The organism is Mycetocola sp. Y171, from assembly GCF_056713165.1.
In genome coordinates this window covers 1,238,814-1,296,484 of record NZ_JBWYGX010000002.1, presented here as the reverse complement: position 1 = coordinate 1,296,484, position 57,671 = coordinate 1,238,814, and the positions used below count along the sequence as shown (strand labels likewise).

Annotated in this window: 46 protein-coding genes (1 of these 46 only partly in view); 27 read left to right on the top strand and 19 right to left on the bottom strand. The window is 63.2% G+C overall.

Going from position 1 to position 57,671, the window contains the following annotated elements; all coding sequences use genetic code 11:
• Positions 1-136: 136 nt before the first annotated feature.
• Complete coding sequence (locus AC1M2K_RS15870) at positions 137-328, bottom strand: hypothetical protein (RefSeq protein ID WP_480241700.1); 192 nt, start codon at positions 326-328, stop codon at positions 137-139.
• Between the two features lie 663 nt (positions 329-991).
• Between AC1M2K_RS15870 and AC1M2K_RS15865 the strand changes: the two genes are divergently transcribed.
• The gene (locus tag AC1M2K_RS15865; RefSeq protein WP_480241699.1) at positions 992-1,501 is read left to right on the top strand and encodes a hypothetical protein; all 510 of its coding nucleotides are present in this window, start codon (positions 992-994) and stop codon (positions 1,499-1,501) included.
• Positions 1,502-1,676: 175 nt separating this feature from the next.
• Here AC1M2K_RS15865 and AC1M2K_RS15860 read toward each other — a convergent pair whose 3' ends face one another.
• Positions 1,677-1,856 (bottom strand): hypothetical protein, encoded by a 180-nt coding sequence (locus AC1M2K_RS15860; RefSeq protein ID WP_480241698.1) that lies wholly within the window; start codon positions 1,854-1,856, stop codon positions 1,677-1,679.
• Positions 1,857-1,958: 102 nt separating this feature from the next.
• Here AC1M2K_RS15860 and AC1M2K_RS15855 point away from each other — a divergent pair, with 102 nt between their 5' ends.
• The 5 genes from AC1M2K_RS15855 to AC1M2K_RS15835 all read left to right on the top strand — a co-directional run bounded on the left by AC1M2K_RS15855 (position 1,959) and on the right by AC1M2K_RS15835 (position 13,208).
• Positions 1,959-2,756, top strand: coding sequence for a hypothetical protein (locus AC1M2K_RS15855; RefSeq protein ID WP_480241697.1), 798 nt, complete (start codon positions 1,959-1,961; stop codon positions 2,754-2,756).
• A gap of 331 nt (positions 2,757-3,087) precedes the next feature.
• Positions 3,088-6,570: a MobF family relaxase gene (gene mobF / locus AC1M2K_RS15850; protein ID WP_480241752.1), complete on the top strand. Its 3,483-nt coding sequence runs from the start codon at positions 3,088-3,090 to the stop codon at positions 6,568-6,570.
• 610 nt (positions 6,571-7,180) lie between these two features.
• A complete protein-coding gene (locus AC1M2K_RS15845; protein ID WP_480241696.1) occupies positions 7,181-8,539 on the top strand; it encodes a hypothetical protein in 1,359 nt (452 codons plus the stop codon).
• Entirely contained in the window at positions 8,536-11,304 is a 2,769-nt protein-coding gene (locus tag AC1M2K_RS15840; protein ID WP_480241695.1) for a sensor histidine kinase, read from the top strand. The genes AC1M2K_RS15845 and AC1M2K_RS15840 overlap by 4 nt, the downstream gene beginning before the upstream one ends.
• A 17-nt stretch (positions 11,305-11,321) precedes the next feature.
• Complete coding sequence (locus AC1M2K_RS15835) at positions 11,322-13,208, top strand: hypothetical protein (RefSeq protein WP_480241694.1); 1,887 nt, start codon at positions 11,322-11,324, stop codon at positions 13,206-13,208.
• 29 nt (positions 13,209-13,237) lie between these two features.
• On the opposite strand, the gene AC1M2K_RS15830 is transcribed toward AC1M2K_RS15835, so the two are convergent.
• Positions 13,238-13,780 (bottom strand): DUF1643 domain-containing protein, encoded by a 543-nt coding sequence (locus AC1M2K_RS15830; protein WP_480241693.1) that lies wholly within the window; start codon positions 13,778-13,780, stop codon positions 13,238-13,240.
• 327 nt (positions 13,781-14,107) lie between these two features.
• Between AC1M2K_RS15830 and AC1M2K_RS15825 the strand changes: the two genes are divergently transcribed.
• Positions 14,108-14,254 (top strand): hypothetical protein, encoded by a 147-nt coding sequence (locus AC1M2K_RS15825; RefSeq protein WP_480241692.1) that lies wholly within the window; start codon positions 14,108-14,110, stop codon positions 14,252-14,254.
• A gap of 234 nt (positions 14,255-14,488) precedes the next feature.
• Here AC1M2K_RS15825 and AC1M2K_RS15820 read toward each other — a convergent pair whose 3' ends face one another.
• Entirely contained in the window at positions 14,489-15,316 is an 828-nt protein-coding gene (locus tag AC1M2K_RS15820; protein ID WP_480241691.1) for a GIY-YIG nuclease family protein, read from the bottom strand.
• A gap of 153 nt (positions 15,317-15,469) precedes the next feature.
• Positions 15,470-15,961, bottom strand: a complete 492-nt coding sequence (locus AC1M2K_RS15815; RefSeq protein WP_480241690.1) for an ATP synthase subunit B family protein — start codon at positions 15,959-15,961, stop codon at positions 15,470-15,472.
• 208 nt (positions 15,962-16,169) lie between these two features.
• Between AC1M2K_RS15815 and AC1M2K_RS15810 the strand changes: the two genes are divergently transcribed.
• Complete coding sequence (locus AC1M2K_RS15810) at positions 16,170-17,768, top strand: exonuclease domain-containing protein (RefSeq protein WP_480241689.1); 1,599 nt, start codon at positions 16,170-16,172, stop codon at positions 17,766-17,768.
• 475 nt (positions 17,769-18,243) lie between these two features.
• On the opposite strand, the gene AC1M2K_RS15805 is transcribed toward AC1M2K_RS15810, so the two are convergent.
• The 4 genes from AC1M2K_RS15805 to AC1M2K_RS15790 all read right to left on the bottom strand — a co-directional run bounded on the left by AC1M2K_RS15805 (position 18,244) and on the right by AC1M2K_RS15790 (position 21,754).
• Complete coding sequence (locus AC1M2K_RS15805; protein WP_480241688.1) at positions 18,244-19,134, bottom strand: hypothetical protein; 891 nt, start codon at positions 19,132-19,134, stop codon at positions 18,244-18,246.
• Positions 19,128-19,460 carry a hypothetical protein gene (locus AC1M2K_RS15800; protein WP_480241687.1) on the bottom strand — a complete coding sequence of 111 codons (333 nt, stop codon included), beginning with the start codon at positions 19,458-19,460 and terminating at the stop codon, positions 19,128-19,130. Before AC1M2K_RS15800 ends, AC1M2K_RS15805 begins: the two co-directional genes overlap by 7 nt.
• 256 nt (positions 19,461-19,716) lie before the next feature.
• Positions 19,717-20,340: a ScbR family autoregulator-binding transcription factor gene (locus AC1M2K_RS15795; protein WP_480241686.1), complete on the bottom strand. Its 624-nt coding sequence runs from the start codon at positions 20,338-20,340 to the stop codon at positions 19,717-19,719.
• Positions 20,341-20,611: 271 nt separating this feature from the next.
• Entirely contained in the window at positions 20,612-21,754 is a 1,143-nt protein-coding gene (locus AC1M2K_RS15790; protein ID WP_480241685.1) for an ROK family transcriptional regulator, read from the bottom strand.
• Positions 21,755-21,883: 129 nt separating this feature from the next.
• Between AC1M2K_RS15790 and AC1M2K_RS15785 the strand changes: the two genes are divergently transcribed.
• From AC1M2K_RS15785 to AC1M2K_RS15725, 13 genes are all read left to right on the top strand, one after another.
• Positions 21,884-23,278, top strand: a complete 1,395-nt coding sequence (locus AC1M2K_RS15785; RefSeq protein WP_480241684.1) for an ABC transporter substrate-binding protein — start codon at positions 21,884-21,886, stop codon at positions 23,276-23,278.
• Positions 23,275-24,306: a carbohydrate ABC transporter permease gene (locus tag AC1M2K_RS15780; protein ID WP_480241683.1), complete on the top strand. Its 1,032-nt coding sequence runs from the start codon at positions 23,275-23,277 to the stop codon at positions 24,304-24,306. Before AC1M2K_RS15785 ends, AC1M2K_RS15780 begins: the two co-directional genes overlap by 4 nt.
• On the top strand, positions 24,303-25,223 hold the full coding sequence (locus AC1M2K_RS15775; RefSeq protein ID WP_480241682.1) for a carbohydrate ABC transporter permease: 921 nt from the start codon (positions 24,303-24,305) through the stop codon (positions 25,221-25,223). Before AC1M2K_RS15780 ends, AC1M2K_RS15775 begins: the two co-directional genes overlap by 4 nt.
• A gap of 51 nt (positions 25,224-25,274) precedes the next feature.
• Positions 25,275-26,333, top strand: coding sequence for a zinc-dependent alcohol dehydrogenase (locus AC1M2K_RS15770; RefSeq protein ID WP_480241681.1), 1,059 nt, complete (start codon positions 25,275-25,277; stop codon positions 26,331-26,333).
• A complete protein-coding gene (locus tag AC1M2K_RS15765) occupies positions 26,330-27,424 on the top strand; it encodes a Gfo/Idh/MocA family protein (protein ID WP_480241680.1) in 1,095 nt (364 codons plus the stop codon). Before AC1M2K_RS15770 ends, AC1M2K_RS15765 begins: the two co-directional genes overlap by 4 nt.
• Positions 27,421-28,722, top strand: a complete 1,302-nt coding sequence (locus AC1M2K_RS15760) for a glycoside hydrolase family 36 protein (protein ID WP_480241679.1) — start codon at positions 27,421-27,423, stop codon at positions 28,720-28,722. The genes AC1M2K_RS15765 and AC1M2K_RS15760 overlap by 4 nt, the downstream gene beginning before the upstream one ends.
• Positions 28,719-30,416: an alpha-amylase family glycosyl hydrolase gene (locus tag AC1M2K_RS15755; protein WP_480241678.1), complete on the top strand. Its 1,698-nt coding sequence runs from the start codon at positions 28,719-28,721 to the stop codon at positions 30,414-30,416. Before AC1M2K_RS15760 ends, AC1M2K_RS15755 begins: the two co-directional genes overlap by 4 nt.
• A 458-nt stretch (positions 30,417-30,874) precedes the next feature.
• Positions 30,875-31,315 (top strand): sigma-70 family RNA polymerase sigma factor family protein, encoded by a 441-nt coding sequence (locus tag AC1M2K_RS15750; RefSeq protein ID WP_480241677.1) that lies wholly within the window; start codon positions 30,875-30,877, stop codon positions 31,313-31,315.
• A gap of 294 nt (positions 31,316-31,609) precedes the next feature.
• Positions 31,610-33,919 (top strand): hypothetical protein, encoded by a 2,310-nt coding sequence (locus AC1M2K_RS15745; protein ID WP_480241676.1) that lies wholly within the window; start codon positions 31,610-31,612, stop codon positions 33,917-33,919.
• On the top strand, positions 33,912-35,228 hold the full coding sequence (locus tag AC1M2K_RS15740) for a hypothetical protein (protein WP_480241675.1): 1,317 nt from the start codon (positions 33,912-33,914) through the stop codon (positions 35,226-35,228). The genes AC1M2K_RS15745 and AC1M2K_RS15740 overlap by 8 nt, the downstream gene beginning before the upstream one ends.
• 23 nt (positions 35,229-35,251) lie before the next feature.
• Positions 35,252-35,752, top strand: a complete 501-nt coding sequence (locus AC1M2K_RS15735; protein ID WP_480241674.1) for a hypothetical protein — start codon at positions 35,252-35,254, stop codon at positions 35,750-35,752.
• 21 nt (positions 35,753-35,773) lie between these two features.
• On the top strand, positions 35,774-37,045 hold the full coding sequence (locus tag AC1M2K_RS15730) for a hypothetical protein (RefSeq protein ID WP_480241673.1): 1,272 nt from the start codon (positions 35,774-35,776) through the stop codon (positions 37,043-37,045).
• On the top strand, positions 37,042-40,545 hold the full coding sequence (locus AC1M2K_RS15725; RefSeq protein WP_480241672.1) for a peptidoglycan recognition protein family protein: 3,504 nt from the start codon (positions 37,042-37,044) through the stop codon (positions 40,543-40,545). Before AC1M2K_RS15730 ends, AC1M2K_RS15725 begins: the two co-directional genes overlap by 4 nt.
• Before the next feature lie 662 nt (positions 40,546-41,207).
• On the opposite strand, the gene AC1M2K_RS15720 is transcribed toward AC1M2K_RS15725, so the two are convergent.
• Complete coding sequence (locus AC1M2K_RS15720) at positions 41,208-42,305, bottom strand: SDR family oxidoreductase (RefSeq protein WP_480241671.1); 1,098 nt, start codon at positions 42,303-42,305, stop codon at positions 41,208-41,210.
• Positions 42,306-42,402: 97 nt separating this feature from the next.
• Positions 42,403-43,347 (bottom strand): SDR family oxidoreductase, encoded by a 945-nt coding sequence (locus AC1M2K_RS15715; RefSeq protein ID WP_480241670.1) that lies wholly within the window; start codon positions 43,345-43,347, stop codon positions 42,403-42,405.
• Positions 43,348-43,556: 209 nt separating this feature from the next.
• Between AC1M2K_RS15715 and AC1M2K_RS15710 the strand changes: the two genes are divergently transcribed.
• A complete protein-coding gene (locus AC1M2K_RS15710; RefSeq protein WP_480241669.1) occupies positions 43,557-44,399 on the top strand; it encodes a helix-turn-helix transcriptional regulator in 843 nt (280 codons plus the stop codon).
• Here the strand turns inward: AC1M2K_RS15710 and AC1M2K_RS15705 are convergent.
• The gene (locus tag AC1M2K_RS15705; RefSeq protein ID WP_480241751.1) at positions 44,374-45,141 is read right to left on the bottom strand and encodes an NADPH-dependent F420 reductase; all 768 of its coding nucleotides are present in this window, start codon (positions 45,139-45,141) and stop codon (positions 44,374-44,376) included. The genes AC1M2K_RS15710 and AC1M2K_RS15705 overlap by 26 nt on opposite strands.
• Positions 45,142-45,216: 75 nt before the next feature.
• Here AC1M2K_RS15705 and AC1M2K_RS15700 point away from each other — a divergent pair, with 75 nt between their 5' ends.
• Positions 45,217-47,274, top strand: coding sequence for a PhoX family protein (locus tag AC1M2K_RS15700; protein WP_480241668.1), 2,058 nt, complete (start codon positions 45,217-45,219; stop codon positions 47,272-47,274).
• Between the two features lie 52 nt (positions 47,275-47,326).
• Here the strand turns inward: AC1M2K_RS15700 and AC1M2K_RS15695 are convergent, their stop codons facing one another.
• Both AC1M2K_RS15695 and AC1M2K_RS15690 read right to left on the bottom strand, forming a co-directional pair.
• Positions 47,327-47,833, bottom strand: coding sequence for an RNA polymerase sigma factor (locus tag AC1M2K_RS15695; protein ID WP_480241667.1), 507 nt, complete (start codon positions 47,831-47,833; stop codon positions 47,327-47,329).
• Entirely contained in the window at positions 47,830-48,477 is a 648-nt protein-coding gene (locus tag AC1M2K_RS15690) for a hypothetical protein (protein ID WP_480241666.1), read from the bottom strand. The genes AC1M2K_RS15695 and AC1M2K_RS15690 overlap by 4 nt, the downstream gene beginning before the upstream one ends.
• Positions 48,478-48,745: 268 nt before the next feature.
• Here AC1M2K_RS15690 and AC1M2K_RS15685 point away from each other — a divergent pair, with 268 nt between their 5' ends.
• The 3 genes from AC1M2K_RS15685 (at position 48,746) to AC1M2K_RS15675 (ending at position 52,420) form a co-directional block, all read left to right on the top strand.
• Positions 48,746-50,419, top strand: coding sequence for an alkaline phosphatase D family protein (locus AC1M2K_RS15685; RefSeq protein ID WP_480241665.1), 1,674 nt, complete (start codon positions 48,746-48,748; stop codon positions 50,417-50,419).
• A 118-nt stretch (positions 50,420-50,537) separates the two neighbouring features.
• Positions 50,538-51,938, top strand: coding sequence for an APC family permease (locus AC1M2K_RS15680; protein WP_480241664.1), 1,401 nt, complete (start codon positions 50,538-50,540; stop codon positions 51,936-51,938).
• Positions 51,938-52,420, top strand: a complete 483-nt coding sequence (locus tag AC1M2K_RS15675) for a hypothetical protein (RefSeq protein ID WP_480241663.1) — start codon at positions 51,938-51,940, stop codon at positions 52,418-52,420. The genes AC1M2K_RS15680 and AC1M2K_RS15675 overlap by 1 nt, the downstream gene beginning before the upstream one ends.
• Positions 52,421-52,485: 65 nt before the next feature.
• Here the strand turns inward: AC1M2K_RS15675 and AC1M2K_RS15670 are convergent, their stop codons facing one another.
• The 3 genes from AC1M2K_RS15670 to AC1M2K_RS15660 form a co-directional block, all read right to left on the bottom strand.
• Complete coding sequence (locus AC1M2K_RS15670) at positions 52,486-53,817, bottom strand: MFS transporter (protein ID WP_480236237.1); 1,332 nt, start codon at positions 53,815-53,817, stop codon at positions 52,486-52,488.
• A gap of 62 nt (positions 53,818-53,879) precedes the next feature.
• Positions 53,880-54,350 (bottom strand): RpiB/LacA/LacB family sugar-phosphate isomerase, encoded by a 471-nt coding sequence (locus AC1M2K_RS15665; protein ID WP_480241662.1) that lies wholly within the window; start codon positions 54,348-54,350, stop codon positions 53,880-53,882.
• Positions 54,347-55,387, bottom strand: coding sequence for a ribokinase (locus tag AC1M2K_RS15660; protein WP_480241661.1), 1,041 nt, complete (start codon positions 55,385-55,387; stop codon positions 54,347-54,349). The genes AC1M2K_RS15665 and AC1M2K_RS15660 overlap by 4 nt, the downstream gene beginning before the upstream one ends.
• A gap of 184 nt (positions 55,388-55,571) precedes the next feature.
• Between AC1M2K_RS15660 and AC1M2K_RS15655 the strand changes: the two genes are divergently transcribed.
• Positions 55,572-56,558: a LacI family DNA-binding transcriptional regulator gene (locus AC1M2K_RS15655; protein WP_480236240.1), complete on the top strand. Its 987-nt coding sequence runs from the start codon at positions 55,572-55,574 to the stop codon at positions 56,556-56,558.
• Positions 56,559-56,565: 7 nt separating this feature from the next.
• Here the strand turns inward: AC1M2K_RS15655 and AC1M2K_RS15650 are convergent, their stop codons facing one another.
• Both AC1M2K_RS15650 and AC1M2K_RS15645 read right to left on the bottom strand, forming a co-directional pair.
• A complete protein-coding gene (locus AC1M2K_RS15650) occupies positions 56,566-56,988 on the bottom strand; it encodes a DUF1801 domain-containing protein (RefSeq protein WP_480241660.1) in 423 nt (140 codons plus the stop codon).
• A 27-nt stretch (positions 56,989-57,015) separates the two neighbouring features.
• Positions 57,016-57,671: the 3' end of an alpha-L-rhamnosidase-related protein gene (locus tag AC1M2K_RS15645; protein ID WP_480241659.1), read on the bottom strand. 1,435 nt of this gene lie beyond the right edge of the window; only the last 656 of its 2,091 coding nucleotides appear in the window; the start codon falls outside the window, past its right edge; its stop codon occupies positions 57,016-57,018.

The window sequence follows — 57,671 nt, the reverse complement described above, 5'->3', positions numbered from 1 at the left end:
CTTCCCTTCATTGTGCGCCGAGGATCGAGGGTTCGCAATGGGTCCATGCGCTAAAGCGGAAACCCCAATGGGAACTCTCTGGTTTCGCTACCGCGGAATGATCGTCAGCACCGGGGCGGCGCCGTGGGTGGGTGCCCTAATACAGTACGACGATGACGATCGCCAATAGGACAGGGTAGGCCCCGAGGCACAGGCCCCAGATTGATCTCACGCGCCGGAAGCCGAGCCGTTTCGATCGGCGAAGACTGAGTACCGCGAACACGATGGCGAGGACGCCGAGGATCGCGCCGTGGCCGAGCAGGTAGTTGTGCGCGACTGTGAAAACCACTGCGATGATCCCAAGAACCAACGATGCGGTCCCGAAACCGTTCGTCGGTGCCGGCGGCGGCGGGGGCAACAGGGGTGCCGGCTGTTGAGGGATCGGCGGATTCTCAATGCTCATGAGGCAAGTCTTTCAGAACCGGCAGACGATTTCGGGATATACCGGATCAGCCCGTGAGCGACACGAATTCTTCGGATTGAGGTCTGCCGGTCACAGCCCTTCAGCTTCGTCGAGCAGACCACTGCCGCCGGAAGATGACAGGAAAGCCTGAACAGCTGGTGGCTTATGGGAACCCGGAAACGAACCGATGGTGCAAGGGCGGTGCGATACCGAAAACGCCGAAGGGTGGAGCGAAACGGAGGGAGTTTGATGAGCAGCATCTCTCTCGTGGAGCCGCTCACGGAACCCCGAGGCGTCGCGGAATGAGGCAATCAGGCAAGCCCGACCATCGTCGTCGCGGGTCCTCGCCCGCCGACGGGTTAGCGAAGTGATCGCGGGCACCGCCCACGTGTGAGGCGCTGAACAATGGGCAGCAGTGGGTAGATGATTCGCCAGGGCTGCTGTGGTGCTGCGCGGGTGAGCGAACGGACGGTGAGGCGAACTTCTTCGCCATGTCGACAACCCGGAGCGTGAACGCCTGGCGAGATGATGCGCGGCTAGGTTGAATTCATGATCGACGCTTACCAAAAGGCCCTCGCCAGCTTAGAAACGTCCGCGAACTGGTCCGACTGGGCACCGTTCGCCGCAGTCAGTGCAAGCGCGCCGACCACCCCAGGCGTTTACCTCTTCCGTACCTCTGCGGAACACCGAATTATCTATGTCGGGGTTGCTGGGCCTCGGGACCGCAATGGGACCAAGACGCCGAGAGGCTTACACGGGCGCTTCGCCATATACCGGGCCGGGCGTGTCACTGGATTTGGGCAAGCTATCTTCGACACTGCACTCGCTGACCGGGAGTTCCTCATGGGCCGACTCGCAGAGCTCGACGCTGGCACTCCGCGCCGTGGTGTCGACTGGGTGCGTGCCGCGTACGAGCACTACCGTCCTGAAGTTCGCTGGGCCAGCGTAGAAGACAAACCGCAGGCGATCGCGCTCGAAGATAGAATTGTCCACTTACTGAAGCCGTACGACCTGCTCAACCGCGTAGCCATTACCCACCGAAGCCGCTTGACGCCGTGACGCCGTGACGCGGCCCCGATCGCCGCACTCGCCGAGCGAATCCTGAGCGGGAACTGTCAAGGATGCGTGTCCTTCGAACCGTCCACAGAGGCCGGAGTGCGACGACGACGAATCCGACTGCGGGGCCCCACCCTTTGAAGCGCCATCGGCGAACGCGCTGAACTGACTGACGAGGTTAGTCCTCGCTCTTGGGCGGGACGCCGTGTGTGGCTTCCCACTTCGCTTTGGCCTTGCGCCACTCTTTACGGTCGTCGGACGTGATCGGACTGAACGTAGAGTCTTCAGGGAACGGCTCAGGGAAGGGCGCATAGTCGAACTCGGGAGCGGACGCGCCTTGGTTGTCGGAAATGCTCATAACTCGAACCTTACGGCTTCGTGCGAGAATCGGGCCATGCCAGAGAGGCAATACGAGCAATTCCTACGGACCGTTCTCCAGCGCTGCCTAGGTGCGCCTGTCGTGCATGTCGACGACGGTTCGCGGAACGGCATGCATGATGCGGAGATCCGCTACCCCGATGGCCGAGTAGCAGCCGTGGAGTTCACGACCGTCGGCGAGCGTTCAGCAATCCAGATGCAATCGGTCCCGTCCGAGCTACTCGTGCCATCGACACCGTACTGGTGGACGCTTCGGTACCCCGCTCCTGGAGTGCAGTGGAAGGCGATCCAGCAATACGTGCCGACGCTCATTGCCCTGGCCGACCAGAGGAACATCTGGAACGTCGATGCTCTCGAACGAGAGTTCAGGGGGTTTCCCGCGTGGGACTGGTACGAGCGCAACGATCTGACGCTTAGCCACTTCGGGCCCACAACCACTCGGGGTGGTCGCGTTGACCTATTACCGGAGGCCATGGGTGGGGTTGTTGACACCGACTTCGCGACACTCAACGCTTGGGTTGCCCAGATGCAAGCCGAACTATGGTGGGAAGAGAACGTGACCAAACTAACGCGGTCTGGATATGAGGAGTTGCATCTCGCGCTTCGACTACACGAATCCAAAGTGCCCTTTGGGGTGCTCTCCGCACTCATGGACGGCGGGTCTATACAGGTCGGCGACCCAGCCGAAATAGAGCCTTTGACAGACCTCTGGCTAGTTATCGAGTACGGCACCAACGCCGCGCATTGGTCGCGCGCGGACGGCTGGACGGTGAAGAGCTACGCCACTCCGGAGGAAGTGGCTGCGACAACCAAGAAGGGAACCGCCGTTCTGAGAAAGATCCTGGAGGGCGCGGAACGAGCGCTAAACGAGGAACTCTAGAGCGCCGCCAAACGTTCGCGGGACGTTGGAGGAGAATCGTCTTTTGGATGCCTCTTGGATGGAAACGCTCTGTCAAGGAACAGCGGACTTGCGCGCTGCCGGCTTTCGTCGCCAGCCCCCACAATGTCACGGAAACTCTATTCTCAACGGACAGTAGCGCTCGAACCTTCAGCGCTGCCCGGGCTCTACGACGTCAGCCCGCCTACGAAACGTCATCCTCGTGACTGCCTCGAAGCCTGCCTCCAACCCTAAGTTCGAATTGCCACGCCTCTTGCAGATCGAGGCGGCACACCTTCTGAGCAATATGGGAGGTGTCCCGGTGACTGTGTCGATGCGGGTGATGAGCGCCGGCGATGGCTACAAGTACTTGCTGCGCACTGTTGCTGCTGGTGACGGTCAGCGTCCGCTGTCCACGCCGTTGACCCGTTACTACGGTGCGAAGGGCACGCCGCCGGGTCGATGGATCGGAAGCGGTCTGCCGGGCCTCGGCTCGGGTCGCATCCTTGAGGGCGCCGAGGTCACGGAGGCGCAGCTGCAGAGACTGATCGGGCTGGGGCGAGACCCGGTCGATGGGGCACCGCTCGGTCGCGCCTATCCCGAATACCAAAGGCAAGCTGATCCTGCCCCGCCCGGCAGCGCTCAGCAGACTGCTACCCGGCGGCGGGCGGTTGCCGGGTACGACTTCACCTTCTCGATTCCGAAGTCGGCGAGTATCCTCTGGGGCGTGGCAGACGCAGCGACACAGTCGCAGATTGTGCACGCGCACCATGCGGCAGTCGCCGAGGTCGTCGCATTCATGGAGCGCGAGATCGCGGCGACGCGGACGGGAACCACCGCGCACAATGCAGCCGTTGCGCAAGGCGATGTGACCGGTCTAATCGCCACGGCGTTCGACCATTTCGACAGCCGGGCCGGTGACCCTCACCTGCACACACACGTGGTGATCAGCAACAAGGTGCAGACGTTGCTAGACGGTAAGTGGCGCTCCCTCGACGGCCGGCCGATGCACGCGGCTGTGGTTGCACTGTCCGAACTGCACGAGACCCTGTTCGCAGACGAGCTCACCCGAGCGCTCGGCGTGCGCTGGGAGATGAGGGAGCGAGGGAGAGACCGCCACCCCGCATGGGCAATCACCTTCGTTTCCGAGGCGCTGGTCGCAGAATTCTCGACTAGGTCGCGACACATCGATGTCGAAACCGACGCATTGATCGCAATGTACGTGACAAGGCACGGTCGTCGTCCCGGGCCTGCCACCATCATGAAGTTGCGCGCACAGGCCACGCTGTCCACACGACCCGCCAAGCACGTGCGCTCACTCAAAGAACTCACCGGAGAATGGCGTGCACGCGCGGAGCTTGTGTTGGGACAGGATGCGACGACGTGGACGAGCGCCGCATCCGCCAACTCTCCGGCGCTGGTTGTACGCGCAGAGGATGTGCCGCCCGAAACCGTCCAATCGCTGGGACTAGGCGTCATGACGGCGGTTAGCGAGAAGCGGTCCACATGGCGGCATTGGAACCTCGTGGCGGAAGCCGCGCGCCAGACAATGCATCTCCGATTCGTGTCGACATCCGATCGTGAAGCCGTCCTCGGCCTTGTCGTCAGTGCCGCCGAACGAGCATCGCTGAGGATCACGCCCCCGGAGATTGCGTCGAGTCCGGAGGCATTCCAGCGGGACGATGGGACGTCGGTCTTTCAGCCGAAGCACTCCATCGTGTTCACGTCGTCGGAGTTGCTCGACGCCGAGGCCCGCCTGCTCGAACGCGCGGCCGATGAGAAAGGACCAAGAGTCGAACTAGCAACCTTGCGTTCGGTTTCCCGGACGCAGATGCCGGGTGACGGAGTGCTCGCCGACGATCAGCGCAGAGCGATTGCGAAGATCGCCGGCTCCGGACGCGTCATCGATGTCCTCGTGGGTCCGGCCGGTGCTGGCAAGACCACCGCGATGCACACGCTCCGTCTGGTCTGGGAGGCGGTACATGGTGCGGGCTCGGTTGTCGGGCTTGCCCCCTCGGCGGCTGCGGCACAGGTTTTGGGGGAGGATCTCGGCATCCCGACCGAGAACCTGGCCAAATGGTGGCAGAACCACCTCGTTCACGGGACCACGTTCCGCTCGGGTCAACTGGTGATCATCGATGAGGCATCGCTGGCAGGAACGCTGTCCCTGGACAGAGTCACCGCACTCGCCGCAAGCGCCAGCGCAAAGGTTCTTCTGGTTGGCGATTACGCCCAGCTGCAGTCGGTCGATGCGGGTGGGGCGTTCTCGCTACTGGTCCACAATCGGGCTGACGCGCCAGAGCTGGTCGACGTGTACCGCTTCTCCGAAGAGTGGGAGAAGACGGCCTCCCTCGGGCTGCGTCAGGGCGACCCCGAGTCCGTCGATCAATACATGACGCACGACCGCATCCGCGAAGGTAGCACTGAGGCAATGGCGGATGCCGCATACGAGGCTTGGCGTGTGGACACTCGAGCGGGCAAACGAACGGTTCTGATCAGCGACTCGAACGAGGCGGTGGCGTCGCTGAACAAGCGCGCCCGCACAGAACTGATTGTGGAGGGCATGGTCAAAGCTCTCCATGAAGTCGCCCTGCATGATGGAACCCGCGCGGCTGTCGGTGACACGATCATCACGCGCCGCAACGATCGTCAGCTCCGTGCGGCCGGGTCCTGGGTGCGTAACGGTGACCGTTGGACCGTGATCGACGTGCGCCGGAACGGCTCGGTCGAAGTGCGACGGCACGGCCGGCGGTGGGGGAGCGCTGTGTTGCTCCCTGCCGAGTACTTGAAGCGCCACGTCGAACTCGGCTACGCGGTCACCTCTCACAGGGCGCAAGGGATTACCACGGACACGGCGCACGTCGTCGTCGCCCGGAGCACGACGAGGGAGAATTTCTACGTCGCTATGACGCGCGGCCGCGAGGCGAATACGGCTTACGTGGCCGTCGATCAGCCGGATGTCGCAGACGGTGGACCTCGCCCGGGCACTGACACCGACTCGACAGCTCGCAGTGTCCTCTACGGCGTACTCCAGCACGCTGGTGCCGAATTGTCTGCTCACGAGACGATCGCGGCGGAGCAGGATGCCTGGGGATCGATCGCGCAACTCGCGGCAGAGTACGAAACCATCGCGGCGGTGGCGCAGCGTGAGAGGTGGGCTTCGGCACTGCGAAACTCCGGGCTTACTCGAACCCAGGCCGATGACGCCGTCCATTCGGACGCGTTCGGGGCCCTGACGGCCGAGCTCCGCCGAGCCGAGGCCCACCACCTCAGTGTCAGGAGCCTCCTCATTCGGAGCGTTGCGGCCCGCGGGTTCGACGACGCCCACGACGTCGCGGCCGCCCTGCACAGCCGGATCGCTTCGGCGATAGCGCGAGACACCCGTGCCGGTCGTCCCGGGCGCGAACCTGCCATGGTGGTCGGGCTCATCCCATCGGCGTTGGGGCCGATGGAACCCAACATGCGGCGCGCTCTCGATGAGCGCAGCGACCTGATGGAAGCTCGAGCGCGTGCCGTTCTCGACGCAGCCTTGCACGCCAGGGCCCCGTGGACTCGGGCGTTGGGGCCCACACCACGCGGGTCCGCTGCAGCCGAATGGCGACAATGCGCCTGCACCGTCGCGGCGTATCGGGACCGTTATGGCATCGTCAGTGCGAGGGCCCTCGGTCCACCTCAATCTATGGCCCAGCAAGTCGACGCCGCCCGTGCTCGGGCCGCCCTCCGCAAAGCACAGCAGCTAGCGAAAAAGGACCACCCCTTCGAGGCACCACAGAATATGGTTCAGTCGGGAGTTCGGTCTGCCGGCATCCGGTTCTAGTCGGAGTTACCGGCCCGTCGCCCGGGTCGTAAAGCTGCTCACTCAATATCGTCTGACGCTCGATCTGCCGAGGTGCACGAACGCGTGCGATTTCGGCTAGTAGTAGCCCACCTGGAATCGGGGAGTCGTTTCCGGGATGGAACTAGTAATCGCTCCGGCCGTATGAGGCACGCGGGAATCTGTTCGGGCGGGTCAAACGGGACTTCAATAACCACTGAGCCACTCGTCGGAGTCGAATTCGTTCTAAGTTGGTGTTCCGCCGCGACGACGCCCTCATTCTGAACCCCCACGCCTTTCCCCAGGATGAAGCTTTCGTGGCGTCGCGGGCGGCCTCCGTTTGCACAGGGTCGGGCTATCGGGCACGAAAACCGTCCGGCCCGGGCGACCATTGATGTCGACTTGCGGATCGTGTTCGCGGTTTCGGGGGACAGTCAACCTCTTCCAGACCGTGATAGATCAGAGAAAACAGAGCGCGTACGGATATTGCAAACGCTCTACCACGATCGCCTCTGGGACCTGATATCAATCGAGCGACCCGATGCTTAGTTCGAACTGGCCCAGGCCTACACGGTATAGGCTCAGACCTGTTGCAACGGGGAAGGAAGCATCATTGGCTAGCGGTGCCGAAAAAACCATGCCTCCGAGCGAGAACTTGCTGCGGCGCCTCAACCAGCGCACTGAGGGCTTCCCAGATTACTGGGACTTCTCCGGTACTCCAATCCGCGCAGGCGGACACGGTTTCTTCCAGTACCCAGCCATGATGGTGCCCGAGCTGCAGGGCGCTCTTCTTGACGACCTTGCGGCATCGGACTTATCCGCTCGCTTGATCTACGATCCGTTTATGGGATCGGGCACGGTCATGCTCGAGTCTTTGTACAAGGGCTTCGATTTTCACGGCAGCGATATCAACCCAATGGCCGTCCTATTGAGCCACGTCAAATCACGCCCACCTGTGGAGTCGGTCGCAACTCGAGCAGTAGCCGAAGTCACGGAACGTGCCTTGGCAGATCACTCCCACAGGGATCATGACTTTCCCAATCGGACTAAATGGTTCACTCCTCCTGTCACCCGCGAGTTGAGCAGAATTAGGCGCGCTATTCAGCAAGAAACAGACATCTCTGTAAGACGATTCTTGTGGGTATGTCTGGCCGAAACGATTCGGCACGTATCGAATTCTCGAACCTCTACTTTCAAGCTGCACGTCTACGCCCCGGAGGTCCTTGAGGAGCGCCGTCCCGAAGCCCTAAAGGTATTCATCGCTGTCGGGCAAGCTAATACGGTCAGGGCTGCGGAGCACTGGAACCGTATCGCTCTCCGGGCCGATCGCAAGGATGCCACTGAGCCAGTTGCGACAATGCTGCGCGGTAACGTCATCGACCCCTGGGGAGCCCCTCGGCTCGCCGACGCACTCATGACCTCGCCGCCGTATGGGGACAATAGAACCACAGTCCCTTATGGGCAGCACAGCTATCTTCCCTTGCGGTGGATCGATCACAACGACCTAGTTGGCTCTTTTGATGAAGATTTCCTCTCGAACACCGCAAAGATCGACTCCATGAGTTTGGGCGGCTCCCTTGTCAAAGCCGATAGCTTCAGAGCGAATCTCGAACAGATCACTCCGAGCCTTGGGGCCTTCATTGCGAAACTCGATGACCGGCGGCAGCTTCGGCAAAAAGTGCTCGCGTTCACGCAGGATTATTCGATTGCGCTGCAACGGTCGTCCGACCGTCTTCGAGACGGCGCATTTAGCTTTTGGACTCTCGGTGAACGTCGAGTCGGGCGAGAAGAGATGCCGCTTGTAGCGGTGACGCGAGAAATCCTGGAATCCCTCGGCCACACCGAGGTGACGACAATACAACGACGTCTCCCGCTGGGCCGCAAGCGGATGGCTGGGCGAAATAGCGAAGGTGTGACTATGGCCACCGAGCAGGTTCTAGTGATGCAGAAACATTCGGTTCACCCCGAATGAGGCAGGAGAATCTCGGCGATACGGTCGCCGTTCAGGAAGCAAAGCTCAACGACGAGTTTGTTATCACGGTCCACCCGTCGGTGCTTTTCAAGCTCGGCGAGGACCTCATAACTAACGATGTTCAGGCATTGGTCGAGTTGATCAAGAATGCCTACGACGCTGACTCCCCAACGGCCCGGGTGCGCATTCAACCCGACGTGTGGACCGAGATGCGTTCGGGAGACGAAATCGATGAAGAGCGGGCATACGAGTTGCTTGCTAAGGCGCAGCTTCTGACTGATGCGATCGCAAAAATCGAGGCTCGCAGCCATGATGGCGATCCTCTTGTGAATGACGCAGACGCAGTTTCGCAACTGCGGGCCGAGCTGGCCGAATTGCCCGAGCCCATCCGCGGACGGATAGTGGTGTCGGATCGCGGCACAGGAATGACGTTGACGGACATTCGCGATGGGTGGCTCACGGTTTCCGCGAGTAGAAAGCGCGGGATGAAAGCGCGAGGCGAGAAAACCGCACGACACAAGCGAACGCCCTTGGGCGACAAAGGGCTCGGGCGTCTCGGCGCGCAGCGCCTAGGTAGAACGCTCACAATGACGACCCAATGGCGGCCTGAAATCACATCACCACGAGAGGACACAGATCCTCTCGCGCGCGTGAACTCTGCAGGGGGCACGAATGGTTCCGACGGCGCTATCCTCCGAACGGCAATATTCTGGGACGACTTCGAAGCAGCGGCAACACTCAACGATGTCCGAATTCCAATCGAGGAAATCAGTACGCCGTTCCCCGGAGGGACCTCGTTAGAGATACGCGGTATCTATGATCCTGAGGCGTGGTTACGAACCGACGCGTTCGCTCTTGAGGGCCAGCTCGTAACAATGATTTCTCCATACGATTCGAATCGCGGATTCGACGTAACGTTGACAATTAACGAGCACACAATTGATCTGAGGGAACTTTCGCAGGCAGTTCTTGACAAAGCTTCTATACGTTACTCACTGAGTTATGACGTGGGCGTTCTGAATATAGATGGCCGCATAAGTACCTCCTATCTGAAACCACCACAGAATCAGGCCGAAATCGGTCATTGGGACCGGTTGATCGCAGCGGACAACGGCTTTGCCTTTGCTAGTTGGTTGTTGAGCAGTAAACCGGGAAAGTGCGCGGACGTCGGCATCGAAATGGGAGACGACAAGCATTTTCTTTTTGTGAGGAATAGCATCGTGCTCGACAGACTTCCTCAGATTGAGCGTTCCGAATCACAGCAGATAAACGGAATAGAATCGGCCGCGGTCGATCCCGGCCCGTTCACCGCCGGTGTGGATTTCGTCCAGCTAAGGACGGACCCAACTGACGTTTTCTCTAGCACCGCCGAATATCGCAGTTTCGTGAGTGCGATGAACGGCATCAGGGCCTATCGGGATGGTTTCGGCATCCCGGTCGGGGGCGACTGGCTCAGACTTGCTAGTCAGTGGTCCGGAGCGAAATCGTGGTACACATTGCGACCTGAGAACGTCATCGGGCATGTGGACCTCACCGCTGAATTCAACGCCGCGATGGAGGAGAAAACGGACCGCGAAGCCTTCAAAGACACTCCAGCATTCCGCAACTTCACAAATCTAATGGGTGTCTGGTTGCGTTCTACCGAAGATGCTCAGTCCGTTATTCGGACCGGATACAACGAGTACCGATCGAACGTTATTGGAGCGACAGAAGGTATTCTGCCAAACGCTTCCCCTCAAGAGCTCGCGGCGCAGGTAGACGTCCAATTCGAAAACATGCAGGCAGTATCCGCGGAAGTGGTGCAAGCGCGAGCAGTGATGGACTCCTCCAAAACTGCTATGGCATCGCTCACGGAACAAAACCGATTGCTGCGTGAGCAACTATTCGTCGATCCCGATGTTCTTGAGCTCAACGACAAAGCCGTCCGGAACGCTACGGAAGCGTTCAGGAAGATCGAGGCAGCGCTCGCTCAGGTTGAACTCAACGCGGCCCAAGTGCAAAGTCGACGCGCGACGTTATCTCTGCTCGTAGAACAGATGGAGCAGACACAGGCGCAGATTCGGGAAGTTTGGGAACTGGTTTCGCTTGGAATAACTGCCGAAACCGTCGCTCATGAGATTCTCAATATCACCGGGAGGCTTCGGGCACGCAGCACCCAAATCTCGAAGTACCTGTCGGCCAATCGAGCCGACGAACGGCTGGAAACCTATGTCGAACACGTCCAGTCAGCATCGCGTTCACTCACCCAGCAGGTCTCACACCTCGACACGTCCCTGCGCTACGTGCGGGACCGCCGGGACAAGTTGTCAGTGGCAAGCCTTATCAAAGACTCCGCCGACTACTTCCAGACACGGCTGAAGGATCGACCAATCGTCGTGCGAGTCGAAGTGGACAAGGATTTCCGCGCACGAGTGAGTCAGGGCAAGATCTCTCAGGTGTTGGACAATCTGTTTCTCAATAGCCAGTACTGGATCGAAGATCAACTCGATGCTGGGAGGGCGGAAACAGGCGAGATAACTATAAGAATCGCCAGCCCTTACGTATTTGTGTCGGACAGTGGGCCGGGCATTGACCCGTCAGTCGAACATTCCTTATTCGATCCTTTCGTCACCCGGAAGCCGTCAAATCGCGGGCGTGGCCTTGGTCTCTTCGTCGTTCAGCAACTCCTGGAAGCCGAGGGAGTTCAGGCGGAGGTCACGCCCACAAGGAACTCGGCTGGGCGGCTAAATGAATTCAGACTCGATTTTTCGGCAGCATTGGTTTAGGGGATTCAATGGATCGGATGACCGGCGCCGAGGCCGCCGCCAGGATGGCAGTGAAGGCAGCGGCAAAGGCTGCAGCCAAGGTCGCGGCTGAACAACGGCTAGTTTGCGATGTTCTGAAGACGCTCAACATCGAGCGTGTGATATTCGTTGACGACGATTTTGACACAGCCGACTTGGAGGAGGAGTTGGCCGGCCTAATCGCTGCTGTTCCTCGAATGCGGCAAGCTATTCGTCTGCTATCAACCTCAGCCGGCGGTTTCCTGGATCTTCCGCCGCAGGAGGATGAAATGACAAATGAGGAGATGAAGGGGTGGTTGCGGGACACGTGGGCTGAGCTCGAGACCGAATACCGGGCCACACTGCTGGCGGAGAAGACTTTGACTGCTCTGACCACGCCCATTCCAGACCACGACGAAATTGCAGAAGATGCTCGCGCGATCATCGATCTGCGAAAGGCACTGGGAAGAGATTTCGAGTACCGCCCGCTCAAGGTGACGGAGTGGGATTCTCAGAAGGACACGCTATTCGATGCGGGCTTCGCACCGACACTCGTATTTTTCGACCGTGATCTCGGAAAGTTTGGCGGGCCAACCGGCGGGGAGGACCTGCTGAAGGAGATGCCACAACGAAACCTACCGAACGTGTATTTCGGTCTGCTAACTCACGATGCCGCATCGCCCGTCGAAGAGATGCAGATAGCAGACAGGCTTCGCGGTGAAGTAGGCATTCCGGTGTCAGTGATGGGTAAAAATAAGGTAGGTGCCATCCCTGAGTTCGCTGAGGCGCTGCGCGTGTTCGTATACACGACGGACATTCATGCGTTGCGCATGCAGATTGGTGGCGCGCTCACCATTGCTTCGGCGCAGGCTAGCGATTTTTTAGAAGATCTCAGCAATTATTCGCTCATGGCTGCGGTCGAAGCTTCCATCCACGAGGGGGACCTAGAGACCGAAGGTCTCATCCGCCTCCTCCGAGGGGTCATCAAGCGTGCCTTTGACGTACAGCTGCGGTCAGGCGGCGATGACCAGACCTACGCTGCCTTGCGGGCGGCAGGTTTGAAAAAGATCTCAGCAAACCTGCCGCAACATCCGACGCTGTCAAAAGTTCGTTGGAATGATCGCTTCGAGACAGCTGAGCATTTGCGGACTGCTCGGCTCCCGCTCGAGGCGGGCGATATATTCACGATCCGGGACTCAACAGACGTTTCGAGAACTTTCATTCTGCTGGTTCAAGCTTGTGATCTGATGGTGCGTTCGAAGGGCACACGATCTAACTCGCCCACCGCTTTCGCGCTTGCTGAAATGAAGCCGCGACCGCCATTACCGAAACAGAAAAAGTCTGGGACCGCGCCGGCAGCGGATTCAGACCTCGAGATCGAAGAACTCGATTACGAGTCTGAATACGGGGTTACCCAGAAGTACGTTTCGATTGGAATGTTCGAGGAGGAGTCAGATAGGGAGTGGGTCGTTGACCTAACAAAGAAGATCTACGTCGCTCCCGAACTCCTCGACGCGTGTGTAATAAGCGATGACGGTCGGTCCTTCATCCCCGAAGAGGAACAGCTCACCAGCGGTCTAGCTGGTGGTTGGGCTCTTCGCGCCGCCGCGATTCACAAATGGGGTGCAGCCAAGGTCCGCGAGGCTCAAGAACTCGACGGAGTTCTCCCATCGGAGATGGAGGATAGCGACAGGACTCGCCTTCAGAAAGTTCTCTTTTCACAACTTCTCGGTGCGGGCTGCGCGACTGGTGACGTCGCCGGGCAAATTAATCTGACATCGGGAACGATTGAAGCGAAGATAGAACGCACGAGCCGACTGATCACTGATGACGCGGGGGCCTTGTTGGTCCTAGCCTCGCAACACCAAGCCCGACCTGGCTTGCTAGCAGACCTCTTCAAACCGTGACTTAAGAGATAGACGTAAGAAGCTCTGCCTTACAGGTTGCGGAGTGGGACCGGACGCAAGACCTGGGCCAGGCGTTCTTCGAAGGCTCCACCATCGGTGCGCTCCCACTTGTCACTCACAAATTGGTGCCAGCGTGAAGGATGTCGCGCCTCACCGCCTGTGAGCCAGACCTCACTTACATTCGTCAGCCGTAACTGCTCGAGTACCCAGGACTGCTGACGGAGCCGATGCTTGTTCGCTGGACCTGCCAGCGCCGCTACACCCCACGCCAGCAGAACAGCGTCACACTCCACAACGGTTGATCGCAAAGACTCTCGGGCCGGAAGCCATGCGTCCCAAACTGCGCCGGCTTCACTTATCTCGCCGCTCGAGCGCGTGGCCAGGGGAAAAAGGTTTGCGATCCTGTACTGAGAATGACCAAGAACACCTCGCGCAACCTCCAGGTGCCGATGGGTCGCTCGACCGGAACCCACGGACGGATTGAGGAGAATTGCCCCCAAAGTGCGTGAGTCATCCTTAGGTTCGGGTCCCCGCGGTTGACGTGGACACGAAATTTGTCCTGTGATTCTCATTCTTGAAGGCTAGAGGAATCCGGGAAGGGGTGGCGGCTTGGTACAAGCGTGAGGGATAGGCCAGCTCCGCGCAGATACGACTCGTCCCGACAAGGTGGCCACGAGGATTCCCGTATCCCTGAAAACGAGACCATCCCGACGATTCATGTTGCCCGACCCTCTACAGTCGGCAGAATGCCCGCAAGACGTTGATTCAATCGAACGCCTGAGGAATGGCCACTGCGAGGCGGCTGGCGATGAAAACGCCGCCCGCTGATTGACAGCACGCTGGGAGGTTGTACGAATCAGCCGCCCCGTGATGGTGTCGACCTTTGGACGAACACGAAAGTGGGCAGTGTCCGCCGAGTCGGCATTGTCATCGCGAAGGATCACGCCCACGCGTCCCAGCACTACTTCCAGCTGCATCTTGAGCAGCGCACGGTCAACCTCACCGGAGGCGCCATCGAAGACGTCCGTCGCGAGTGGCTGGGCTGAAACGAACGCGTGAACGACTAGGTCCCAGCTTTCGTAACAGGCATTGCCGTGAATTCGTCGAGCTATGACGTGTGTTCCGCGACGAGCTTCCGCTTCCGTGAGTTCAGCTATCGGTTTCACCATGCAGTGACTCTTCCACGATCAGGACAGTGATGGGCTCACCCCCAGGTTCGAATCGTTCCTCAAAGGGATTCCCGGGAAGAGTTACCCTCACGACTCAAAGTCGCGCAGATTTTAGTTCCTGTTGTGGCCTAGCGACCTGGATAGCAGGACTCTTTTCCAATAGGTCTCACGGTCAATTACGTGCTGGTCGTCAGTACGCATCGACCAAAACTCCAGTAGAGCGAACCGCATCGTCTTTCGGAAGTGGTCCTCGCCCTTCGCGGCGAGGTGGGCCTTCAACCCGACGTTGTCACCATGGAGCGTGAGGGCGTAGTGGGACCAGCGTTGCCAGATCCCTGTGTCGCCATACGCCGAGCCAACGTAGGGTTCGCCGGTGGCCTCGTCATGGATGACGTAGACGCCCTTCATATGCTCCAAGGCGATCCGCCAGTCAGGGCGCCCTTGCTTCACTATCGCCTGGATCTCGGCTAGTGAGTGATTGATGCGGTCGTGCCCCGGGAATGGGTCACCGTGGAATGGCTCCTCGGTAATCATCCAAACAGTCATGTCGTTTAGACACGCTTCCATGTTCCGGCGGCGGTTGCGACCCGCGAGTGCTAAGCGTACATAAAGTCTTTTGATCAAAGGACCCATAAGGTCCTTCCGAAGAACGACGTCGTAGGAGTGTTGCCGTGGCTCGGGACGGCGTCCTACGACTTCCCAGATCCCACCAAACAGCCAGAGGGTCGGGTCATTTCGGTCCTGCGCGAGCGAGAAAATGAACTGTCGGTTGAAGTCGTCGTTGACATTGCGCCACGTGTTCCACCGCTGCCATTCGTCCGGGTCGTTACCGAGGACGTCGATCGGAAATGCCTTACCGTTATAGACCGCGCAGTGAAGCTTGCACTGGATCGGATCGAAGTCTGGCGGGAGCAGCGTTGCGAGCAAGATCGGATCCATAATGAGATGCTAACGCTGCCACGCGCATGGGCGACATGAGGCCGACCCAGATCGCCGACGCCAAGACAAGACCTTCGTCGTTAGAGACGAGCCGAGTATATGTCCGTGCCGGGCCAGCCCCGAAGCCTCCCACCGTGCATCAGTGACATCGTTTCAGATCGTTGGAGGATTCAGCGGGGGCAGTTTGCCCTCTTTGACGAGGTACCCGAGAACGACTGCCCCGACCGCAACCGATGTAGTGATGGCTGCAATCTTCGCGAAGGAGCGCTCGTTGGCCTCGCGCACCTCTTTTTCGTTGCCGCGCACCTGCCCGAGTATCCGTTCCTCAGCTTCGATGAGGCGGTATCGCTCATCGGGACTGAGGCCATCGCGGTCCAGTTCGCTTTGAATTGAGCCGATGACCTTGTCGGCCGTATCCTTCACTCGGTCCGCGCCGCGGTCGTTGGCGGTAAGGAACTCGCTGAACCCTTCCCGCATCGCCCGGTATCCCGAGGCAAGATTCTGAAGCATCTCCGGGTGGTCACGGATCATGCCTGCGAGCTTTCCCGGATTTTTCAGCAGTTCTTCCGCTTTTTCGGGCGAAGGTTCCACCCACTCGGGTTCACGCTTCGCCGCTGCGTCGCTGCCGTCATTGCTCTCAGTCATTGATCCCCATTCTTGGCCCTTGGCCAAATGGTAGCGGCTGGAAGTCGACGGCGTGTGAGCGTTCCGAACTGCGGAGCGCCCACTTAGCCCCGGCAGTGCGGGCTGGGCTCGGCTGGCCACCGCCCTAGACTGCGTCTTGACCACAGTGAGCGCGAAGGAGCACGTATGCCAGGCAAATGCATGATTGAACAGTCGCTGGTGTAACTGAATGCTCGACTACACTGCGATCGATTTCGAAACAGCTAACTCTTACAGAGGATCACCCTGCTCGGTCGGCCTCGTCCGTGTCCGTGATGGCCAGGCCGTAGACGAACGCCACTGGTTGATTCGCCCGCCCGAGGGCGCTGACTGGTTTGACGCCTGGAATATTGCCATTCATGGAATCACCGCCGACATGGTGGCGGACGCCCCTTGGTGGAAAGACATCCTCCCGCACATCGTCAGTTTCATCGGTGACGATGTCGTTGTGGCTCACAACGCCGGCTTCGACACCGGTGTAATCCGGTACGCCTGCGCACTGGACGGTATCGAGTGGCCGGAGATGAACTTCCTATGCACGCTCGTCATGGCCCGACGTGCTCTGGCTCTGCCCACTTACCGGTTGCCATTCGTGGCCGAGTCGCTAGGCTTTTTGCTGGATGATCACCACGATGCTCTTGCGGACGCGAACGCGGTCGTCGAGATTGTCGCGCGGCTCGCGGCCAAGCAGGGGGTTGCCGACCTCGAGGAGCTTGCCGCTTCGGTCGGTGTGGGTGTCGGGCGAATGGGTAGCGGCATCTACCGGGGGAGTACCGCGGCTTCGTCTAGCGGCCGTAGCTTCACCCCGATTGAAGTCAATGCTGAAGCGGATCCGGGCGGATATCTGTACGGACGAGTTGTCGTGTTTACGGGCACTCTGATGTCGATGACTCGCGATACTGCCCGACAGGAGTGCGCCAAGGTTGGTGCGATCCCCCAGAACGACACGACGAAGCGAACGAATGTCCTCGTTGTCGGCGACATGAACCCGGCTGTGTTGCGTCCTGGCTCGAATCTTACGGGCAAGGCGCGCAAGGCATTTGGATTGCAGGACAAGGGTCAAAAGATTGAGGTGATGACGGAGGATGACTTCCTGCGCTGCCTCGACGGCAACATGCTTGATGGTGCCGAGGTTCTTGTTGATTGCAGTGACGATCAGCCGGATGCGGGCTCCCACTCAAACACCGAAGTACCAAGTCGTCTGCGAGGACTACCGCTTACTGAGCGCGCCTCACAGCTGGCAGCTCAACCGCAGGTCGTTAGACCGCCCAAGCCGCTTCGACGGGTCCCCGTCCCGACCGATCAGACCTGTTCGATCGACGGTTGCGGAGCCATGGCAGCATTCAAGACCCGGACTAAACCGACGTGGTGCGCCGGCCACATAGAAGACATTCAGCGCAAGGGTGGGTTGCGTCCGTTGGAGTCGTTCACGCACGCTGATGATTGGCAGTTAACCGAGTGCCGGACGTGCAGCGTTGAGGCGCACTATCGCTTTAACTACACGTTGGAGAAGAATGGTTGGGGAGAGCTAACCTGCCGTGCGTGTTTCTGGCGTAGCTGGGCAGCGGACAGCCGCCGAATGCAGGGGGAGTGGGCCGACCTAACGCCGGTGCTTTACGAGGAAGCCAAATCGTTCATCGAAGAACAGGGTTTCGACTACCTTGGCCCTTTGACAGCTCCCTCGTACGGGGATGATCCTCACCACACGCGGTGCCGCCGCTGTGGAAAGGTCAGTGCAGCGCGCCTTGGAGACATCGGGTTCGGGTGCACCTGCCAGCCGCGTGCCTAGCTTGCAATCGCCGCCCATGGCAAGTGGAAGGCTTCTCACCCGTCTCACCTTTCTAATCGACGCCCAAAATGGCTGCCCGTTTGTGACTCCGTCGTGATGCAAATCAGGCCGCAGATCGAGCGCCAGCACAGCCATGCTCGATGACATGCGGCGGGCACGGGGAGAATCGTCTGGAGGGCTGGGACTGCCGCCAAGAGGGGTTCAAATGGTCATCATTTAGTCATCACATTGAACTTCATCTGACCCGAATCGACCGAGTACAATTGGAGGCAGCGAACCGCCCGGTTCCCTGTAAATACAAGGGAATCCGCCAGTTTTCGGAGATTTTCGGTAAAACCCCAGTTTAGGTTATTTCCTTACAAGGGGTCGCAGGTTCAAATCCTCAGCCCGACCGAAGGGTCGTTCGCGAAACCACCCGATAAGAAATCGCTCCTGAGAATTCCCAGGAGCGATTTCGTGCTCCTAGCCTTGAAGATCAACAACTGCGGTTTTTCAGCGGCTCCCACGATCCGTACTGGTCTACCAGTTGAAAATCTATGTCGAGGACGAAGCACGCGGTGACTGTGCTCGTCTTGGTGGTGTTCACTTCCTCCGGGGCCGACGCCGCAATACGAACTATGCCCGTGATGTGGCTGCCCTGTACGGCAACATCCTCAACGGCGACCGTTCCGGATGTGCCAGCCGAGGACGAACGCGATTTCTTGATCACGTCAACCACGGCGCCCGCATCGAGCGATTCGTGGCGCGGCTGACTACCGTCGCTGTTGTGAAACAGGAGCCATCTAATGTCTTCCTGGAGGCTGTCAACGAAGAGCTCCAACTCCCAGGCAGCTGCCGCGTCTCGAGTCCATGAATCCACCTCCGTTGTTGGCGACCACGCCGCAAGGGGGTGGGGACAGTCGATCGGTGCGGACGTGGTCGTGTCGCCGGTGCGCTCTATCAACGCACACGCCGTGCCCACCGCGAACTCCTCGGTGCTGAATCCTCGCTCGGGATCAGGGCTGAAAGGGCCCGGTCCGGGGCCGGGTACGTCCATCCTCCAGATAGCGATCCGAGCACGATTGGTGGTTGAGTCGATGACGCGATAAACCTCTCCTGAGGACGCAAAGCGTTCACGCAAGTCGGCGCTCGGTTCGTTGAACTCTCGTAAATCCGCCATCATTGCGACCTCGCTGAACTCAGCGATCTCCGGGATGGACTCACCCAACTCGGCAGAGACCTCTGCCCGCCCATCGCATCCGCTCAACAGCGGTGCCAGGGTGACCACTCCGAGCACAACACCGATGGTACGGAGCGACATCGATAAGCCGATCGGGCCGCGTTCCGGTACCCCCGCGCCGACATTCGGCTTGCCGCGATTCACCATGTCAGCCAATAGACGCCCAGGGAGCCCACTGCGGGGCGAGCAATGAGCAGCAGGATGATGACCGTTATTGCGATGGCCAGCCACAGCCACCATCGTCGGGCGGTATTGGCGATGGCCAACGCGATGAGGGTAGGGACGAGAAGATACATCAGGGCCGTGACCAGCAGCGGTACGGTGAAAACCGGGGATGCCAGGCCGCTCACCGAGGCAATGCCAGCAACCGCGGGTATCAGGGAGACGGCCGTGGTGATAGTTCCAATGGCTCCGACAGCCCAGGCGAGCACTAGCTGAAGGGTGCGCGCGGGTCGCAGTTTGTTGGTGCTCATCACAGTTCGGTGCCGCGCAGGCGTGTGGAGTCAGCAATCACGTCGCTGTCACCTTCCGCGGGGTCGGCGGCCGAGTACGCCACCAAGCCACGACACCCGCACGATGACGAGGAGGGTCGACATATCGAGCCCTCCTGGGCTGGAGTCGACGGGGCGGCAAAGTGGAACTTTGCAATTGGTCACGTTTTTTGTGAGCGGTCACACGTCTCAAGCTACCCCACAAACCTTCCAGACGGTTTGTTTAGCCGAAGCCGCTTCACGCACCCCGCTTGGTTGGCGGCCTGGCGTCGAGCGTCTGAAGAAACTCCGGGCGAATGATTGACGGAAGAATCATCATCCAGAAGCTCTCAACCCGTTCAGTCAGGTCTCGACGTTGCGATAGGGCGTCACTCGTCAGTTGAAGCCCAGTGATGGCGGAAGTAATGACAAAAGCGCAGTCATCGGTTACAACATGGTCGTAGAGAGTTCCCGCCGCCTGTCCCCGGTTGAGGAGCTCGGTCACGGCGACGATCCAAGAGTTGTAGCCGTGCGCGATTGCCTTTGGTGGGCCAGCTCGATCAACTGTCATTCGGATGCTGGCTCGCATCAACGGATCAGAAAGTAAAGCTTCCGCGAACTCATACGACAGGTCGACGACTCTCTGCACCGGTGAGTCGTCGGTCTCAATGTGACGGTCCAGCCATTCGCTCTGCGACGCGATGATCGCTTCGGCGACCGCCTCCTTCGAGGGAAAGTGGAAGTACAACGCGCCCTTGGTAATGCGGCTCTCCCGCACCATTTCCGCTATCGTCGCGGCGCCGTAACCGTGCCGATCGATGGTCACGGCAGCCCCAACTAGCGCGATACGCCGCGTATCCACGGCACGTTGCTGCTGGGGCATCTTGGGTCCTCGTTCGCTGGTAACAGCTGAAATCATGGCCTACAGCTGCATAGGATTCTTCGATCAGCACCCTACTCGCCGCACCCTTACGTGTGGCTAAGCGTTGGCCTCAAGCGGTTGTCGCCGCAAGCCACTGCAATCCGTACTTTGTACGCTAGCCGAGCCGTGGCGATTCGAGCCCGACTCCGGCGGAGGCTCTGTCCGTCGTACGAGATGCGTTTGGATGGCCTAAAGAAGTCAGCTCTGCACCATCACCGAGGCATCATTAGTCTCACCCGCTCAAGGAGCGGTCCACCGCAGCGGCCGAGTACTCGCGGTCCACCACAAGGGCGGCGAGGCCGACGGTGGCTCCGTGTTGTCCGAGCGTTGCAAGGCCGACACTCAAGTGGCGGGTCGCTCGTGGAAGGGAACGGGGATAGAGCGTCTCGCGGACACCGGTCAGTAGAGGCGCGGATGCAAGCATCCCCCCGAGGATGACCTCGGCAGGGTTGAGAAGCGACACGACGGTCGCCACGACCCCGCCGATGACCCGGCCCGCCTCCTGCGTCAACCGTGCCGCATCGGTGTCGCCCGCTGCGAGGTATTTGCCGACGTCAGAACCGGACGCGGCCGGCTTTCCCAGCGCTGTGAGGGCACGCGCGACGGCACCTCCGGAAGCGACTGCGGCGAGGCATCCGTTGGCGCCACAATGGCACACCAGGTCTTCGTATCCGGCGATCTTGACGTGCCCGATGTCGCCAGCACCGCCATCGGTGCCCCTGTAAACGTTGCCGCCGAGGACGATCCCGGTGCCGATTCCCGACGACACCTTGATGAAGCACAGCGACCGGGAGTCGGGGTAAGCGGTACGCTGCTCACCCAGAGCTGCAGCGTCAGCGTCGTTCGCGACCAGAACCGGAACCCCGAGCGCATCGCGGAGGTGCTCGGGTATCGGGTAGGCGTCCCAGCCGGGCATGATGGGTGGCTGGCTTGGCCGGCCGGTGTCGGGGTCGACCGGCCCTGGCACGCTGATCCCGATCGCTGCGACCCGTGGGCGGTCGCGTTCGTCGAGAAGGGCCCGGGCACGTTCGGCTATGGCATTGAGGGCGACGGCGGGTCCATCGGCGACCGCGACAGCGACGCGCTCCTCTGCTTGCACTCGACCAGCCAGATCTGTCAGCGCGACCGTCGTGTGAGTCGTCTCGACCGAGGCCGTCACCACGGTTGCGTGTGTGCTGTTGAACTCAAGCCGCCTGGATGGGCGACCGCCCGTGACGCGTTCGGTCCCTCGCTCGACGATCAATCCCACATCGAGCAGAGCATCGATGCGTGATGAGACCGTCATCCTCGACAGGCCCGTGAGGTCGAGGACGTCGCCGCGGGTAAGTTTGCCGTGCTCTCGAATGAGTGCCAGCACATCGCCTGGTCCGGGCATTCTCCGACCTCCTGCTTTCTGGTGTTTTCATTATGCTTGACAGTTAGACAAAACACACCTAACTTTTATACGTATCGGTCGTGCGAGTGCGGCTGACATCACCCTGCATCAAGCTCAAGGAGGCGCACGATGAAGATCCGATCCACGGCAGTGACCATGATGGCAGTGTCAGCGGTAGCAATGCTCACAATCACTGGCTGTACATCAAATGCGGATAGCGATGGGGCGGACGATGAGGGCATCACGTTCTGGGTCCAGGAGGACCTGCCCGACCGCGTCGCCGCCACGGAGGCTATCGTCGCCGACTTCGAAGAGGAGTCCGGCATCGACGTGGAGGTGGTTTCGGTCGCGGAGGACCAGTTCGCCCAGCTCATCACGTCGTCGGCCGCAGCAGGCGACCTTCCCGACGTCATCGGCGGCATCTCACTCCCGCAGGTGCGTACCCTCTCGGCGAGCGAACTCATCGACACCGAGGCCGTTTCCGCCGTCGTCGAGGACCTCGACCCGTCGACGTTCTCCGACAAGGCACTCGAGCTCACCGCCGATGGCGACGCACAGCTCGCCGTCCCCAGCGAATCCTGGCTCCAGATGCTCCTGTACCGCACGGACCTCTTCGAGGCAGCCGGCCTCGACGCACCGGACTCGTATGACAAGATCCTCGAGGCGGCAGAAGCGCTGAATTCTCCTGAGCTTGCCGGTTTCGTTGGCGCGACCGCGCCGGGTGACGCGTTCACCGAGCAGACGTTCGAGCAGATCGCTCTGGGGAACGACTGCCAGCTCGTCGACTCGGATGCCGAGATCACCCTCGACTCCGAGCAGTGCGTCGAGTCCTTCGACTTCTACGGCGACCTCATCTCGAACTACTCCGTCCCAGGCGCCCAGGACGTCGACACGACCCGTGCCACGTACTTCGGAGGCCAGGCCGCGATGTTCATCTGGTCGAGCTTCGTGCTGGACGAGATGGCAGGCCTGCGCAACGACGCCAAACCCACCTGCCCGGAGTGCGCCGAAAACCCGGCGTTCCTTGCCGAGAACACCGGCGTCGTCACCTCGATTGCAGGACCGAACTCTGACGAACCTGCGCAGTTCGGCGAGATCACGTCGTGGACCATCACTGACGGCGCGAACGCGACGGACGCCCAGGAGTTCATCAAGTTCATGATGAGCGACGGTTACGAAGACTGGATCGCCATCGCACCGGAGGGCAAGGTGCCTGCTCGCTTCGGAACGCCGGAAGAGCCCACGCGCTACTCCGATGTCTGGGCCACGCTTCCTGCCGGCGTTGACACGAAAGCTCCTCTCTCGGACTTCTACTCGGCCGATGTGCTCGACGCTGTTGCCGCCGGCCCCGCGAACATCGCGCGGTGGGGCATCCCTCAGGGTCAGGGAGACTTGTTGGGAGCACTTCAGGGTGAGCAGCCCGTCGCCAGTGCCGTCAATGAAGTCACCCAGGGCGCCGAAGCCGAGCAGGCCGCGACCACGGCGGCCGAGACGGCGCGATCCGTCCAGGAGTCGCTCCAGTGACCCAGTTGTCAGGAGGGGCCGACCTTTCGGGTCGGCCCCCCGCGATCCCGGATGAGGGGCCTGATCTCAGCGCAGGTGCTGCGCCCCGGCGCGGCCGCTCGCGACGCAACCGTGAGGAACGGCGCGCCGGCCTGCTGCTGATCTCACCGACCCTTGCCATCATCCTGATCGCCGTCGTCGTTCCTATCGTCTGGGCCGTCGCACTTGCGTTCCAAAAGGTCAGGCTGATCAACATCCGTGAGACCGGCCTGTTCGGCTCATACACGGTCGAAAACTTTGTCGAGGTGCTCACCTCGCCAGGCTTCCTGCAAGCGCTGTGGACAACGATCGTCTACTCCGTATTCGGCACCGGTCTCGCCATCGGCATCGGGCTCATCGCCGCGCTCGCCCTGCGTAAGCCCTTCCGTGGACGCGGAATCATCCGCGCGTCGCTGCTACTTCCGTACGTCGCTCCCGTCGTCGCGGCCACATTTGTCTGGTCGACGCTCCTCAACCCGCAGTACGGCCTGGTGAACTGGTTCGGTCAGACGGTACTCGGATGGTCCGAGCCGGTCGCCTTCCTCTCCCAGCGGTGGCTACCCGTGTCTATCTTCGGACTCGAGATCCAGGTGCCCATCGCCCTCGTCACGGTGATCTGCTTCGAGGCGTGGCGGTCGTTCCCGTTCGCCTTCCTGTTCCTTACGGCCCGACTCCAGGCGGTGCCTGAATCCCTGGACGAGGCGGCCCGAATCGATGGGGCGACGCCGAGCCAACGATTCGCCCACATCCTCTGGCCACAACTCGTCCCGACCATCGCTGTCCTGACCGTGCTCCGCTTCATCTGGACGTTCAACAATTTCGACGACATCTACCTCCTGACGGGCGGGGGAGCGGGAACCCAGGTGGTTGCCGTACGCGTCTTCGACTACATGACGGCCCGCGGCGATATCGGAGCTGCTGCGGCTCAGGCGCTCGTGCTCGCGGCGATCCTCGCGATTCTCGTCACCGTCTACCTCAGGCTCTTCGGACGACAGGAGGAACAGGCATGACCGCCACAGGTCTCGACAAGAGGGTGCTTTCTCGTCCCCAGCGCCGCGGCCTCAACCGCGACCGTTTCGAGAACCGCCTTTTCAGGGTTTTGAAGCCCATCGTGATCGTCCTGCTGATGATCGTCGCGTTGTTTCCGTTCTACTACATGGCGCTGCTGAGCTTCCGGTCGCTGGACTCGCTGCTCCAGAACCCTGGGGCGCTGTGGATTTCGCTCGAAGAGCTCAACCTCTCCACGTACGTCGATGTGCTGACCCCCGTTGCGGATGGCGGCCAGGGCTTCATCGTCTTCATGCGCAACTCGCTGCTCGTAGCGCTGAGCACCGTGTTGCTCACGCTGCTTGTCACGATCCCCGGCGCCTACGCGGTAAGCCGCCTGCAGTTCTTCGGTCGTCGCCAGGTGTCAGGGCTCTTCCTTGCGGTGTATTTCTTTCCTGCCATCCTGCTCGCTGTGCCGCTCTTCGTCTTCTTCACGCAGGTGGGACTGCGCGGATCACTGGTCGCGCTGATCATCGTGTATGTCTCGCAGGTCGCAGCGGTCTCGATCTATACATTGCGCAACTACTTCGCGACGGTTCCGGTCTCGCTCGAGGAGGCTGCGGCGATCGACGGCTGCGGGCGCCTGCAGACGATGTGGAAGATCAGTCTTCCGCTTGCCATGCCTGCTGTCGTCTCGAACGGTCTGTTCATTTTCATGATCGCCTGGAACGAGTTCCTCTTCGCCCTGCTCTTTCTCGTGGAGAAGCGCGACTCGTGGACCGTCTCGCTCGGCCTCTCGCAGCTCTCGGGCAGCATCGAGGTACCGACGACCGTACTCATGGCCGGGTCCGTCATCATCACCCTGCCCATCATCGTTCTTTTCTTCGCTTCGGAGCGCCTCCTCGTCGGCGGGCTCACCGCTGGTGCCGAAAAGGGCTGATCCTTTCGGTTCCGCCACTTAACCTTCGCAAAACGGAAGGAGTGCACGTCCGTGCCTCAGATTGTCCAGTTCACCGAACCCGGCAAGGTCGAACTCGTCGAGATCGACGCCGCGCCACTCGTCCCAGGCACGGTACGAGTGGCCACGTGGTACTCGGGAATTTCCGCGGGCACCGAACTCACCGCCTACCGGGGAACGAACCCTTACCTGAACGCCACATGGGACAGCGAGCGGCGCCTGTTCGTACCCGGCCAGCCCAGCTTCGCCTACCCCGTGCAAGGGTGGGGTTACTCGGAAGTCGGGCAGGTCGTGGAGGTCGCTGACGACGTCTCGACGCTGAGCGTCGGCGACATCGTCCACGGCATCTGGGGTCACCGCAGCGACGCCGTACTGCCGGCAAGTGCTCTCGAGTGGCGGCAGATGCCCACGAGCGTCGATCCGGTCCTCGGCACATTCGCTCGGGTCGCGTCGATCGCGCTCAACGCCGTTCTCGCGGCCGACGTCCGGCTCGGTGAACATGTGGCAATCTTCGGGCAAGGCGTCATCGGGTTGCTCGCCACTCGGCTTGCGACATTGTCCGGGGGTCGTGTGCTCGCCGTCGACACGGTCAAGGGACGGCTCGAGAAGGCCGCCGCGTTCGGCGCCGTCGACACGGTCGATGCCCTCCGCGAGGGTGGCGCTGGTGCCTACATCCGGGAAGCGACCGGTGGAGGGGCGGACAGCGCTATCGAGCTGTCAGGTGCCGACCGGGCGTTGCACGAGGCAGTGCGGTCTGTCGTCGTCGAGGGTCTGGTCGCGGCATCCGGCTTCTATCAAGGCGGCGCGTCCAATCTGCGTCTCGGGGAGGAGTTCCACCACAATCGCGTGCGCCTCGTCGCGAGCCAGATCTCCGGCGTGCCCGTCGGCCTGGGGGGCAAATGGGACCAACCGCGGCTGGTTCGCACGGTCATGGAGCTCATCCTCTCCGGAGCGGTCGACGCGGAGGCGCTGATCACCGACGTCGTGGATGCCGTTGAGGTCTCCGACATCTTCGCGCGCCTGGACGCGGGTGACCCCGCGATCCTGCAAGCAGTCCTTCGCTTCGACGCCGCGCCGGAGCGCACCCGATGATCGACCTGCCCGACTACCGGCCGCAGGTTCCCGCTTCCCGGCTTCGCGTCGGCCTCATCGGCGCAGGCGCGATCGCTCGGAGCGCACACCTCCCCGCGTACGCCGCGTGGGGCATCCCGGTCACGGCCGTCGCTTCGCGGACACTGGGTTCCGCGCAGGACCTGGCGACCCGTTTCGGAATCGAAACCGTGCACGACACCGTTGCGGGGCTGCTGGCGGATCCTGAGATCGACGTCGTCGATCTCGCCACAGGACCTACAGGGCGACTCGACCTGATCCAGGCGGCAGTCGAAAACGGCAAGCATGTCCTGGCGCAGAAACCGTTGAGTATCGAAGAGTCAGAGCTTCCCCGGTTGTTCGACGTTCTCGGTCTCGCTCGCGAGCGAGGCGTGCGGGTCGCCGTGAATCAGAACGCTCGATGGGCGCCTGCATGGCGGCTGGCCACGTTGCTCATCCGCGACGGTGCGATCGGCGAGGTCGTCGGTGTGACGCACCTGCACGACAAGCCGCTTCCCCCACTCGCTGGCACCGCGTTCGATGAGATACCCCACATGCTCCTGGCGGACTACCTCGTGCACTGGATCGACATCACCCGATGCTGGCTCGAAGCCTCCCGGGTGACGTCGGTGACGGCACAGGACTCGCGCGTTCCCGGTCAACCCGATGCGGCACGCAACCCCTGGCACGCAGGCCTGCAGCTGTCACTCTCAACCGGCGCGAGCGCCTCCATCCGCATCGTCGGAAACGCCCAGACCACGTCCGGCGGTTGCCCCTTCTGGATCCACGGCACCGAAGGAACCATCCGGGGCAGCGTCCTCCTCGGCAGTGACTTCCTGGAGCTCGACCGCGGCGACTCGCGCACCCGATTCGCTCTTGAGGGCCAGTGGTTCACCGACGGCTTCGCTGGCGCGATGGGAGAACTCCTGACGGCCATCGATGAAGATCGCGAACCGGAAAACTCGGCAGCTCACGTAGCAGCATCCGTACGGATCGGCCTCGCCGCAACGGCCTCCGCCGAGGCAGCCGGTTCGCCCGTGCAGCCCGTCGATCTCATTCTCACCCCCGCAACCGCCCGAAGGAACGCCGCATGAACATCATTGACGAGATACCGGTCAGTGCGGCGGCCGAGGTTTACACCGAGGGATGGCAAAGCTGGAGCCCCACAACCTGGTATCGGCAAGGCGTTGCGCTCCAGCGTCCCGACGAAGGATGGCAGCACCTCATGCGGTTCCGCCCCGGAACACCCCTGCCCGAGGAAGGGGTGCAGGGAGAAGGCCTTCTCATCGTCGACCCGGGAGATGGTGCGGCGGCACGGGTCTACGGCACGCTGGACGCCTCGGTCGACGTGCCGTCGATCCGTGCCGTGTGGCGGGGTGATCGGCTCATCGTGGAGGCCGACAAACCCGTCGAGCAGTGGACGGTGCCAAACGCCTCCCCGGCAACGTCCGCAGAACCGCACCCGGCACTCACAAGCTTCGGAGACCGCTTCGGCAGGGCGAACGGTGCCCGTATCGAAGCATCTGCGCCTCGGGTGTGGTGCACGTGGTACCGCTACTTCGAAGATGTCACGGCGGCCGACGTCCTGGAGAATCTGCAAGCGATCGACGAGCGGAGACTGTCGGTCGACGTCGTCCAGATCGACGATGGATGGAGCCTCGGCACGGGGGAGTGGACAAAGCCGAATCCCCGGTTCGGGTCGCTCGCCGACTCCGTCGCGGCGATCCGCGACAGCGGACGACGGGCGGGCGTCTGGCTGGCGCCGTTCTCGGTCGGCTCGCGCTCCGACCTCGCGCAACGGCATCCGGATTGGCTGACCGGGCCCGCAGGCTACAACTGGGGCGACGACCTCGTCGGTCTGGACCTCTCACACCCCGACGTGCGAACGTACCTCACGGAGGTGTTCTCCCGCCTGCGTGACCTCGGGGTCGACTACCTCAAACTCGATTTCCTGTACTCGGGCGCTGTACCTGCGCACCGGTACGCGAGCGATGTCACGGCAGTCGCTGCTTACCGTTCCGGGCTCGCACTCGTGCGCGAAATCATGGGCGAGGACGCCTACATCCTGGGTTGCGGTGCTCCGATGCTCCCCAGCGTCGGTCTGGTCGACGCGATGCGTGTCTCACCCGACACCTTCCACGAGGGCGGCGAGGACGGCTCCCAGGGGCTTCGAGGCCGGATGTCGCTCGAAGCACGGGCATGGCAACACGGACGCCTGTGGACGACCGATCCGGATTGCCTCGTCGCCCGCCCTTCCTTCGCGCTCCGGGACGAATGGGCCGACATCGTCCTCGCTGCGCCGGGTTTGCGCGGTTTCTCGGACCGGATCTCCGAGCTTGACGATCACGGGCTCGATCTGGTCCGCCAACTGCTGAAGGAGCCAACACGATGACTCATGTCGACCTCGACCACCTGAGGAGCCGACTCAGTCCGCTCGTCGCCGAGCTTTACGCGGAGCGCGCCGATGAGGTACTCGAAACGCTCCTCGATCTCGCACAGCGCTGGGCTCCGGAGCTGGGCCCCACGGACAAGGAGCGACCCGACGAGGGTTCTGCCTACCTCATCACCTATGGCGATGCTTTTCGGCGAGAGGGTGAGACACCGCTGCACACGCTCGCATCGGTCCTCAGTGATCACGTCCGGGACGCCGTCACCGACGTCCATCTCCTTCCGATCTACCCGTGGACCTCAGACGACGGGTTCGGGGTGGTGGACCATCGGGAGGTCAACCCGGAGCTCGGCTCGTGGGACGACGTTGCGGACCTTCGGGCGGACCACGCGCTGGCGCTCGACTTCGTTGCAAACCACCTGTCCAGCTCCAGCCCGTGGTTCCAGGGATGGCTCGCAGGTGATCCGCGGTATGCCGGCTACTTCCTCGAGCCCGGACGAGACTTTGACGTTTCGCGAGTCGTGCGTCCCCGGATGACACCGCTCGTCCATGAGTACCAGCGCCCGGACGGGACGGTAGCGCGGGCGTGGACGACGTTCGGACCTGACCAGGTGGACGTCGACCCGAGGACTCCGGCAGTGCTCCTGGACCTCACCGACGTCCTGCTCGGATACCTGTCGCGTGGCGCAACCACGGTGCGCCTCGACGCCATCGGCTTCCTGTGGAAGGAGTCCGGCACCACCGGCATCCACCTGCGACAAACCCACGCCATCATTCGACTGTGGCGAATCCTCGTCGATGAACTCGCGCCCGGAACGCTGCTCTTGACCGAGACGAATGTTCCGCACGCAGATAACATCACCTACTTCGGCAACGGGTCGGACGAGGCACACATGGTGTACCAGTTCGCGCTGCCTCCGCTCGTGCTGCACGCATTCGTGACCGGCAGCGCCACGACGCTCTCAGAATGGGCAAGCACCATTGGCCCGGTGAGTGATACTGCGACGTGGTTCAACTTCCTCGCGAGTCACGACGGGATCGGTATCCGTCCAACCCGAGGCCTGCTGACCGACGACGACCGTGCTCTCCTCGTCGCGCGCGCGCTTGCCCGCGGCGGGCGCGTATCGATGGCCAGGCACGCGGATGGTACGGAGGATGTGTACGAGCTCAACACCAATTTCCTGGACGCATTGGTGGACCCAAACGACCAGGATCCGGATGCATCGGCTGTCGTGCGGGGACTGGCGGCGCATGCCATTCTGCTGTCGCTCATCGGCGTTCCCGCGATCTACTACCACTCGCTCCTTGGCTCGGGCCAGGATCGTGCCGGGATGGAGGCGAGCGACATCCCACGGCGGATCAACCGGGAAGTGCTCGACGCCGACCAGCTCGCGAAAGAACTCGAGACGTCGCCGCGTCGATCGGGGATGCTCGAAGGCCTGAGGACGCTGCTCGAGCTGCGTCGAGAGTTGCCCGCGTTCTCACCCTTCGCCGATCAGCAGATCGAAGTCCTTGACCCCCGCGTCTTCGTCGTCCGTCGTGCAGCGGGAACGCCGAACGAGGTGATCGCCGCGATCAACGTCAGCGACCAGAAGCTCTCGTTGCCGTCGCTGGCGGGGACGGACGTGATCTCGGGCCGTTCGTCGGAGGGTATCGAACTGGAACCCTTCGGATACGTCTGGCTGAAACCGCAGTAGCGCGTCCGTGGCGTTTGAGATCAATGGCGGAACGGGAAAGGTCACCGGAGCGCCCCATCGGGCTCATGGCCGTTCGAAGCAGCGCCGTGGGGACCCATCAACGACGCCTGGCAGCGCGGCCTGATCGGTCGTCTCTCGCTCGTGCGCGCGGCGAGTCCTTCACAGAAAGGACCGGGGTGTCAGGCGCCGTGCGGCGGAGAAGCCCGCAGGAGCGGATCACGTCTGGGGCACACGCCGGCGGGGGAAGCCCGCTGCGTGGATCCGCTTTCCACCGGAATGTCACAAAGCGCCCGTTCATCCGGACATAGCTGATAGGTCCGGCGATCCGAACAGCGCCGGCAATAGGAGCGCGAGACCATGAGAATCCGCAATAGGCGCGATACCGGCCGCGAGAGCAGCCCTGTTTTCAGAGCGGGCCGTAGCACCCCATGGCGCGAGCTGCGAAGCTGAGGTGCAGCATGTCGATCACCTCCAAGGACCGCTCCCGAACCCCCGTGGCGTCCGGGCTATGGGCTGTCGTGTGGGAGTGGCTGGCCCGCCCGAATCGGTATCGAGCGGTTCGGGCGTTTCGGGTCGCTGCTGAAAGCGGCGACCCTAGCCGCCTGACACCGCTTTTGGACCCAGACGTCGCCGTGGTGGTCGACGCCGGCGATGCAGACCCCCCGACCATCCGCGTGGTGACGGGCACGCACGATGCCGTCCCGCTCCTTTTCCACGGTCTGGAGGTCCAGCCAGGTCGTCGAATTGCGGAACGCCCCGTCAACGGTCAGGCGGGTCTTCTTCTCTTTCGGGACGACGCGTCGGCCGCAAACATCACTATCGATTTCGCCGGGCGGCTCATCAGCACGGTGTGGATCCGCCTGCAGCCGGACAAACTGCGTCACTGGAATCGGATCTGACGGGTGCCGGCCCAGTGGTCGCCACAGCTGCCGATGTTGACCGTGCGGTCGCCGCTGCACGTGCCGCGTTGCCTGAATTGCCCCCTAGCCACGCGGTCGAGGCGGGTCTATATTCTTGACTGCGCCGCCGCCGTCACGAGCTGGGGTGCATGTCTTACAAGCGTCCACCTCGGTTGTGGAGCGCACCGTAAAGGTCTCGAATGCGAGTGAAGTCGCGCCTGCGGCGACTGCGGCAGGCGCCGAGCTAGAGGGCACAGTTACGAAAGCACAGTGCTGTGCTTCGTGGAGGTTGTCGTGAGTATTGCCTCGTTCACAGGAGCCGCTGAAGCGGATGGCGAATCAGCCGCCGGCAACATTTCCGACTCGCCGTTCAGCGCGGGCCGGGTCGAGGTCGAGGCCGAAGCGTCGACGTGGGCTGAATCCCGCGGCGCGCCTTACCTCTCCGCGCCGTTTGTCGGTGCGCTGGGTCGCCGGGAGGACACCGAGTACACCTCGGACGAATCCGACGCCCTCCTTTCCGAGCTCGATGACGAGTCGTTCGCCGAGGCGATCGACGCGCTCGTGGCGGAGGGGTCCGGGAAGTATCTCCAGGCCCTCGCCGGGCCGGGAGGGTCGTCAGGAGAGTTTGCCCGGGAAGCACCGGCGCGCTGGCTGGCCGAGGTGGCGCAGCATACGGACCGCGTTCTCAGTGAGCTCGATGCGCGCATAGGCGACCGCCCACTCGCATCGCTCCATGAACGCGACTTCGACGAAGCGCTTGGCTTTCTGGAAAGAGAATCCGGCTTCGTGTCACCACGAGACGCGCAAGAACTCTTCGGCTTTTCCATCGTCAGCAAGCTCAAGAAAGCGGCCAGCGGGGCTTTCGCCCTGGCCAAGAAGGGAGTCGCCGCCGTCGCCGGCCTTGCCCTCAAACCGGTGATCGCGCTGATCCGTGGCAAGGCGGCCGCGATCCTGAAGCTCGTCATGGATAAGATCGTCGGCTCGAAGCTCGCAGACAAGCTTCCACCGGCCCTGCGCCCGATCGCTCTCCGCCTGGCGAAAAGCTTCGGTGTGTCCGAGGCTGAGACCGACGACCTGATCGGCGGCGAAGCACTTGCGGAATGGTTCGACCGGGAGGTAGCCGAAGCATTGTCCTCCGACGAGGGGATCGCCGACGAGACGCCCGGACTGACCTTTGCCGGTGAGCTCGAACGCGAGCAGTTCGAACAAGAGCTTTTTACCGGATCAGGAAACGCGCCAGATCCGCTTGAGGCTCTCGACAGCGCGCGAGAGGCTTTTGCGCGCGAACTGCTCGAACTGCCAGATGGACGACCGCCGACCGAGCAACTGGAGAGATTCCTGCCGGCCGTCATGGCAGCCAAACCCGCGATCCGGTTCGCCATCTCGAAGATCGGCAGGCAGAGGATCATCAACGTCATCGCCCGGCCGATCGCCGCGCTCATCGAGGGAAAGATCGGAAAGCAGGCCGCAGCGCAACTGTCGACCCACCTTGCCGGCACCGGCCTCGGACTTCTCGGGCTGGAAGCCGAGTCCGGAGACATCCTCGGCACCGAGGCGCTCGTCGCGACCGCGGAGGACACGGCCAACCGCGTTCTGTCGCTGCCGGCAGAGTCTCTTGCCGACGAGTTGCTCGTCGCCGCAGAAGTGCAGGAGGCCTTCGCTGAAGCTGCGGCCAGAAATTTGCCCACCAGCGTCCTGCGCAGCGACATCGTCGACACCGAGGACGAAACCGAAGCCGGCGTGTGGTTGATGATGCCGCGGAGTTCAGGGCGTCGACATTATCGCTATCGGAAGCTGAGCCCGATCATCCCGCTGCGGGTGACCCGGCCGATGGCCCGAGCGGTCGTCCTGAGCGGAGGCGAAACACTCGAACGTCGTCTCGACGAGTCCGGCGAAGAGAACTGGCCGGTATCGGCGGAGCTCGAAGTCTATGAACTCCTCCCGGGAGGCACAGCCGGTCAGATCGCGGCGTTCGAGTCCGAGGAGCGTCCGTCAGACGCGCTCGGTGAATTCGCTGTCCTGACGGAGGTCGCCGCAGCCGCTCTCACCCGAAACCCCGCACTGGCTCGCGGCGGGGGATCCGCAGGAAGGCCTGCAGGACGTGGCAGCCGACTGTTCCGTCTGAAGGTACGTGGCGCCGCTATTCGAGGTCGGTCTCGGTTCTCACTCCGGACCGATTTCAGCACGGCGAACCCCCGGGTGTCTGTGCGGTTGTTCATCGGGGAGAGGGATGCACACGCGCTGTCCGCGCACGTTGCCCAGCGACACATGGTTCAGGTGATCGCCCGTGTTCGCGGCATCCTCGACCCGGCACTCGAGCAGGCGATGGCCCGCCGCCTCACCGCGATGCTCCGCAGACGGCAGGTGGTCCTTCCCGAGGGTCGGGATCGCGATCTCGCACGTTCCCTCATCGAGGGAATGCTCCGCGCGGTCGCCGCGCGGCTGCCCGAAGCTGCCCCTGTGCTGGCTGATGCGGCCCGTAACGCCGCATCAGGTATCACACTCGACTTCGACTTCGCCTTTCCCGACAAGGCCGCCGTCGGCAAATCCGGGACCACCGAGGCCACAGCGCTGCGCATCACACCGGGGATGAAGCGTGTCTGACGACGCCGATCGCAGGCAGACATTCAGCGAAGTCGCCCACTGGCGCACTGCGGTGGCGGGACTCGCCGACATGGATGCCGTCGCCTCGCCCGGATCGTGGACGGCGATGGAGTCCTATCTGCAGAGACGGGTCCGGTCCAGACTCGAGGGGATCGTGGCTCAGCTGGGCACGGAGGGCCGAATGCTCCAAGATAGGCTCGACGGCGGGGCCGACCTTGAAGACATCCGCCGCGCCGTGCTCGAGCTGAGGCGGCGGTACCTGCAGGTTGAGACCGTTCTCGATTTCTACGGCGACGCGATCAACAGCCGCACCAGCCCCCGGCTGCGCGACCTGCTCCGCGGGTACGACACTCTCGCGAGCGACAGCCTCGCGGCGATCCTCGGAAAACTGGGCATCGAACCGCCGCTGGCCTTGGTCTACATCGATACCGGCCTTGGCGCCGCGATCCTCAGGGCGGGAGTCCGCCTTTGGGATGCCGGCCATCCATCGCCGGCGGCTGCCGTCAAGCTGACCCGGCACAACTTCTTTTTCTCGACCTCGTTGTTTCACGAGACAGGACACCAGGTCAGTCATCTCACCGGTTGGGCGCCCGAATTGGCGGACACTCTGGAGGAACGCCTCACGCCTCGCTCGCGCGAGCTCGCGCAGGTGTGGTCCGGGTGGGCGTCCGAAATCGTCGGCGATGTCCATGCTTTCGTTCAGGCAGGATGGGCACCTGTCCTCGCCTTGAGCAACGTCGTAGACGGACCGACAGAGGCGGTGCTGCGCATCCGCCCTGGCGATCCTCACCCGTTCGCCTTCGCGCGGGTCATGTTCAATGTGGCGCTTTGCCGTCGATGGTTCGGCGACGGTCCCTGGGACGCGGTCGCGGCTGCCTGGATGCATCGGCACCCGCTGGATCGGGCCAGGGGAGAAGGCGCGGATGTCGCTCGCGCGAGCATGGCCGCCCTCGAAGACATCGCGGACGTCTGCACCCGCCACCCGATGGCGGCGTTCCGTGGCGCACCGCTCTCCTCACTGCTCGATCCCAGACGCGTCTCACCAGCCGCCCTCGAAACCTTCGCGCGTCAGGCAGGCCCCTCGCTCCTCACCTCGTCATACCTGCGTCGCCGCGAGTCACTGCGCATTCTCGCGATCCTCGTCACCCGCACCGCGCTCGACCCGGCTCGGTCGCTCGAGCATCGATCGAACATGGAGCGCTGGCTGGTCGACCTCGGCAACGACGCCGCGCGCACCTCGACGGATGCTTCCATCGCTCTGCCGGGGACGGCATCCGACGCAACGCTCTCGCCCAGCCGGGCGGCCTGAACGCACCATCGAAGGGAAAGATCATGACACAGAACCCCACGCAGTCCTCGGGAACGTCCAGTCACAGTTCAAAGAGTTCCGCTTCATCGGGCTCCGGCTCGCAACCCGACCCGAACACGAAGCTCCTTCAGGAGATCGCGTCGCTCACCCTTGCAGTCAAACAGCTCGCGGAGAGGAGCGCGCCGCCTCCGGTCGTGGCCGAGGACGAAGCGTTCCAGAGACAGGTCGACTTCGCCTATACGGCGTTGGGAAGCATGCTCGGCCGCGGCTCGACGTTCGAATCGGAGCTGCGCGTCGTCGAGGTGACACGGAGCCACCGATCGCTCACCTTCGTCGACCTGCACGGTGCGCGGGCTGCAAGGATACGCGCCCGGGTGGATGACGCCGACACTGTCACCGCGCTCGACAACCTCACGAATGGCACAGCAGTCACCATTACGTTCGATCCCGAGTACATCGAGGGGATCGAAATTCTCGACATCCCAGACGGTGCGGTCGTCGCCCTCGGCCGGCTCCAGCTCTGACTCCCGAGAGAGGAAACAACAATGTTTGACCAACTCGAGTCGTCGATCGTCGCCAGAACCGGCGGCACCCCGACCCCACAGAACCCCGCCGTCTTTCGCGTGAACCCCCGTCAGCTCGATCGCTGGCTGGAGGAGGCCTGGGCTGACGCGAGGCGCGCACCCCAGCTGCAAACGTCGAACGGAACCATCTGGAAATTTGTGGACCCGACGTTCATCGACGTCCTGGGGTTTCCCAGCAAAAAGTTCCCCGCAGAGCTGCCCGAGTCAGGGCTGTCCGCCTCTGCCGTTGCTTTCGCGAGTGCGGGGGCGAACGTGGTCCGCGAACCCCTGCTCTGGCACCACCTGATCTACGCCTACCTCATCGAAAGTACCGGTATCGTCGATATCTTCGCTCAGGTGCTTCGCCGAATTGTCTCAGGCGAGACACTCGGCACGCTGAGTCCGGAGAGCGTCGCCTGGGCACGCACCACCGAGCAACTCTTCTTCCGTGACCCGCCCGAGTTCGCAATAACCGGCGTCGTCAGCGAAGTGCGAGCGAACGCCCGCGAAAACCGCCGGTGGGCATATAGGCGGTTTTTCGGGTTGCCGCTGCCGCACGACATTCCTGAACCGTGGCGGCCACAGGGCGCTCCGGTCGACTGGAACGCTCTCATGGGTGCCGGATGGAATTCCGACTTCCGGCAGAAGTGGACGGATCTGCTGCGCCAGGTGTGGATCGGAAGCGAGAACATCAACAACTCCGGCGGTCCAAACCCGGTTGACCCGACCTATGTGGCGATGATCTGCCGTGCGCTGCACGACATGTTCACCAACCGCCGTCGCGGTGGTGCGCTCGCGAGGGAGGAGTTCTCGTACGTGAGCATGCTCAACTGGTTCCACCTCACCGTCGAGGACTCCACGCCAATCGTGGTCGACCTTCAGGCGGCCGCATCCAGCCCGGCGGATCGGCTCGCTGCCATTGCGGACCGCGTCGGTCTTCGATCGGCCCCGCGCTCCCGCGAGTTGTTCGAACTTGCCAGACCGGCGTCAACGATCCTCCGTGGCATCGAGGCGGGACTGTTCGACACCGCCACAGGTGCTCGAACGCTCTACCAGCCAGGAACCCAGATCGAGCGCGACATGATTACGATCGTGAACAACTGGCAGTCGGCGACCGGAGACTACGTCAAGGAGCCGAGACCAGCGGCGCCGGCCGGAGTACGGCCGACCGTTTCCGCCCAGCCGCTCCGCGTGCCGTCGCCGGGAGTGCTCGTCGGCGCGGAGGGCACGGTCCAGCCCGTGCCGCGCTCATGACAGGGTGGAACAGCCAAGGCAACGGCGACGAACTCCTGCCGGTGCGTCAACTCCAGGCTGGCGAACAGGCGGTCTTCGTCGCCGAAGGACCGCTATTCGGCAACCGTGAAAGCCGATTCTCCGCTGCCGTGATGGAGCAACTCGTCTCTCCGTTCGCTGCCGGTATCCTCGCCGAACGGGAAGAACGCTACGAGGGAACACCTCCGGGCTCGACCGTTCTCAAACGCGGCAGTTCGGGTGACGCCGTGGGCCGTCTCCAGACGAGGCTGACGGCATCCGGATTCCCCCTCCAGGTCGACGGAAAGTTCGGAGCCGGGACTGAAGCGGCCGTGAAAGCCTTCCAGACGAGGGTCGGCCTCGCCGCCGATGGGATCGTCGGAGCGCAGACCTGGACACGACTGGCCGCCGCCGGCGCCGGCTCCGGCGTCGCAGCGCCCGCTGCGAGCGCCCCCGCATCCTCCGGATCAACCGGCAGCGGGTCCAGCGTCACGGTCCCGAACGTGCAGCTCGGCACCCTCGTCGTCCGCGGTGGTGGTCGGAACTTCACCTACAAGTTCACGCCATCCGACCTGTTGTGGACAGCGAAACTGCTCGTGCACGAGACTGGCGGCAACGACGACGCCGACAGCGCTGCTGTACTGTCGGCGATGCTCAACCGCTTTGGGCTGTTTGCTCACACCAGCTACCCGACCTTCAGCGGCTTCGTGCGCGCGTACTCGACGACGCTGCAACCGGTGTTGATCAACTGGAGGGCTGCGCAACGCAGCATGAACAAGCCGGGCTACCGCAGGACAGGAGGGTTCTATGCCAAGAACCCGTCGATCCCGAAGGGCCAGTTGCAGAAACACCTCGACATTCAGGCGGCGCCGTGGGCCTCGGTCAAACCGGCGGCGAGAGCTCTTGCGCTCCGGGCATTGAGCGGGCGGCTCGCCAACCCGGGGATCGGGCTGGCAAGCGAGTTCGCATCGACCCGCGTGTACTACCGGCAAAATCACGGCGGCGCCGAACCCACGCTTGCGCAGTGGCGGCAATACACGATTGACACGGCCGCCCTGAAGAAGTGGCGATGGGTGGGCGATGTGGCCGGCATCGATCAACGTAAGAACGCGTTCTTCCTCGATCTGCGTGCCAAGGACCTTCCCGCGGATGCTGTGAAGGTGCTCCCCCCTGGCACCTCCGCGAGCGAACTCGAACGGGAGATGGAAGAAGATTCAGGGCACGACACAGGCCTTGAGGAAGCCGGGGAGGAGGAGCTGGAAGAACCGGCATTCGAGGAGCCAGAGCCTGAGGGGTGGGAGCTCGAGGGACTCGGATTCGAGGACGAGGGCGAAGACGAGGACGAGAACGAGGACGAGGACGACGAGAGTTCATTCGAGCAGACGGATGAGACAGTCGGGCGTCTCGCATTCGAACAAGAGTGGTTCGCCGACACCCGGAGGTGGATCGCGTCGACCATGGAAAAGGCCGTCGTCGCCGCGGAACTCGTCGCTGGGAAGCGCGACCTCAACGGCCTCACGAACAAGGTCTTCTTCCTGCGTCACCCGGACAGGCGGAACAGCAAACTCGGCAAGGGTGATGACGCGCTGAAGCGCGAGTGGCTCGCGATCCGTGACTCCTTCGTGCAACCGATTCTCTTGTCGGGTCCGAGAATCGGACCGATCCACGGCGGTCCCGCCGTGCAGAAGTCGCTGCCGTCCGGTGCCGTCATCAGTCCACTGTCGGTGAGCCTTCGTGGCCTGCGAGCGTCGCCAGCCCCGCGGACGGGCGCGCTTGGGTCGATCGTCGTGCACACCACAGGGGGAGGGCCCGCCTCGCGCTCGATCAAGAGTGGTTACAGCAAGGCGGCGGTCGAATACGCGCTCGACCACTACCTCACGGGCAAGGAGGGGTTCGCCCATTACGTTATCGATTTCAACGGCACGATCTATGCGACGGCGAGTGAGAATCGTCAGGCTGCACACACAACATGGGGAGGGGCGGGAGGTCGCGCTTACTTCAAGACGTGGAAAGCGCCCGACTGGTGGACTCGTGTGTGGAATCCGCTTGGAGCCCGTTCTCCGATCGATCTTCTGACATCGGGCGCCACCTATCCCAACCAACGCACCGTCGGAGTCGAGCTCGTCATGCTGCCCGGTTACGGCTACACCGATGAGCAGTACCGTTCGCTGGCCCGGCTCATCGTCGACGTTTCGCGGCGACATGGGCTTGCGATATCCGCAGCCCCTAGCATCGGTCTTCTCGGTCACGAAGACTTCTGCCCGTACCCGTACAAGGGTCTCGGTGGCCGCGAAAACGCTGGGGGCGGGTGGGATCCCGGAGCGCACCGTGACAAGCCGTACTTCGACTGGAGGCGCGTGTGGACGGAGATTCAGGGAGTCGCTCCCGGTTTCGGAGCCGCTACCAAGGAGCTGGAAGACGAGTGGTTCGAGGCAGAGAGCACCGGGCTCTGGGCGTACGAAGACGACGAGTCAGCGGACAGCGAAGGAACTGACGACGAGGATGCTGGTCGTGGCGGGTTTCAGGAGATGGCCCGCGCTGATTTCGAAACCGCTCCCTCTCGTGTGTCCTCGTTCGGGGCTCAAGCGATGACTCTGCCGATTGCCGAAGCGACTGATGCTTCGGCTGGATTACCGGAGGGCCCAAGCGAGGCACCGACCCCACAAGGGGATGTCAATCTCACTCTTACCGACCGAGAATCATCTCCATTTCACCTGACTTTGCTGCTCTCGGGGTGGGCGCCACTGCTTCACCTGCCGAACTCTCCGTTCCAATCCTGGCCGCCTGCCTGGTTCAACCGGCCGAGGGCGAAAATTGCAAGCCTGTCGGGCGAGCAATCCCCTTCAACGAAGCCGTACTGGCCGCTCCAGCTCATCGAGGATGGGCGAGGCTATGACGCCAATATGGACGACTTCACCGTCACGGTGAAGAAGGTTCCACACGTGAACGGTGCAGAACTCACTCCTGCGACGTTGATCGAGAAAGTGCGGCTCAACATCAACGACTTCATTGACACGGCCTATGCAACCTTCGAACCTCTGGACGCCGTTGAGGCGGACCTGTGGCGGTCGAACCATCCCCTCGGAGCGATTGTCAAAATAGACGCCATCGGGCCTGACAATTTCGCCGTGATGTGCGTCGATCATTGGGCGGAGGACCAGCGAGGCGGGTGGGTATTCGCGACCATGGAGACCGGGCCTCGGCTGGTGGGAAGGCATCCGCTGTGCGGCATCCGGTCGTTTGGAATCAACGAGACAGAGGGCGGATGGGAGGTCAGAACGCGTGCGATCGATAGATGGGATTCCGCGCTCGAGACGGTGGCGGGGCACATGATCGGCGCGCCTGCGCAGCAGGCACTGTGGGAGAGTCTTCAGCGGGGCGTCGCTCGGTTCGTCCGGGACCATGGCGGGATCGCCGTCGTCAACAAACCGATCATGCGCGCAGTTCAGTGGGCACGGATCGCGCAGTCGTTCAAGCGTTCCTCGAGCCCCATGAGCTTCTGAACCGTTGGGAATTCGAGACGGGTCGCATCATGCTTGGGTGCGGCTGCTGCGATGATGATGACAACCCGATGCCGATGGATCCGAGGCATTCGGTTTCAGTCGGGATTCAGTGCCCAAGTGTGGCAGTACCGGCTGTCCAATCCGACCAGGTGGCTGTCCTGCCGCCATGGAGACGGCGAGTTTGACTCAACGGTGGCGTGTGTCTTCGAGCCATGGAACAGTGGCGACCAAATACGACTGGACCTCGTGTCAGGAGTAGCGGGGCTACATCCAATCGCTCCGTGGCAGTTCACGTGCTCAGGCGACCTCATATCTCAAGATGTGACGTTGCTTCGGATGTCCAAGCAGCTCATCAGGCCATTCGAACGCCTCGCGAGGAGGACGTGAGCCCCAAGGGCGAGCCGAGCCACAAAATTCGCGTCCTAGTTCTCTACAGGGAACCTCACGACGTCCGCGGGCAACTTTAGAGCTGACCAAAAGTCCGAAGAATGTCCTACCCGTCTGCGTAATCTGAAGGAGTTCTGGCCGGCCCAGTGGCGCTTCTACATAACGGAGGGTTTCGAGATATTTGACGAATCGTCTTGCAGATGGTGGATCGAGTGCAGCTCCATCACCGAGGTTGACGAGGGAGTTAAACCCCTAAGGGTCCCCTTTGAGTCCATTCAGGGGATGAGGCGGTTTGCGCGGTAGCGATCGAAAAGGTCGGCGAACGCCTGATCCGTCCGACGGAAACTGAGAAATCCTGCGGCGCGGCTTTTGCCCATATCGGTGACGACTTCCATCTCCCGTCCGAGATCAGCATCCGTGTGCCACCACGAGGCGAGCCGGGATATATCGTTTTCGATCAAGCCATGCTCGGCTGCGATCGCTGGCCAGTGATGAACGTGCTCAGCCATCTGCAGCTCCAGCGGCCGTGCGCGCTCCTCGAAGCCGACGACCTGCTCTGCGGGCACGCCGAGAAGGTCCGCGAGCCGCGGCCACATCCAACGCCAGCGGAAGACGTCTCCGTTGACAATGTTGAATGCCTCATTTCGGCCAGCAGGCTGGGTCGCGGCCCAGACCATCTGCTCAGCCAGGACCCCCGCATCGGTCATGTCAGTGAGACCGTTCCATTGAGCCGCGCTGCCGGGGAAGGCGAACGGCAGGTCGAGGTGTTTCGCCAAGGTCGCCTGGACGGCGATGGTCAATCCCATGTTCATCGCATTGCCGACGGCGTGGCCGATGACGGTGTGCGATCGATGCACCGACCAAGTGAACCCCTGGAGTGCGGCCGCAGCGAAGAGCTCGTCCTCCTGCGCGTAGTAGAAGTTCGGGGTGTCGAGCCGGGCGGCTTCCTCCCGGAAGGGAGTATCGGGCATTTCTCCCGCGGCGTACGCCTCGAAGGGTCCGAGGTAGTGCTTGAGCCCGGTGACGAGTGCCACATGTTGTAGCGGTGCATGCTCGAGCGCGGCCAGGAGGTCCCGGACCATCGCGCCGTTGATTGCAATGTTCTCGGCTTCCGTGGCCTGACGCTGCCAGGCGGTGAAGAACACGTGCGTCGGGCGTTCGGCGGCGAGGGCAGCTCCCAGGCTTGCCGGATCGCGCAGATCGGCGGTGATGCCTCGCACATTCTCGCTGCTCACAGCCCGACGAGACAGCGCCAGTACCTCCCATCCGTCATGGCTGAGGAGGTCGACGAGGGCCGACCCGGTGATGCCGGATGCACCAACCACGAGCGCGGTCCTCGATCCGTTGGCAGAACTATTCGGGTTTGCGGTCATCCTCGTTACAAGATGACAGTGGAACGCTCTATTCCTTTGGCGAACCCGGCGGAGTTCAATGAGGGCTGCGATGCTCGCGGGCGACTTGCATCAGTCCTCATGCAGCGGTGTACGACAGTTGTGTGAGCTCTTCTGAGACTCGCCACGTGCGCTGAGCATCCTCGGTGCTGTGAAGTCTCGAGTAGAGCTTCTGCTCACCCGGAGCGCCACCCATGTGCCCAAAACCGCGCGGCCCGTAGAATCCGCCGCGTTCAGCTTCGGGGGAGGTCGCTGCGTAGAGTGCGGAGAGTTTCGCGGTCTCGACGGTTCCAAGGAGGATGCTCCGTTCCGAAAGAGTTCGGATGATCTTCCGGCCTGAGGTCTCCGCGTCACGGCCGAGTTCAGGACGCTTCGCGAGCAGGTTCGTCGGCGCAATTCCTGGGTGGGCGAGGTTGCTCGTGATTCCCCAGCCTTCTGCCTGGCTGCGACGGTCGAGTTCGAGGCCGAAGAGCCCGAATGCGATCTTCGATTGGCTGTAGGCCTTCATGCCGTCGTACGAGCGTTCCCAGTTCAGATCGTCCCAGTTGATGGCCCCACTATTCGCCGCGACGCTGATCTGCGAGGTGACGCGTGCGTTGCCGGAGCGAAGCAGCGGAAGTAGGTGGCCCACGAGGGCGAAGTGCCCCAAATGATTGGTCCCGAACTGAAGTTCGAAGCCGTCGGCGGTCACCTGCCGGTCGGGCGGGGTCATGACGCCGGCGTTGTTGATGAGGATGTGGATCGGCCGGCCCTCGGCTCGGAGGGTCTCGCCGAGGCTGGCGACGGAGGCGAGCGAGGACAGGTCGAGTTCGCGGAGTGACACGTCCGCGTTGGGTTCCTTTCGCCGGATTGTGGCTATCGCGGCGTCACCCTTGCGCGGGTTCCGCACGGGCAGGAGTACCTCGGCGCCGGCCGCTGCGAGCCTGGCGGCGATGCCAAGTCCGATGCCGTCGCTTGCTCCGGTGACGACGGCGCGTTTGCCGGACAGGTCGGGGACAGTGATATCGATCGGTTTGCGTGGCATGTGTTCTCTCCTGAAAGTGGTTTCGTTTCCTCCACGGTCGTCGACGACTGCGAAGTTATTCAGGGCCGGTTGATCCGTGGATACGGGAGGCCCCTTTTTCAGAATCAGGCTTGTCCGTCCCGGATCACGCTGTCGAGAAGGGGGGATCGCCAGGCCGTGAATGTGCACCGAGCGAGCCGCAAGAATGGAGAGGAGGGAAAGAGGCACCCATGGAGATCGACCGGGCAGGATTGGCGGGGTTCCTCCGGCGCCGTCGGGAGGCGCTGCAGCCCGAGGACGTCGGCCTTCCACGTGGACAGCGCCGAAGGACGAGCGGGCTGAGGCGGGAGGAGGTGGCCGGGCTCTGCCACATGTCGACCGACTACTACTCGCGGCTGGAACGGGAGCGCGGGCCTCAGCCGTCCGAGCAGATGATCGCGTCGATCGCGCAGGGCCTCCATCTCTCGCTCGATGAGCGAGACCACCTCTTCCGGCTCGCCGGTCATAACCCACCGGCGCGTGGGGCGGGCGGCGAGCACGTGGGACCGGGACTGCTGCGCATCTTCGATCGTCTGCGCGATACGCCCGCTGAGATTGTCACTGAACTCGGAGAGACACTGCGGCAAACCGCGCTCGGTGTCGCGCTCACCGGGGATCTGACCGCCTACACGGGGCCTGCCCGAAGTATCGGCTACCGCTGGTTCACCGAGCCCGCCGCGAGACAGCTCTACGCCCCTGAGGAGCATCCGTATCTCACTCGCTTGTGGGTCTCAGGATTGAGGGGAGTAGTCACGTTACGTGGTCCCGGCTCCCGTGCGGCGCACATCGCTGACCTGCTCCTGGACCGCAGCGAGGAGTTCCGAGAGGTGTGGAGCAACCACGAGGTCGGCCTTCGTCCCAAAGAGATCAAGCACTTCGCCCACCCCGAACTCGGAGCACTCGAATTGACCTGCCAGACGCTGGTCGACCCTGTTCAGTCGCACTCGCTGCTCGTCTATACCGCCATCCCAGGTACCGAGAGTCATGAGAAGTTGGAACTTCTGTCCGTTATTGGAGCTCAGACGCTTCGCTGACAGCATGAGGCCATTCGAAATGGGCCGGAGTCGTTATCGGTGGCGAAGCATCCGTCACGGTGGTTATGTCGCACAAGGAGCACCTCGGTGGGAAGTCGAGCTTCGCAGCCGTCGAGAACCGTCCGTAAGGGGTTCCAGCTAAGCGTTCCCAAGTGGCATGGCCCGGGACGATACTTGACGTACGCGTCTTCTCCTCTGTGTCGTCGCCAGCTATCGGCAGCGCGGTGTGCGGCTGAGAGTCGGCGAGGCGGGGGATGTGGTGCGCGACGATATTGTTGAACGCTTTGACAATCCGGGTGCCCGGCAGGAGGGCCTGCTCGTATTCTGCGGTCGTGGTCTCGAGGGTATCTAGTTGCTCGATGCGACCGTCCCGATACGGGTAGTAGTTCCCGGTGGAGAGGATCGTCCTGCCAGCGAACACGTCTGCGGGCAGCTTCGGATAGGCGGTAAGTGGTATGGCCAGTATCGGGATTTCGCCGAACTCTGCTGATGCACGGACGTCGCCGGCCTGTGCCTGGGGACCGAGTTCGTCGACGAGGCCTGTCAGCGACTCTGGTCCACGTGAGTTCGCGATCAGGACCTCGTAGCCCGCTGCGATCGACAGCGTGGAAGCCCGACTCCGACCTGTTCCTCGGCGGGCGTTAGGCGCGGGCTCGATAGCGCCGAGGCTTCCGGGACGAGATCGTCCTGCAGCGCCGCGCCCGGACGGGTCGCAGGAACGGTCCGGTCTTTCCCCGTTCACCGGCGGGCTACCGGACGGCAACCGACATCCTGTTGCGTTGACCTTGTCAGAGTCGCCTCGGAGGGAAACAGAATCATGTCGCAGCAGGAAACACGGAAAAGTCTGCCGATGGCCGGCCACACCAAAGGCAAGCGCAGCCCGGTGACCTGCCAGCTCAAGTGCGGCAACGCCTGCGCGATGGGCGTCTGCAACCAGAGCGACAATGACTACTTCAAGGACATCGTCGGCGTGGCTCTGTCCCGTCGTTCGGTCTTGCTCGGCGCGGGTGCCGGCGCCCTGGCCCTCACTTTTGCCGGATTCGACACCCCATTCGGCGGCACGCCTGCCGCTCAGGCGACTGGCCGCGGGCTGTCGTTCACACGCATCGCTCCCGTGGACTCGATGGTGGACGACTTCACGGTACCCGCCGGCTACCAGTGGTCGCCGATCATCCGCTGGGGCGACCCGATCCTGGCCGGTGCGCCCGAGTTCGACATCGACAACCAGACGGCCGAGGCGCAGGCGCTCCAGTACGGCTACAACAACGACTACCTCGACATCATCGAGCTTCAGGGCAGTGGTGGCCGCAGCGGCCTCCTGGTCACCAACCACGAATACACCAACCCAGGCATCATGTTTCCGACCGCCGCGAACGAGGAGGAGCGGCTGCAGCAGCTCCGCATCACCATGGCTGCGCACGGCATGGCCGTCGTCGAGCTGAAGCGGAAGAAGAAGGGCCGGCCGTGGACTTATCTGCGGTCCTCCTCCTACAACCGCCGCGTCACGGCATCCACCCCGTTCCGCCTCACCGGACCGGCCGCTGGCCACGACCTGCTCAAGACGCAGGGCGACCCCACAGGCATGACCGCCGTCGGTACCTTCGGCAACTGCGCCGGCGGCACGACGCCGTGGGGCACCGTGCTCTCCGGCGAAGAGAACTTCAACAACTACTTCCGGTCGCCGGCCACGACCGCCGGTCAGAAACGGTACGGACTGTCCACGTCGGCGTCCACCTACGGGTGGGAAGCCATCGAGCCGCGATTCGACGCGGTAGCGAACCCTGGCTACGTGAATGAACCGAACCGGTTCGGCTACATCGTCGAGATCGACCCGCTCGATCCCACATCCACCCCGGTCAAGCACACCGCCATGGGGCGCATGAAGCATGAAGGCGCCAACGTCACCGTCGCGCCGGACGGCCGGATCGTGGCGTACATGGGCGACGACGAACGCTTCGACTACCTGTACAAGTTCGTGTCGCACAAGACTCTGCGCAAGGGAAACAGTGCCAAGGCCCGCGCACACAACAAGACGATCCTCGAGACCGGTGACCTCTACGTCGCCCGCTTCAGTGGCAATTCACCGGCCGCCGAGATCACCGGCACCGGTGCCCTGCCGAGCGACGGTGCCTTCGACGGCAGCGGAAAATGGATGCCGCTCACACTGAATGGTGAGAGCGCCGTACCCGGCTTCACCGTCGAGGAAGTGCTCGTGCACACCCGTCTGGCTGCGGATGCTGTCGGCGCCACGAAGATGGATCGCCCGGAGGACGTGCAGCCCCACCCCACCAGCGGCAAGGTGTACGTCGCCTGCACCAACAACACCCAGCGGGGCACGCTCGGCAAAGCGGGTGTCGATGAAGTCAATCCGAAGACGATCAACCGCGATGGCCACGTGATTGAGATCACCGAGAAGAGGAACGACGCCACCGCCACGAGCTTCGCGTGGACCATCCTGCTGGTCTGCGGTGACCCGGCGGTGTCCGGCTCGACGTACTTCGCCGGCTTCCCGGTCGACCAGGTCTCACCGATCTCGTGCCCGGACAACCTGGCCTTCGACAAAGCCGGCAACCTGTGGATCTCCACCGACGGTCAGCCTGGCACGATTGGCTACAACGACGGTCTCTTCCGGGTGGGCCTGAAAGGTGCCGATCGGGGCCGCGTCGACCAGTTCCTAGCCGTGCCGCGAGAAGCGGAGACCTGCGGCCCCATCATCCGGGACGATGAACGGATGGTCTACGTCGCCGTTCAGCACCCGGGTGAAGACGGCAGCTTCGCCAACCAGCACTCGTACTTCCCCGACTACACCGCAGTCAACCGCAAGGGCCTGGTCGCGGCGCCCCGTCCGTCGGTCGTGCAGGTGTGGCAGAGCTAGAGCCTCCTGCTCGATTCGCCACGAAGGCCTAGCGCGGTGCGTCTGAGAATTGTCAGACGACCGGAACTTCAGGGACCAGCGCTGTGCGGAGGTCTGCCTTCGCTTTCTGGTAGCGACTCCGCGCCGTGGACGCTGGGATGTCCAGGATTTTCGCGGCTTCCGTCAGTGTGAATCCTTCCCAGTGGACCAGCCGGACGAGCTCCGCCAGAGCTGGGTCGAGGCGGGCAATCGCGTCCCGGACCTCGGCGCCGTCGTCGGCAGAGGTTGCCGCCGAGTCATGGTGGCTGTGGCTCCGGATGCGGTCGGCAAGTGCCCATCGGCGGTGCTCGCCACGCGCATGGTTGAGGAGCGTTTTTCGTGCGATCCCGAATAGCCACATTCGTGCCCGCTCCGATTCCGCGGGGAGGTGGCGAACCCGCCGCCAGGCGGTGACCATCGTCTCACTGAGGAGATCGGGAGCGTCGTCGGGGCCGGCGCGTCGGGCGAGGTACGCCAGCAGGTCCGTCGCGTTCGCCTCGAAGGCCATGATCAGTGCCGCGTCTTCTCCGTGGCGCGTCATTTGTCGCCATTCCAGTTTTCGCCGCTGCAGTGCAGCTGGCTGTGCCACGTCAGCGCGGCGAAATCCTCGAAGTCCGAGTCATACTCCGGGAGTTTCGGGGCGGGCAGATCGGTGAGATCAAACCCTGCCGCCTTCAACGCGTTGGCGGCGGCTTCTTGCAGGGCCTGGTCGTGGGCCGTCCACTCATTGATCTCCGCGGCCTGAGGATCGATGTCGGCCTGGTTCGTCGCTGCCTGCGCAGCCTCAAGCGCTGCGAGATGCTTCGCCACGAACGGGTCGGCGGCCGCCTCGATATCTGTGTTCGCGAACCAGTCATCGACGGCGCGGTCCACGCCGCCCTGGATCGTCGGATCATACGTGTCGACAGCGCTGTAGCGGATCTCGCACTCTCCCCACGTCGCAGACGTGTAACTGTAGGAGCGGTCGGGGTTCTCCAGCCCATTGCCCCACAGCCAGCCCGAAGCCGCCGTCGCGACGCCGGCCCCACCTGCGAGCAGAAGCGCGAGGGTCCCGCCAAAAATCGCTGTGCGCCGATACTTCCTCGAGGGACGCGCCACACGTCGCGCATCCGCGAGCATCACATGCAGGTCTTTCTTGTCGATCACCTGTCGCGCCGGCGCCGAAGCGTCCAGCAGGTCATCCAACGGTTCTCGATCCATAAGTTCTTTCCTCGTCTCAGAATAGGTTCACTCAATACCTGTCCGGCGCGGCGCGATTCGTCCACGAAGCAGCAAGATCGCCCATACCCGCTCACGATCACGGCCTGGCCCGCAGGGCTCAGCAATGACCGGTGCGTCGAGCATGGCATCAGCGGAAGAGTCTCCTCCGAGTCCGGGATAGAGCGGCATTGTGGAGAAGCCGCGCGACTGGAACCTCTGGCCCCCGCCGGCCTGCACGCGGTAGAACAGTTTCATGGCCACGTCGTCGCTCGTGTTAGGACCCATGCTGCGGTACGTCGATGAGACGTCAGCGAGCATCTGGGTGGAGACACGAGCCGGATGCCTGGTCACGGTGCGCGCCGAGGGGCGAGCGTGGCAGGCCCGCAGCTTTGCCGTGCACGGGCATAACTACGCGCTCGTGGAAGTCGATCGGCTCGAGCCGGGCACCGTCAGGCCGTACGAGGTGGAGATCGACGGGGTTGTCGTCTGGCCAATTCCGGATTCCGAGTACCCGGCATCCGTGATCGCCACGCGTATGCCGGGCAGACACCCGCGCATCGCGTACGGGTCATGCCGCACGAGTGTGCCCCACGACCGTGCCGGCAACCGTACCCACGGGGTCGACTCACTGCGAGCGTTCGCGCTCGCGGTGGCGGACGGCCGCGAGCCACGACCGGATCTTCTGCTGTTCCTCGGTGACCAGGTGTATGCCGACTCGACCACGGGGGAGATGCAGGAATTCATCCGCAGTCGGCGCGACATCCACCAGGAGCCCGGCGCGGAATTGAAAGACTTCGAAGAGTACGCCCACCTCTATCAACTCGCCTGGTCGGACGAGGCCAATCGGTGGCTGCTCTCGAGCGTGCCCACCGCCATGATTTTCGACGACCACGACATCCGCGACGATTGGAACGCATCGCTCGAGTGGAAGAAGAAGATGGAGGCCACCTCCTGGTGGCACGAACGGATCGTCGCCGGACTGGCGTCCTACTGGGTGTACCAGCACCTCGGCAATCTCTCTCCCCGCGAACGGGCAACAGACGAGTTGTGGCGTCAGATCTCTGGGCACGATGACACATCGTCACTCGAGCTCAGCGCCGCGCTCGACGAGTTCGCGGACCGCTGCGACAAAGACCCGAGCAGTTACCGCTGGAGCTACTGCCGCGACTTCGATGACGTGCGGCTGATCGTCGTGGACTCCCGCGTCGCGAGGGATCTCACGCCCTCGGCTCGCGGGGTGCTGAACGTGCAGGAACTGGCGTGGTTCGATGAGCGGATGGTGGGCGGGTTTCGCCACGTGCTTGTGGGCACTTCGCTGCCGTTTCTCCTTCCCCTTGGACTCCACCACGTGGAGGCCTGGGATGAGGCAATCGCACAGGGCGCCTGGGGTCGGCTGGGCGCGTGGGTCGGCGAACGGCTGCGGCAGGGTTTCGACCTGGAGCACTGGGCAGCATTCCAGAACAGCTTTCAGGCCGTCGCCCGGATCGCGACGGAGCTGGCTGACGGTGAGCGCGGCCCATCGCCGCTGACCGTAACTTTCCTGTCCGGCGACGTGCACTTTTCCTATTTGGCGGAGGTGGAGCGCCAGAGCGGCAGTCGCATCGTGCAAGCCGTCTGCTCGCCCGTGCGGAACCCATTGCCGAGGTTACTGCGCTGGTTCTCGGCGGCGATGTCGTACGGCGCAGCGACGCCTCTGGGGGCGGCGGCCGCGCGCTCGGTTCGGGTTCCCGACCCGCCATTCCGCTGGAAGACCGTGAAGGGCCCGTGGTTCGACAACAACCTCGCGCTGCTGCAGGACGGATCAGACGGTCTCGTCATGACGTGGCACACCGGCGTCGTCGAGCACGGGGACGAACTGCACCCACGCCTCCAGGAGGTCGCATCCATCACCGTGGCGGCGGAGAGGGACAGCACGCTGTCGCCCTGACCAGCGGCGAATCTGGTGGAACCGTCGCTGGTTGGTGCGGATTGCTCGCACCAGAGTGGCGACTGGGTTTATGGTGACGAGGGAAAGGTGATCCGCTGGGCTCGGAAAGGGGCACAAGATGAGTGAACCGTCCTGGACGCAAGTCGTCAAAACCGTCGAACCGGAGCAGCCGCAGCTGAAACGGGTGCTCGGGCCAGGGCTCCTGCTCCTTTTCATCGTCGGAGACATCCTCGGCACGGGAATCTACGCTCTCACGGGCCAGGTCGCCGCAGAGGTCGGGGGAGCCGCCTGGCTGCCCTTCCTCCTGGCGTTCGCCGTCGCGACTGTGACCGCCTTCTCCTATCTGGAGCTGGTCACGAAGTATCCGCAAGCTGCGGGCGCCGCGCTGTACACGCACAAGGCATTCGGCATCCACTTCTTCACGTTCATCGTGTGCTTCATCGTCATGACATCCGGCATCACGTCAGCGTCGACCGCCTCACGGGCGTTCGCGGCGAACCTCACCGTCGCCTTCGGCCTTCCGGGCGACACGCTGCCGACCATGCTCATCGCACTCGCGTTCATCGTGCTCATCATGCTGGTCAATCTTCGCGGCGTGTCCGAGAGCGTGTGGCTCAACGTCGTCCTGACCCTCGTGGAACTGTCGGGTCTTCTCCTCGTCATCATCATCGGCATGTGGGCGATCGCCGGCGGCAACGCGGACTGGTCGCGGGTCGTCGCTTTCGACACGCCTGAGGACAAGAACGTTTTACTCGCGGTGAGCACGGCCACCTCGCTCGCGTTCTTCGCGATGGTCGGCTTCGAAGATTCGGTGAACATGGCCGAGGAGACGAAGGACCCGAGCCGCATCTTCCCGAAGATGATGCTCAGCGGGCTCGGCATCGCTGCGGTGATCTACGTGCTGGTGTCGATCACCGTTGTCGCGCTGGTCCCCATCGGAGACCTGGTCGGCAGCGAGACCCCGCTCGTGACGGCGGTCGAGGCGGCGGCACCCGGCTTCCCGATCAACGACCTTCTGCCGTTCATCTCCATGTTCGCGGTCGCCAACACGGCACTGATCAACATGATGATGGCGAGCCGCCTGCTCTACGGCATGAGCCGGCAGAACGTGCTGCCGCCATTCCTCTCGAAGATCGCTCCGAAGCGCCAGACGCCCTGGGCGGCAATCCTCTTCACGAGCGCACTGGCGCTGGGCCTCATCGTCTACGTCTCCCTCGACGCCGAAGGCTCGATCGTGGCTCTGCTGGGCGGCACGACGTCGCTCCTCCTGCTCACGGTGTTCGCGGTCGTCAACGTGGCCGTGCTGGTGCTGCGGCGTCAGCCGGTCGACCACAAGCACTTCCACACACCCGTCTTCCTGCCGGTCATCGGGGCGATCACCTGCCTGTACCTGGTCTTCCCGTGGACCTCCGGTCGGCCCGCCGGGCAGTACGGGATCGCGCTCGTGCTCCTGGCGATCGGCATCGTGTTGTGGATTGCCGAGCGCATCTACACCGCCTCACGTCGTCGTCGCGGGTGATGTCTCGCCGACGTCGAGTCCCGGTCGTCATCGGGGCGGCGGCGCTTGCCGCGATCCTGGCCGGATGCGTGGCACCGCCGGACAGCCGGCTCGACGACTACGAGACACGGGCAGAGGGGATCCACGCGGAACTTCTCGCGCAGCTGCCTGACGCCGCCGACCAGACAGTCAGTTCCCGGGCCTGGTTCGATGAATCCGAGTGGCTCGTCCCTGCGGAACGTCAGGTGGCGCACTGGACGACAGAATCGACCCTCACGCTCGACGACCCGTTGCCTGCCGCGGCGGCCGCCCTCGGCGAGCACCTCATTGCCGAGCGCTGGACGGCGGAGTCGATTGTCGAGGCCGATGGTTTCCATTCTGACGTCTACCGCCTGAGCGAAGCCGACGGGGAATGGATCGTCGAAGTGTCATGGAACGACGGGCAACGCCTGCTCGTGATGGTCCAGAGTCCCGTCACCGTCCGCGGCCCGGCACAGGGCTGACAGACGAAAGACTCGTGGGAGGCCGGTGTGAACCGGCCTCCCACGAGTCTGTGATCAGCTCGTCGTTACCGAGCATCCTCGGCAGCGAGCAGTTCGGCGACGCGTCGACGCTCCGCCTTGCCCCAGGTCTCACGGGTCGTGAGGATGCCGATGAGGCCGATCGTCGCAGCGAGGAGAACGACCAGCGATGCTCCGGGCCAGCCGATCGCTCCGACCGCGAGGGCCGCGATGAGCGGAGCGAACCCGCCGACCGATGCGGCGATCTGGTAGCCCATCGACGCGCCGGAGGTGCGGGTAGCCGTGCCGAACTGTTCGGTCAGCAGGGAACCCTGCACACCGGTGAGGGTGGCGTGGATGACACCGATGCCGATGATGAAGGTGAGCACGACCAGCGCGGGGACGGCGTCGTTGGTGAGCAGGTACATCGGGAACGCGAACGCCATTGCGGCGATGCATCCTGCGATGTACAGGGGCTTTCGACCGACCTTGTCGCTCAGGCTTCCGGCGGCAAAAGTGATGAAGATCGCCACGAGGCTCGCGGCGGTGATCGCCCCGAGCGCGAGTGGCCTGATGTCCGGGAAGCGCTCCGCCATGTAGTTCAGGAGGTACGTTGCCGTCGAGTAGTAGGTGAAGGACTCGACGATGCGGAGGGAGACGACCCGGAGGATGCTCTTCCAGTCGTTGCGCCACGCGCTGAGGAACGGGTTCTTCACCGTCTGGCCCGACGCCTTGGCATCTTCGAATTCAGGTGATTCACTGAGGCGCGAGCGGACGAACAGTGCAGCGATGACAAGCACCGCGCTGAGGAGGAACGGCGTCCGCCACTGCCAGTCGCCTTCGAGCCCGGCGCTGAAGACGAACATCGCGCTGGCCATCGCGATGCCGAGAGGGTTACCCGCCTGGGGGATCGCCGCGTACATGCCGCGTCGGTTCGCCGGCGCGTGCTCGTAGGCCATGGTGATGGCCCCACCCCACTCCGCTCCGAAGGCGAGACCCTGGATCATCCGGATGAGGACGAGCAGGATCGGTGCGAGGATGCCGACCGTCGCGTAGGTCGGAAGGATGCCGATGCAGAAGGTCGCGCCTCCCATCACGATCATGGCTGCGACCAGAACGGGTTTGCGTCCGAACCGGTCAGCCATGTAACCGCCGATGGCGCCACCGAGCGGGCGCATCAGGAACCCGACGGCCAGGGTGGCGAAGCTCAGCAGTGTGCCGATGAACCGGTCTTCCTCGGGGAAGAACACCGCGCCGAAGTACAGAGCGGAGGCGGTGCCGTAGGCGATGAAGTCGTAGTTCTCGACGCTCGTCCCGATACCGGCGGCGATCGATGTCTTGAGCCGGTCGGGTGACCCGCGGAGTGATGTCCGTGGTTTGTCGATGGTGGTGTCCGTCATAGTGGATCTCCTTTGATCGTGCCACAGATGATTGCGTGGCAGCCGTGCGAGGTGGTTGTGGGTCAGGTCAGTTCAGGGACGAGGGAAGAGGTGCGGTCGTCGAGTGCGTTGAGCTTCGCGACCCGGCGACGAGTGTCTTCGTCGTCATCGAAGGTCGCGTTGAGGAAGTTCGCGACGATCTCGCCGATGAAGGCTCGGGGCGCAAGCCACGCTCCGAGCGCGATGGCGTTGGCGTCATCGTGTTCGACGGCCTGGTGCGCGGAGAACGGCTCGTTCGCGAGTCCGCACCGGATGCCACGGATCTTGTTGGCAGCCATGATCGCTCCGGCGCCTGAGCCGCAGACGAGGATCGCACGATCTGCGCGGCCATCGAGAACCGGGATGCACGTCGCCACGGTGATGTCGGGAAAGTCGACCGGGTCGGTGTTGTGGGTCCCGCAATCGATGACCTCGTGCCCGAGGGCCGTGATCGCGTCGTGCACGAGCTGTTTGTAAGGGAAGCCGGCGTGGTCGGCTCCCAGTGAGACCTTCATGATGTGCTCCAAATCGGCTGGTTGGCTGGGGCGGCGACGGACAGGTCCAGGGACCGGTCGACGTCGAGGAGGTAGGGGATCGACTCGGACGCACCGGGTCGGGTGACGGTGAGACCAGCCGCAGCCCCGGCGACGCGCAGGTGCGCAGCTGAGACGCCGTCGAACGGAAGGGCGCTGGCGAGGTATCCGATGAACGTGTCGCCTGCCGCGGTGGTGTCGACCACGTCGACGGATGCCGCAGGCACGCTTTCGCTGCGGACACCGTCGATGACGATGGAACCGTCCGCACCCAGCGTGCAGACGACGACGGCATCCAGCCGCCGGCCGACAGCGCCGATGAGCCCGTCCCTGTCCTGGTCCTCGAGACCGAGGAGTTCGGCGACGCAGAGAAGCTCATGTTCGTTGACGATCAGCACGTCGATCACGTCGGGAATGTTGTCGAGGGCGGTCGGAGCGGGAGCCGCGTTCCAGACCACGGTCGCCCCCGCGGTCCGTGCCACCCGGGCCGCGGCCGAGGCTGCTGACGCGGGCAGTTCGTTCTGCAGGACGACGATGTCGGTCGTGCGGAGACCGGTGAGCAGGCGGGTCACGTCATCGCCGTCGAGGGTTCCGTTCGCACCTGGGACGACGACGATGGAGTTCTCGCCCGAGTCATCCACCGTCACGACCGCGTATCCGGTGTGCACGTCGCTGCGGACGACCATCCTGTCGATGTCGACTCCGTCCGACCGGAGCCGGTCGCGAGCGGCATCCCCGGCATCGTCGTCGCCGACAGCGCCGACCATGATGACCGTTGCACCGGCGCGCGCAGCTGCGACTGCCTGGTTGAGGCCTTTCCCGCCGAGGCCGGTGTCGAGCCGACTGCCGGTCACGGTTTCTCCGGGGGAGGGATGCCGCGGAGTCCTGACGAGGATGTCCCGGTTCACGCTTCCGACGACGAAAATGCGACGTCCAGCGGTCACGTCTTCGCTCGGAACACGCGAGGCGGCTCCGGGAAAGACGGTCGCGTCACGAGCGTCATCGTTGATGGTCGGCATTGATCCTCCGCGTGGAAACGTTTCCAATTGGGAACGTTTCCACTATTGCTTAACGTCGACGGGAGCGCAACCTCGGACCTGGAGCGCCTCGCCATCCAGCATTCGGCACGACGCGCGGCGAGGGATTTGCGCGGCGCGGTCCTGTGTTGGAAACTGATGAAACGTTTCCAGTGGAAGTTGACCTATGCCGACGATCAAAGATGTCGCGGAGCGAGCGGGAGTCTCCCTCGGCACAGCGTCGCGCGTGCTCAGCGGCGGTGGCAACACGTCGCCCCGGTCGCGTTCCCGGGTCCAGGCTGCCGCGGCCGAGCTGAACTACATCGCCAACGGCCCGGCGCGATCGCTCCGCAGCGCGCGCACGAACGTTCTCGGGCTGCTGGTCTCCGACATCCGTAACCCGTTCTTCTCCGAGCTCGCGCATGCGGCTGAGCGGGAGGCGATGCGGCTGGGCTACACGGTGATCCTCGCCAACGCGAACGAAGACGAAACCCAGGCTGACCAGTACCTCCGCATCTTCGCCTCGCAGCGAATCGACGGTTTGCTGCTTGCTCCTCAGGGCCCTCTCACTCCGCAGCTGACCTCGCTCCTCGCGTCAGGTCTTCCGGTGGTGCTGCTCAACCGGCTCGTCGAAGGCCTCGACGCGCCGTTCTTCGCCACGGACAACAGTCAGGGCGTCGGCCTCGTCCTCGATTGGCTGCAGGCCAGAGGGCACACGGACGTTGCCTTCGTCGGAGGCCCGACCACGATCTCGACCGGCGCGGAGCGTGAAGCGGCTTACCTCGCAGGCAGGGCGTCACACGGGATCAGCACCGACGAGGCGCTCATCGATGCCGGCGACTTCCTCGCCGACGGCGCCGAGCTCGCCATGGTGCGCATTCTCGACAGGGGAGCGCAGCCGACGGCGGTGTTCGGAGCGAACGGACCAACCACTCTTGGTGCGGTGCGTGCCCTGCGCCACCGTCTCGGCCCTTCGTGGGCTTCCCAGATCGAGGTGGTCTCGTTCGACGATCTCGAGTGGTTCGAGTTCGTGTCGCCGGCGATCAGCGCGGTGAGGCACGACGCTGCCGCCATCGGCAGGCGCGGCGTCGCCGGGCTGCTCGAACTCATCGCAGGCGGAACCGTCGAGTCTCAGCGGATCGCGACCACGTTCATCGATCGTTCGGAGTCCTAGGGCGCGTTCAGTTCGCCTGCGACAGCGCTTCGGCGAGTGAGCGTTCCAGCAGTGATCGCAGCGCGCCGCGGTCGACATCCGTCAGCCGCGTGAGGTAAAGACAGACCTTGCTCGCACGGTAGGTGCCGAGCCCCGCCAGGAGATCGGGCCAGCGCACCGAGAAGTCGTCGGCGAGGTAAATCGTGTGCTTCGTCGGCCCTGGCGCGAATGCGAGCAGGGGAGAACGGCCGCCATGTCCGCTCTCGTAGCGATACTCGAACTCACCGAACCCGATGATGCGGCCCGCCCAGACGACGGGCTCCTCACCGCTGATCTCGCCGAAGAGAGCGAGCAGCTCGTCAGCCTCTGCACGCCTGGGGCCGGTGGCACGGTCGAGCACCTCAGCGACCGGCAGGTCGGACGGCGACATTGCGGGCTGTTTCGCTGCCATGCGTCTCCTCGAGCTCGTGCTGGACCCTCAGCGTACTGCTGCAGACTCCTCCGCCGGTGACGGCCACTCGACGGTGTCCGGACCGGGAATGGCGCGGTCATCTCGCATCAGCGTCGTTCCGGCGGGAATCTCCACCGTGGTCCGCCCTCGAGTGGCGACGACGACGATGTCGCCGGAAGGAGCCGGGATGACGACGCTCGCCCAGTCGAGGTCACCGAGTTCCGGGCGCACCTCGAACCGGGCCCATCCGTCGTCGATGGGTCGCACCCCGAGAACCGCCTCCGGCAGGATGACGGCAGGACCCGATGCCCAGGCGTGGCTGAGACTGCGGCCGAACGGCCGGCCGTACATCGCGAGGATGTCGTCGCCGACGGTCGCTTCCTCCCAGAACGTGCCAGGGCCGCGATCGAGCATCGCGCCCCACGTCTCCCGCACCTGCTCGAGCGCCGCAGGCGTGTCTCCCGCCGCGAGCATGGCCCGGAGACGGAAGGCCGTCATGAAGGGTGTCCCGGCGGCGCCCACGCGAATGGCATCCGCCACACCCGCGGGGATCTCGCTTCCGTTGTGGATCCCGGAGAGCACCGCGAGGAAGTTGGCGTAGCGGGCCGGCTGTTCGGACTCCCGGGCGTCGAGGTAGTCGGCCCAGCGCCCATGGGTCGGCAGCCACCCGCGTTGCCGAAGGG

What these genes read in the sequence shown, in the direction of transcription:
- AC1M2K_RS15865 (WP_480241699.1), top strand. Translation starts at nt 992, where the DNA reads ATGATCGACGCTTACCAAAAGGCCCTCGCCAGCTTAGAAACGTCCGCG.
- AC1M2K_RS15860 (WP_480241698.1), bottom strand. Translation starts at nt 1,856, where the DNA reads ATGAGCATTTCCGACAACCAAGGCGCGTCCGCTCCCGAGTTCGACTAT.
- mobF (WP_480241752.1), top strand. Translation starts at nt 3,088, where the DNA reads ATGCGGGTGATGAGCGCCGGCGATGGCTACAAGTACTTGCTGCGCACT.
- AC1M2K_RS15840 (WP_480241695.1), top strand. Translation starts at nt 8,536, where the DNA reads ATGAGGCAGGAGAATCTCGGCGATACGGTCGCCGTTCAGGAAGCAAAG.
- AC1M2K_RS15835 (WP_480241694.1), top strand. Translation starts at nt 11,322, where the DNA reads ATGACCGGCGCCGAGGCCGCCGCCAGGATGGCAGTGAAGGCAGCGGCA.
- AC1M2K_RS15830 (WP_480241693.1), bottom strand. Translation starts at nt 13,780, where the DNA reads ATGAGAATCACAGGACAAATTTCGTGTCCACGTCAACCGCGGGGACCC.
- AC1M2K_RS15820 (WP_480241691.1), bottom strand. Translation starts at nt 15,316, where the DNA reads ATGGATCCGATCTTGCTCGCAACGCTGCTCCCGCCAGACTTCGATCCG.
- AC1M2K_RS15815 (WP_480241690.1), bottom strand. Translation starts at nt 15,961, where the DNA reads ATGACTGAGAGCAATGACGGCAGCGACGCAGCGGCGAAGCGTGAACCC.
- AC1M2K_RS15810 (WP_480241689.1), top strand. Translation starts at nt 16,170, where the DNA reads ATGCTCGACTACACTGCGATCGATTTCGAAACAGCTAACTCTTACAGA.
- AC1M2K_RS15805 (WP_480241688.1), bottom strand. Translation starts at nt 19,134, where the DNA reads ATGGTGAATCGCGGCAAGCCGAATGTCGGCGCGGGGGTACCGGAACGC.
- AC1M2K_RS15800 (WP_480241687.1), bottom strand. Translation starts at nt 19,460, where the DNA reads ATGAGCACCAACAAACTGCGACCCGCGCGCACCCTTCAGCTAGTGCTC.
- AC1M2K_RS15795 (WP_480241686.1), bottom strand. Translation starts at nt 20,340, where the DNA reads ATGCCCCAGCAGCAACGTGCCGTGGATACGCGGCGTATCGCGCTAGTT.
- AC1M2K_RS15790 (WP_480241685.1), bottom strand. Translation starts at nt 21,754, where the DNA reads ATGCCCGGACCAGGCGATGTGCTGGCACTCATTCGAGAGCACGGCAAA.
- AC1M2K_RS15785 (WP_480241684.1), top strand. Translation starts at nt 21,884, where the DNA reads ATGAAGATCCGATCCACGGCAGTGACCATGATGGCAGTGTCAGCGGTA.
- AC1M2K_RS15775 (WP_480241682.1), top strand. Translation starts at nt 24,303, where the DNA reads ATGACCGCCACAGGTCTCGACAAGAGGGTGCTTTCTCGTCCCCAGCGC.
- AC1M2K_RS15765 (WP_480241680.1), top strand. Translation starts at nt 26,330, where the DNA reads ATGATCGACCTGCCCGACTACCGGCCGCAGGTTCCCGCTTCCCGGCTT.
- AC1M2K_RS15760 (WP_480241679.1), top strand. Translation starts at nt 27,421, where the DNA reads ATGAACATCATTGACGAGATACCGGTCAGTGCGGCGGCCGAGGTTTAC.
- AC1M2K_RS15755 (WP_480241678.1), top strand. Translation starts at nt 28,719, where the DNA reads ATGACTCATGTCGACCTCGACCACCTGAGGAGCCGACTCAGTCCGCTC.
- AC1M2K_RS15750 (WP_480241677.1), top strand. Translation starts at nt 30,875, where the DNA reads ATGTCGATCACCTCCAAGGACCGCTCCCGAACCCCCGTGGCGTCCGGG.
- AC1M2K_RS15735 (WP_480241674.1), top strand. Translation starts at nt 35,252, where the DNA reads ATGACACAGAACCCCACGCAGTCCTCGGGAACGTCCAGTCACAGTTCA.
- AC1M2K_RS15730 (WP_480241673.1), top strand. Translation starts at nt 35,774, where the DNA reads ATGTTTGACCAACTCGAGTCGTCGATCGTCGCCAGAACCGGCGGCACC.
- AC1M2K_RS15725 (WP_480241672.1), top strand. Translation starts at nt 37,042, where the DNA reads ATGACAGGGTGGAACAGCCAAGGCAACGGCGACGAACTCCTGCCGGTG.
- AC1M2K_RS15720 (WP_480241671.1), bottom strand. Translation starts at nt 42,305, where the DNA reads ATGACCGCAAACCCGAATAGTTCTGCCAACGGATCGAGGACCGCGCTC.
- AC1M2K_RS15715 (WP_480241670.1), bottom strand. Translation starts at nt 43,347, where the DNA reads ATGCCACGCAAACCGATCGATATCACTGTCCCCGACCTGTCCGGCAAA.
- AC1M2K_RS15710 (WP_480241669.1), top strand. Translation starts at nt 43,557, where the DNA reads ATGGAGATCGACCGGGCAGGATTGGCGGGGTTCCTCCGGCGCCGTCGG.
- AC1M2K_RS15700 (WP_480241668.1), top strand. Translation starts at nt 45,217, where the DNA reads ATGTCGCAGCAGGAAACACGGAAAAGTCTGCCGATGGCCGGCCACACC.
- AC1M2K_RS15695 (WP_480241667.1), bottom strand. Translation starts at nt 47,833, where the DNA reads ATGACGCGCCACGGAGAAGACGCGGCACTGATCATGGCCTTCGAGGCG.
- AC1M2K_RS15685 (WP_480241665.1), top strand. Translation starts at nt 48,746, where the DNA reads ATGGCCACGTCGTCGCTCGTGTTAGGACCCATGCTGCGGTACGTCGAT.
- AC1M2K_RS15680 (WP_480241664.1), top strand. Translation starts at nt 50,538, where the DNA reads ATGAGTGAACCGTCCTGGACGCAAGTCGTCAAAACCGTCGAACCGGAG.
- AC1M2K_RS15675 (WP_480241663.1), top strand. Translation starts at nt 51,938, where the DNA reads ATGTCTCGCCGACGTCGAGTCCCGGTCGTCATCGGGGCGGCGGCGCTT.
- AC1M2K_RS15670 (WP_480236237.1), bottom strand. Translation starts at nt 53,817, where the DNA reads ATGACGGACACCACCATCGACAAACCACGGACATCACTCCGCGGGTCA.
- AC1M2K_RS15665 (WP_480241662.1), bottom strand. Translation starts at nt 54,350, where the DNA reads ATGAAGGTCTCACTGGGAGCCGACCACGCCGGCTTCCCTTACAAACAG.
- AC1M2K_RS15660 (WP_480241661.1), bottom strand. Translation starts at nt 55,387, where the DNA reads ATGCCGACCATCAACGATGACGCTCGTGACGCGACCGTCTTTCCCGGA.
- AC1M2K_RS15655 (WP_480236240.1), top strand. Translation starts at nt 55,572, where the DNA reads ATGCCGACGATCAAAGATGTCGCGGAGCGAGCGGGAGTCTCCCTCGGC.
- AC1M2K_RS15650 (WP_480241660.1), bottom strand. Translation starts at nt 56,988, where the DNA reads ATGGCAGCGAAACAGCCCGCAATGTCGCCGTCCGACCTGCCGGTCGCT.